This is a genomic window from Paraburkholderia tagetis (assembly GCF_022213065.1).
Lineage (GTDB): Bacteria > Pseudomonadota > Gammaproteobacteria > Burkholderiales > Burkholderiaceae > Paraburkholderia > Paraburkholderia tagetis.
On record NZ_JAKLJA010000006.1, the window covers coordinates 1 to 57,671 of the forward strand.

General features: G+C 64.9%; 49 protein-coding genes, 3 tRNA genes and 1 pseudogene (1 of these 53 running past the window's edge). 21 read left to right on the forward strand and 32 right to left on the reverse strand.

Annotation, left to right across the window (positions count from 1 at the left end; all coding sequences use genetic code 11):
* Positions 1-206: 206 nt before the first annotated feature.
* The 10 genes and pseudogenes from L5014_RS10135 to mltG all read right to left on the reverse strand — a co-directional run bounded on the left by L5014_RS10135 (position 207) and on the right by mltG (position 9,294).
* Positions 207-1,214 carry a hypothetical protein gene (locus L5014_RS10135; protein ID WP_238463502.1) on the reverse strand — a complete coding sequence of 336 codons (1,008 nt, stop codon included), beginning with the start codon at positions 1,212-1,214 and terminating at the stop codon, positions 207-209.
* A gap of 275 nt (positions 1,215-1,489) precedes the next feature.
* Positions 1,490-2,896: an alpha,alpha-trehalose-phosphate synthase (UDP-forming) gene (otsA, locus tag L5014_RS10140; RefSeq protein ID WP_238463503.1), complete on the reverse strand. Its 1,407-nt coding sequence runs from the start codon at positions 2,894-2,896 to the stop codon at positions 1,490-1,492.
* 133 nt (positions 2,897-3,029) lie between these two features.
* Positions 3,030-3,340, reverse strand: a pseudogene (locus tag L5014_RS10145) (mechanosensitive ion channel family protein); the annotation flags it as partial.
* Between the two features lie 408 nt (positions 3,341-3,748).
* Positions 3,749-4,105: a Rap1a/Tai family immunity protein gene (locus L5014_RS10150; protein WP_238463504.1), complete on the reverse strand. Its 357-nt coding sequence runs from the start codon at positions 4,103-4,105 to the stop codon at positions 3,749-3,751.
* Between the two features lie 183 nt (positions 4,106-4,288).
* The gene (locus L5014_RS10155) at positions 4,289-5,002 is read right to left on the reverse strand and encodes an ankyrin repeat domain-containing protein (protein WP_238463505.1); all 714 of its coding nucleotides are present in this window, start codon (positions 5,000-5,002) and stop codon (positions 4,289-4,291) included.
* 75 nt (positions 5,003-5,077) lie between these two features.
* On the reverse strand, positions 5,078-5,863 hold the full coding sequence (locus L5014_RS10160; protein WP_238463506.1) for a TatD family hydrolase: 786 nt from the start codon (positions 5,861-5,863) through the stop codon (positions 5,078-5,080).
* A gap of 96 nt (positions 5,864-5,959) precedes the next feature.
* Positions 5,960-6,460, reverse strand: coding sequence for a GNAT family N-acetyltransferase (locus L5014_RS10165; protein WP_238463507.1), 501 nt, complete (start codon positions 6,458-6,460; stop codon positions 5,960-5,962).
* A 69-nt stretch (positions 6,461-6,529) separates the two neighbouring features.
* Entirely contained in the window at positions 6,530-7,573 is a 1,044-nt protein-coding gene (locus L5014_RS10170; RefSeq protein ID WP_238463508.1) for a DNA polymerase III subunit delta', read from the reverse strand.
* Between the two features lie 89 nt (positions 7,574-7,662).
* Positions 7,663-8,283, reverse strand: a complete 621-nt coding sequence (gene tmk, locus L5014_RS10175; RefSeq protein ID WP_238463509.1) for a dTMP kinase — start codon at positions 8,281-8,283, stop codon at positions 7,663-7,665.
* A complete protein-coding gene (gene mltG, locus L5014_RS10180; RefSeq protein ID WP_238463510.1) occupies positions 8,284-9,294 on the reverse strand; it encodes an endolytic transglycosylase MltG in 1,011 nt (336 codons plus the stop codon).
* Between the two features lie 78 nt (positions 9,295-9,372).
* Between mltG and ygfZ the strand changes: the two genes are divergently transcribed.
* Positions 9,373-10,425, forward strand: a complete 1,053-nt coding sequence (gene ygfZ / locus L5014_RS10185; protein WP_238463511.1) for a CAF17-like 4Fe-4S cluster assembly/insertion protein YgfZ — start codon at positions 9,373-9,375, stop codon at positions 10,423-10,425.
* A gap of 141 nt (positions 10,426-10,566) precedes the next feature.
* Positions 10,567-11,406, forward strand: coding sequence for an NRDE family protein (locus L5014_RS10190; protein WP_238463512.1), 840 nt, complete (start codon positions 10,567-10,569; stop codon positions 11,404-11,406).
* A 45-nt stretch (positions 11,407-11,451) separates the two neighbouring features.
* On the opposite strand, the gene L5014_RS10195 is transcribed toward L5014_RS10190, so the two are convergent.
* From L5014_RS10195 to L5014_RS10235, 9 genes are all read right to left on the reverse strand, one after another.
* On the reverse strand, positions 11,452-12,414 hold the full coding sequence (locus tag L5014_RS10195; protein WP_238463513.1) for an alpha/beta hydrolase: 963 nt from the start codon (positions 12,412-12,414) through the stop codon (positions 11,452-11,454).
* 75 nt (positions 12,415-12,489) lie between these two features.
* The gene (locus L5014_RS10200; protein ID WP_238463514.1) at positions 12,490-13,371 is read right to left on the reverse strand and encodes an SDR family oxidoreductase; all 882 of its coding nucleotides are present in this window, start codon (positions 13,369-13,371) and stop codon (positions 12,490-12,492) included.
* A gap of 89 nt (positions 13,372-13,460) precedes the next feature.
* Positions 13,461-14,459 (reverse strand): NADP-dependent oxidoreductase, encoded by a 999-nt coding sequence (locus L5014_RS10205; RefSeq protein ID WP_238463703.1) that lies wholly within the window; start codon positions 14,457-14,459, stop codon positions 13,461-13,463.
* 84 nt (positions 14,460-14,543) lie between these two features.
* Entirely contained in the window at positions 14,544-15,041 is a 498-nt protein-coding gene (locus L5014_RS10210) for a PaaI family thioesterase (protein WP_238463515.1), read from the reverse strand.
* Between the two features lie 17 nt (positions 15,042-15,058).
* The gene (locus L5014_RS10215; protein WP_238463516.1) at positions 15,059-15,361 is read right to left on the reverse strand and encodes a Dabb family protein; all 303 of its coding nucleotides are present in this window, start codon (positions 15,359-15,361) and stop codon (positions 15,059-15,061) included.
* A gap of 252 nt (positions 15,362-15,613) precedes the next feature.
* Entirely contained in the window at positions 15,614-16,792 is a 1,179-nt protein-coding gene (locus L5014_RS10220) for an acetyl-CoA C-acyltransferase (protein WP_238463517.1), read from the reverse strand.
* A 98-nt stretch (positions 16,793-16,890) separates the two neighbouring features.
* Positions 16,891-17,526, reverse strand: coding sequence for a bifunctional nicotinamidase/pyrazinamidase (gene pncA / locus L5014_RS10225; protein ID WP_238463518.1), 636 nt, complete (start codon positions 17,524-17,526; stop codon positions 16,891-16,893).
* Positions 17,527-17,619: 93 nt separating this feature from the next.
* Entirely contained in the window at positions 17,620-19,713 is a 2,094-nt protein-coding gene (locus L5014_RS10230) for a 3-hydroxyacyl-CoA dehydrogenase NAD-binding domain-containing protein (protein WP_238463519.1), read from the reverse strand.
* Between the two features lie 268 nt (positions 19,714-19,981).
* Complete coding sequence (locus L5014_RS10235; RefSeq protein ID WP_274389330.1) at positions 19,982-21,733, reverse strand: 3-(methylthio)propionyl-CoA ligase; 1,752 nt, start codon at positions 21,731-21,733, stop codon at positions 19,982-19,984.
* A gap of 175 nt (positions 21,734-21,908) precedes the next feature.
* Here L5014_RS10235 and L5014_RS10240 point away from each other — a divergent pair, with 175 nt between their 5' ends.
* From L5014_RS10240 to L5014_RS10260, 5 genes are all read left to right on the forward strand, one after another.
* On the forward strand, positions 21,909-23,507 hold the full coding sequence (locus tag L5014_RS10240) for a protein adenylyltransferase SelO (protein WP_238463520.1): 1,599 nt from the start codon (positions 21,909-21,911) through the stop codon (positions 23,505-23,507).
* A gap of 77 nt (positions 23,508-23,584) precedes the next feature.
* Complete coding sequence (msrB, locus tag L5014_RS10245; protein ID WP_238463521.1) at positions 23,585-24,004, forward strand: peptide-methionine (R)-S-oxide reductase MsrB; 420 nt, start codon at positions 23,585-23,587, stop codon at positions 24,002-24,004.
* 100 nt (positions 24,005-24,104) lie between these two features.
* A complete protein-coding gene (locus L5014_RS10250) occupies positions 24,105-24,638 on the forward strand; it encodes a septation protein A (RefSeq protein ID WP_238463522.1) in 534 nt (177 codons plus the stop codon).
* Positions 24,635-24,946, forward strand: a complete 312-nt coding sequence (locus L5014_RS10255; RefSeq protein WP_238463523.1) for a BolA family protein — start codon at positions 24,635-24,637, stop codon at positions 24,944-24,946. Before L5014_RS10250 ends, L5014_RS10255 begins: the two co-directional genes overlap by 4 nt.
* A gap of 63 nt (positions 24,947-25,009) precedes the next feature.
* Positions 25,010-25,789, forward strand: a complete 780-nt coding sequence (locus tag L5014_RS10260) for a peptidylprolyl isomerase (protein ID WP_238463524.1) — start codon at positions 25,010-25,012, stop codon at positions 25,787-25,789.
* Positions 25,790-25,909: 120 nt separating this feature from the next.
* On the opposite strand, the gene L5014_RS10265 is transcribed toward L5014_RS10260, so the two are convergent.
* Complete coding sequence (locus tag L5014_RS10265; protein ID WP_238463705.1) at positions 25,910-27,034, reverse strand: Fic family protein; 1,125 nt, start codon at positions 27,032-27,034, stop codon at positions 25,910-25,912.
* Positions 27,035-27,261: 227 nt separating this feature from the next.
* Positions 27,262-31,359, reverse strand: a complete 4,098-nt coding sequence (purL, locus tag L5014_RS10270; protein ID WP_238463706.1) for a phosphoribosylformylglycinamidine synthase — start codon at positions 31,357-31,359, stop codon at positions 27,262-27,264.
* 531 nt (positions 31,360-31,890) lie between these two features.
* On the opposite strand from purL, the gene L5014_RS10275 reads away from it, so the two are divergent.
* From L5014_RS10275 to pgi, 3 genes are all read left to right on the forward strand, one after another.
* Positions 31,891-33,186 carry an FAD-dependent oxidoreductase gene (locus L5014_RS10275; protein ID WP_238463525.1) on the forward strand — a complete coding sequence of 432 codons (1,296 nt, stop codon included), beginning with the start codon at positions 31,891-31,893 and terminating at the stop codon, positions 33,184-33,186.
* A 224-nt stretch (positions 33,187-33,410) separates the two neighbouring features.
* Positions 33,411-35,060, forward strand: coding sequence for an NAD(P)H-hydrate dehydratase (locus L5014_RS10280; RefSeq protein ID WP_238463526.1), 1,650 nt, complete (start codon positions 33,411-33,413; stop codon positions 35,058-35,060).
* Between the two features lie 213 nt (positions 35,061-35,273).
* Complete coding sequence (pgi, locus tag L5014_RS10285; RefSeq protein ID WP_238463527.1) at positions 35,274-36,893, forward strand: glucose-6-phosphate isomerase; 1,620 nt, start codon at positions 35,274-35,276, stop codon at positions 36,891-36,893.
* A 108-nt stretch (positions 36,894-37,001) separates the two neighbouring features.
* Here pgi and L5014_RS10290 read toward each other — a convergent pair whose 3' ends face one another.
* Positions 37,002-37,784, reverse strand: a complete 783-nt coding sequence (locus tag L5014_RS10290) for an ABC transporter ATP-binding protein (protein WP_238463528.1) — start codon at positions 37,782-37,784, stop codon at positions 37,002-37,004.
* Positions 37,785-37,841: 57 nt separating this feature from the next.
* On the opposite strand from L5014_RS10290, the gene L5014_RS10295 reads away from it, so the two are divergent.
* Both L5014_RS10295 and L5014_RS10300 read left to right on the forward strand, forming a co-directional pair.
* A complete protein-coding gene (locus tag L5014_RS10295; RefSeq protein WP_238463529.1) occupies positions 37,842-38,552 on the forward strand; it encodes an arylesterase in 711 nt (236 codons plus the stop codon).
* Between the two features lie 150 nt (positions 38,553-38,702).
* The gene (locus L5014_RS10300) at positions 38,703-39,050 is read left to right on the forward strand and encodes a hypothetical protein (protein ID WP_238463530.1); all 348 of its coding nucleotides are present in this window, start codon (positions 38,703-38,705) and stop codon (positions 39,048-39,050) included.
* A gap of 115 nt (positions 39,051-39,165) precedes the next feature.
* Here L5014_RS10300 and L5014_RS10305 read toward each other — a convergent pair whose 3' ends face one another.
* From L5014_RS10305 to tig, 8 genes are all read right to left on the reverse strand, one after another.
* Complete coding sequence (locus tag L5014_RS10305; RefSeq protein ID WP_238463531.1) at positions 39,166-41,109, reverse strand: SurA N-terminal domain-containing protein; 1,944 nt, start codon at positions 41,107-41,109, stop codon at positions 39,166-39,168.
* 102 nt (positions 41,110-41,211) lie between these two features.
* Positions 41,212-41,288: transfer RNA gene (locus tag L5014_RS10310), tRNA-Asp, on the reverse strand.
* 91 nt (positions 41,289-41,379) lie between these two features.
* Positions 41,380-41,455: transfer RNA gene (locus L5014_RS10315), tRNA-Val, on the reverse strand.
* Between the two features lie 90 nt (positions 41,456-41,545).
* A complete protein-coding gene (locus L5014_RS10320) occupies positions 41,546-41,818 on the reverse strand; it encodes an HU family DNA-binding protein (RefSeq protein WP_238463707.1) in 273 nt (90 codons plus the stop codon).
* Positions 41,819-42,117: 299 nt separating this feature from the next.
* Positions 42,118-44,547: an endopeptidase La gene (lon, locus tag L5014_RS10325; RefSeq protein ID WP_238463532.1), complete on the reverse strand. Its 2,430-nt coding sequence runs from the start codon at positions 44,545-44,547 to the stop codon at positions 42,118-42,120.
* Between the two features lie 190 nt (positions 44,548-44,737).
* Positions 44,738-46,009: an ATP-dependent Clp protease ATP-binding subunit ClpX gene (gene clpX / locus L5014_RS10330; RefSeq protein ID WP_028216418.1), complete on the reverse strand. Its 1,272-nt coding sequence runs from the start codon at positions 46,007-46,009 to the stop codon at positions 44,738-44,740.
* 263 nt (positions 46,010-46,272) lie between these two features.
* A complete protein-coding gene (clpP, locus tag L5014_RS10335; protein WP_238463533.1) occupies positions 46,273-46,926 on the reverse strand; it encodes an ATP-dependent Clp endopeptidase proteolytic subunit ClpP in 654 nt (217 codons plus the stop codon).
* Positions 46,927-47,095: 169 nt separating this feature from the next.
* The gene (gene tig, locus L5014_RS10340; protein WP_238463534.1) at positions 47,096-48,442 is read right to left on the reverse strand and encodes a trigger factor; all 1,347 of its coding nucleotides are present in this window, start codon (positions 48,440-48,442) and stop codon (positions 47,096-47,098) included.
* Positions 48,443-48,771: 329 nt separating this feature from the next.
* Here tig and L5014_RS10345 point away from each other — a divergent pair, with 329 nt between their 5' ends.
* The 9 genes from L5014_RS10345 to L5014_RS10385 all read left to right on the forward strand — a co-directional run bounded on the left by L5014_RS10345 (position 48,772) and on the right by L5014_RS10385 (position 55,802).
* Entirely contained in the window at positions 48,772-48,924 is a 153-nt protein-coding gene (locus L5014_RS10345) for a hypothetical protein (protein WP_238463535.1), read from the forward strand.
* A 99-nt stretch (positions 48,925-49,023) separates the two neighbouring features.
* Complete coding sequence (locus tag L5014_RS10350; protein WP_238463536.1) at positions 49,024-50,181, forward strand: glycerate kinase; 1,158 nt, start codon at positions 49,024-49,026, stop codon at positions 50,179-50,181.
* Between the two features lie 198 nt (positions 50,182-50,379).
* A complete protein-coding gene (locus tag L5014_RS10355) occupies positions 50,380-50,826 on the forward strand; it encodes a MarR family winged helix-turn-helix transcriptional regulator (protein WP_238463537.1) in 447 nt (148 codons plus the stop codon).
* Between the two features lie 200 nt (positions 50,827-51,026).
* Entirely contained in the window at positions 51,027-51,809 is a 783-nt protein-coding gene (locus L5014_RS10360) for a COG4705 family protein (RefSeq protein ID WP_238463538.1), read from the forward strand.
* A gap of 41 nt (positions 51,810-51,850) precedes the next feature.
* Positions 51,851-52,318 (forward strand): hypothetical protein, encoded by a 468-nt coding sequence (locus L5014_RS10365; protein ID WP_238463539.1) that lies wholly within the window; start codon positions 51,851-51,853, stop codon positions 52,316-52,318.
* Positions 52,319-52,424: 106 nt separating this feature from the next.
* On the forward strand, positions 52,425-53,090 hold the full coding sequence (locus tag L5014_RS10370; RefSeq protein WP_238463540.1) for a response regulator transcription factor: 666 nt from the start codon (positions 52,425-52,427) through the stop codon (positions 53,088-53,090).
* Positions 53,066-54,529 (forward strand): sensor histidine kinase, encoded by a 1,464-nt coding sequence (locus L5014_RS10375; protein ID WP_238463541.1) that lies wholly within the window; start codon positions 53,066-53,068, stop codon positions 54,527-54,529. The genes L5014_RS10370 and L5014_RS10375 overlap by 25 nt, the downstream gene beginning before the upstream one ends.
* A 130-nt stretch (positions 54,530-54,659) precedes the next feature.
* Positions 54,660-54,746: transfer RNA gene (locus L5014_RS10380), tRNA-Leu, on the forward strand.
* A gap of 213 nt (positions 54,747-54,959) precedes the next feature.
* Complete coding sequence (locus L5014_RS10385) at positions 54,960-55,802, forward strand: squalene/phytoene synthase family protein (protein ID WP_238463542.1); 843 nt, start codon at positions 54,960-54,962, stop codon at positions 55,800-55,802.
* Between the two features lie 56 nt (positions 55,803-55,858).
* On the opposite strand, the gene L5014_RS10390 is transcribed toward L5014_RS10385, so the two are convergent.
* Both L5014_RS10390 and L5014_RS10395 read right to left on the reverse strand, forming a co-directional pair.
* Positions 55,859-57,100, reverse strand: coding sequence for a DUF1501 domain-containing protein (locus L5014_RS10390; protein ID WP_238463543.1), 1,242 nt, complete (start codon positions 57,098-57,100; stop codon positions 55,859-55,861).
* A 129-nt stretch (positions 57,101-57,229) separates the two neighbouring features.
* Positions 57,230-57,671 carry the 3' end of a DUF1800 domain-containing protein gene (locus L5014_RS10395; RefSeq protein WP_238463544.1) on the reverse strand. The gene runs 1,163 nt beyond the window's last position, so the window shows 442 of its 1,605 coding nt (coding positions 1,164-1,605); its start codon lies off the right edge, out of view — the gene reads right to left on this strand; its stop codon occupies positions 57,230-57,232.

Consider the following 57,671-nt stretch of genomic DNA (forward strand, 5'->3'; position numbering starts at 1 on the left):
ACACGCTTCCTTCAGACCCCGCCTCGCGACGACGCCCTTGCGTTTCACTAGCCCTTCGCCCCATCTGGCTGGGCAGGGGACTCTCACCCCCAAGCTGTTGCGCATGCTCGGCGCACAAAAAATACCGGCTCGAAGCCGGTATTCAGAAATGAAATGCTCAGTCGAAATTCACTCGCCAGGAAAAGGTTTCCCGGGGAAATTTCTAGTCATTTAACGCCCACGACAGCAATACAGTCGTTCTTGAATGAGCTTACCCAGTATTCTCCATTAACAACAATCGTGCTGGTTCCACACACCAGGTCCTCATTGACGCCAGGCGCGATGAGCGTTTCTTTTTTCATCGTCCCGGCGCAAATCACATCCACCTGGGTTGGGATATTTTTACACGTGATGCCCCCGCCTCCCAAGCAGGCGAAAATATCTTCAAGCGGGGCTGCCTGCCCGGTCGCATAGAAATGATTCATGTCGGGTGCCCAGCGAAGATTGTCGGGCCGGAAATCCAGGTCGATTTGCGTGAAAATATTGTCATCCCCGCTGGCGGGACACTCTATTTTCAGGATTTTCTTGCTTCCCCATAACGCGGAAAAAGCCAGCCGGCGATCTCTTGTTGCGATCAGTCCATTGGGCGCACACACCCATTCGAGACCAGGAATTGCTTTCCAACCTTTTCCTGAAGACCACAAAAGAATTTTTCCCATTGGCGTTCCGTTCTTGATCTTCTCATAGAGATCTTTATCATCATGGTCCCAGATATAGGTGGTCATGATTTGGTGATCTCTTAGGCCCACCACGGCGTTTAGAGAAGCATTCTCCGGCGCGACAACGCAACCACACCAACTCAATACCGGCTTTCCACTGTCCAGAACGACGTCAAAAACTTCGATAGACTCCCTGCCCCCATGGTTCACAACATACAATCTTTTTTCTTCGGGATAGTAGTCTATGCCATGCGTCGAGAGCGCGGATAAATCCGGCAAGGGCGCATCAGGATAGTGTTTCCGATCCGGATTGATCTTGATCGATTTAATGTCAACAAGCTCCGCACGCTTTTCCAGAACATCAAAAATAAATAAAAAACCAGGTGCAGCGGCAGGCGAATAATTACTTCCGCAAACCCATTGCTCATCGAGATGAACGATGTCCTCAACATTTTTTACCCCTTCGATGAAGGTCACCTTGCTCAGATCAGGTGTTAATTTTGATGAGTTATTCATACCCTATTATTCCTTGAAATTCCAGGATGATCTCGCCATGCAAGATCGCAAACGTTAATTTTTTACCCAAAAAACAGCGCGCTTTTAGGGCACTTTACAGCCGTTCTGACTATATCAGCTTTAAATTGAGAGCCCATGCGCCATAAATGTTTGCGATCAACAAAAGCCAATGCCATGATTATTGATTCGACATCTATGAACTTGAATCAAGCAGCATGGCGCACAAGGCCATGTTCGAATGACACGCAATCGGGCGCGGCTCGAGTTGTCGCCGCTCAACGCGGCTGCGGCACAGCCGCGAGATCGGAGAGGAAGCGGTCGCGCCAGACACCCAGGTCGTTGCGGCGCAATGCCTCCATGTTGGTCAAGTAGCGCGTCTTGCGCTCTTCGAGCGGCATCGAAAGCGCGCGCCCGAGCGCCTCCGACATGCCCGCCGCATCGTGAGGATTGACGAGCAGCGCGCCAGTGAGTTCGGCAGCGGCGCCCGCGAATATCGACAGCACGAGCACGCCGGGATCCTCGGGATTCTGCGCGGCCACGTATTCCTTCGCGACCAGATTCATGCCGTCGTGCAGCGGCGTGACATAGCCCACCTGCGACTCGCGAAAGAGCGACATTAGCTTCCAGCGATCGTATTGCTGGCTCAGATAGCGGATGGGCGTGTAGTCGAGGCCCGAATAGCGCCCGTTGATGCGGCCTGCCTCGCGCTCCAGCTCCTCGCGGATGAGCTTGTAGCTCGCGACATCGGAGCGCGTGGGCGGCGCGATCTGCACGAGCGTGACCTTGCCGCGCCATTCGGGCGAATGCTCGAGCAACTGCTCGAACGCGTGGAAGCGCTCGACGAGCCCCTTCGAGTAATCGAGCCGGTCCACGCTCATGACGAGCTTGCGCCCTTCGAGACTCTGCTTGAGGTCGAGCACGTGCTGGCGGCTCTCGTAGCGCGCGGCCTGCTCGGAAATCTCGTCGGGAAACACGCCGATGCGATAGACGCCCGTGCGCAGCTTGCGCCCATACGCGCCCACCTCGCCCACTTCCTCGTTCTCGCCGTGCTCGCGCACCGTGCCGCGTGCCTGGCGCACGATGTAATCGTGAAACGCCTGCTGGTCGTTGCGCGTCTGGAAACCGAGCAGGTCGTAGCAGCACAGCGACCTCGCAAGCTCATCGTGCGGCGGAATCGTCTGCAGCACTTGCGGCGAGGGAAACGGAATATGCAGAAAGAAGCCGATGCGATTGCGCACGCCTTCGGAGCGCAGCGCCTCGGCGAACGGAATCAGATGGTAATCGTGGACCCAGATGATGTCGTCGGGCTCGATCAGCTTTATGAGCTTGTGCGCGAGCCACGCGTTCACGCGCCGGTAGCCGGCGTATTCGTCGCGCTCGTAGCGCGCGAGATCGTTGCGGTAGTGGAAGACCGGCCACAGCGTGGCGTTCGAGAAACCGCGGTAATACTGGTCGTAGTCCTTCCTCGTGAGACCGGCCGTCGCAAACGTGACGTGGCCCTCCTCGACGAGCGTCGGGCCCGCGTTCGCCACTGTCTCGCTCACGACGTCGCCACTCCAGCCAAACCATACGCCGCCCGCGTCCTTGAGCGCGCCAAACACGCCCACAGCGAGCCCCCCCGCGGAGCCTTTGGTCTCCGTGGGTGTCGCCACGCGGTTCGAGACGACTATCAGTCTGGCCATCGAGATACTCCTCCTGTCTGCTCCATTGCTGCTTCGTTTTCGTTTTCGTGAAGACCGTGGTTTGCCCGCTTCGTCGTCTGCGCCGTATTCTCCGAATGCGCCGGCCCTGCCGCTCTCCATCTGCGCACGCTCCTTCGCACAGCGGTGCGAGCGGCATGCGGTAGTCGAGCCACAGGAACACCGAGCCGATGATTTGCGAACTGCTGCGCGTCCAGTTCGTGAACGGATTCTCGATGAACCATTGGAGCGGCACGATCAGGCGCCGCTGGTCCCAGATCCGCACCGAGACATAGGTGCCGGTAATTTCTTCTATGCGTCCCCACTCGCCCTGGATCACGACCACGTCGTCGAGCCGGATCGGCTGGGTCAGCGCGATCTGCACCCGGCAATCAGGTTCCTCAGCACGGGGCGTGCCGCGATACCGTCAACGAGACCGGCGACCACCGAGCCAATGAACAGGGAGAAGTCGTCGATCGTTGGCATCAGCGGCCAGTTCCTCCTGAGCTTGAGGGCAGCGGACGGAAACGGCGCGGGCATGAACCCGCACAGTGAGTACGGCATTCGAGGCGCAGGCAGCGAGCCCGCACGGCGCGGCACGAGGCAACGGCGCCTGATGTCACGTCACACTACGCGAATGCGCGTAAAAATGCGCTAAAGAATGTGCCCGGCCGGGTTGGCCGGCGCAGCGGCGCGAGATGCAGTGACGGCCGCGAGCCGTCCCGCTGGTGAATCGACTGAAGGCATGCGCCGATGGTTCAACGGCGCTCAACTGCGAATATCGGGAACCGAGCAACCGGAAGCACGGATCGCCATGCATCCGGATGCGCTGGAAAAGACCGAACTTCTATCGGCTCAATTCGGAGTCTTGCACGGAAACGCCTTGCCGAGCCCGAGCGAGATAGCCGTGCTGGCGTTGTAGCCGGCGACGTTCGGGTTGTCGGCGATGTACTTGCGCACGGCGTCGGTGAGTTGTGCCGAACGCGCGTCCTGCGGCAGACAGAAATACTGGCCGACACGCGGGCCGGTCGTGCCGCCGATGGCGTCGATGGTGTTGAAAATGCCGTCGGCGGCCCCTTCGATATAGGCGGCGCATGCGCTGCGAGACGCCACATCGGTCTTCGAGCACAGCCGGTTCAGATCGGAGGCGGTGAAGGCGAAAGCAGAAATCGGCACAGCGAGCGCGCCGGCGCAGATCAGAGCCCGCAGCATGATTCTCCTTGATTCGTCGCTTGATTCTTCGTTGGGTGCGGCGCTTGCCGCGCCGCGAGCCGCCCGTTGGCGGCCGGCGGCAATCCCGGTATTGTGCACTGTTTTAGCGGCGCGCCGTGCGGGTCTCTACGAAAGGGCCGGAAGCAGGCACGCCCGGCGGCCCGACCGGCCTCGCCGGCGGCCTTACTGCGCCGTCTGACTCATGCGCGCCGAGAGATCCTTGATCGCGTCAGGCGCCTTGTACTGCTTGGCGAAATCGAGCGCGTTCATGCCGATCTGGTTCTTCGCATTGAGATTGGCGCCGTGGTCGAGCAGCAGCTTCGCGGTGCTCATATGGTCGCCGCGCGCGGCCATCATGAGTGGGGTCGTGCCGTTGGGCGACAGCGCATTGACGTCGGCCGAATAGCCGATCAGCAGCTTCGCCACGTCGTCGTGGCCGTTCGCGGCTGCATAGTGCAGTGGCGTCCAGCCCTGCTTGTTCACCTCTGCGCCCTTGGTGATGAGCAGCTTCACGAGATCCATGTCGCCGTTGAGCGAGGCCAGCATCAGCGCGTTCTCGCCGGATTTATCTTCGGCGGCGATGTTGGTCTTCGGATTGTCGAGCAGCAACGCCGCCACCTTGTCCGACTTCTCGCGCGCGGCCAGCACGAGCAGCGGCATGCCCTGGCTGTCGGTGGCGTTCGGGTCCATGCCGTTGGCGATTTCCTTGGCGACGCCCTTGTCGTCGTCGAATTTCACGCTCTTCACTAGCGAGTCGATTGGCGCGGCGTGGGCCGGCGCACTTGCGAGGAAGGCGGCGCTCATGCCGATGGCGAGCGCGGCGGCGATGCGGCGCACGCCTGCGGCGCGCGTGGCTTGCGTGGCGTGGACGGTGGACGTAAGCGAATTCGAGTTCATATCAAGCCTTAACGTTATTCGATATCGTATTGATAATAAATAATAAATCGGAATTGGCTGCGAGCGGTTCGCAACTCAGGCCGTGGCTGGAATCTTGAAGAGCCGGAAAAAATTCTGCGTGGTGGCAGCGCCGAGTTCGGCGTCCGGCAATCCGCGTTGCTGCGCAATGAATCTTCCGACATGGCTAACGTATGCAGGTTCATTGGGTTTGCCGCGATACGGCACTGGCGCAAGGTATGGCGAATCCGTTTCGATCAGCAAACGCTCGAGCGGCACGCGGCGCGCCACGTCCTGGACGTCGGTCGCACTCTTGAACGTCACGATGCCCGAAAGGGAGATGTAGAAGTTCTGCGCGAGCGCGCGCTCGGCGATCGCCCAGGGCTCCGTGAAGCAGTGCATCACGCCGCCGGGCTCCCCGGCGCGCTCTTCTTCCATGATGCGCAGCGTGTCGTCCGACGCCGCGCGCGTATGCACGATGAGCGGCTTGCCCGTGGCGTGCGCGGCGCGGATATGCACGCGAAAGCGCTCGCGCTGCCACTCCATGTCCTCGATCGTGCGCTCGCCGAGGCGGTAGTAATCGAGCCCCGTCTCGCCGATCGCCACGACCTTCGGGTGCTTCGCCAGTTCCACGAGGCCGGCGACGGTGGGTTCCTGGACATCTTCGTGATCGGGGTGCACGCCCACCGAGGCATAGACGTTCTCGTAGCGGCTCGCGATATCGAGCACCGAGGGCAGCGTCTCGAAGTCGACCGAGACGCACAGCGCGTGCGTGACAGCCTGCGCGCGCATGTTCTCGAGCACCTCGGGCAAGCGGTCGGCGAGGCCCTCGAAATTGATATGGCAATGTGAATCGACAAACATGGCGGTCCTGCAATGGAGTGCCGAATTGCGCGTCGGGCTGACTGCGCTATCGACGAAAATGTGCAACGAAAAATACGACTGTGAGCGCCGCGCCGTTCAGGCCGCAAGCCGCTTGCCGAGGATCACGAGATCGCGCTCGACGCCGTCGAGCACGGCCACGCGCGGCAGCGTGCCCCACGCCTCGAAGCCGAAGCTACGAAAGAGCCGCACGCTCGGCTCATTGTGGCCGAACACGAAGCCGAGCACGGTATGGATGTCCAGCCCCGGCGCGGCGTCGAGCGCCGCGGCCAGCAGCTTGCGCCCGAGCCCCTTGCCGCGCGCGGCCTCGTCCAGATAGATGCTGACTTCCGACGTATGGCCATAGGCCGGCCGGCCATAAAAGTCCGAAAAGCTCAGCCAGGCGATCACACGGCCGCCCTCCTCGACGACCCACAACGGCCGCCGCGCCGGGCCATGCGCATGAAACCACGGCAGGCGGCTTGCTTCGCTCACAGGCTCCAGGTCGGCGGTGACCTGCCGGGACGGCACTGTCGAGTTATAAATGGTGACGATCGCGGGCAGATCGTCGAGGGTGGCATCCCGGTAGACAAGACTCATGGTGCGGATCATCGGATAAGACAGGGGCGGCGCTCGCCTGCGCCAGCCCGACAGGCCCGGACCCAGGTCTCAGGCGAACATTTCACGATAGCCGAGAAACAGCTCCTCGAACACGAGGCGCGCATTCAGCGGATGGTTTTCCACGGCGCGCTGGCGGGTCACGGCCTTCAGGTAACGGGCGAGCGCGGGCGCGTCCAGATTCGCCGCGCAACGCGCGAGCGCCGCAGCCGACTGCGGGTAGTAGCGCGGGCGGCCCGCCGTGCGTTCGGCCAGCAGGTCGTAGACCCAGCGCTGCAGCCAACCGAGTACGAGCGGCACCGGCAGCTTCTGCAGCGTCTCGCCGCATGCGAAGGCGTCGCACGCCGCGCCTGCGGCGAGCTGGCCCAACGTCCAGTCGCGCAGCGCACGGTTGTCGTCCTGCGCGAGCGCTAGCGCCGCGAGCGGCGCGCCGCCCGCCTCGGCGAGCAGGCCCGCCGGATCGGCCACACCCTGCGTTGCGAGCCACGCCTGCGCCTCCTGCGGCGCGGGCGTGCTCATCGGCCATTGGCGGCAGCGGCTGATGATGGTGGGCAGCAGCCGGTCGATGCGCGCCGAAACAAGCAGAAACACGACGCCCGATGGCGGTTCCTCGAGCGTCTTCAAGAGCGCGTTCGCAGCGGCGACATTGAGCGCCTCGGCGGGATACAGCACGACCACGCGCAGACCGCCCCGATGCGAGCCCACGCCCGTGAAACCCAGCAGCGCGCGCACCTGCTCGATGCGGATTTCTTTGCTGGGCGCGCGGGTCTTCTTGCCCTCGTCCGCGTCGCCTTTATCGGCTTTGGCGTCTTCCTTGTCGTTGGCGCCCACCGGGCCTGCGAGGTCGGCCAGCGCCTCGGGCACCACGACGCGATAGTCGGGGTGGTTGCCCTGCGCGAACCAGATGCACGCCGGACACGTGCCGCATGGCTGCCCGTCGGCTTGCGGCGACTCGCACAGCAGCCCCTTCGCCAGATGCTGCGCGAACTGGAGCTTGCCGATGCCCGCCTGGCCGTGCAGCAGCAGCGCATGCGGCCAGTGGCTGCGCAATTGCTGGAGGCGCTCCCAGTCGCCGGATTGCCACGGATAAATCATGTTTTTTAAATCAATCTATTAAGCGATATTTCGGAGAAATTACGCGAGCTCGGCCCGGCACTTTAAGGAATGCAAATAAGGCTTTCCAATCAAAGCGCTGCGATCACCTGTTCGAGTTTCTTGCGAATCTCGTCGATGCTCTGCGACGAGTCCACGATCGCGAAGCGGTACGGCGCCTCCTCGGCGCGGCGCAGATACTCGGAGCGGGTGCGCGTGAAAAACGCATCGGTTTCGCTCTCGAAGCGGTCCGGCTCGCGCGCGGCGCCGCGGCGCTCGCTCGCGGTATCGGGTTCGAGGTCGAACAGTACAGTCAGATCGGGCTGGAAGCCCCCCTGGACCCAGCGCTCGAGCGTCTCGAGCTTGTCGCGCGGCAGGCCCCGGCCACCGCCCTGGTAGGCGAAAGTGGCGTCGGTGAAGCGGTCCGACAGCACCCAGTCGCCACGCGCGAGCGCCGGCTCGATCACGCGGGCCAGGTGCTCACGGCGTGCGGCGAACATTAGCAATGCCTCGGTTTCGAGGTCCATCTGTTCATGCAGCAGGATCTCGCGCAGTTTCTCGCCGAGCGGCGTGCCGCCCGGCTCCCGCGTCATGACCACCGAGCGGCCGGCGGCGCCCAGCTTCCGTTCGAGCTGTTCGCGAAACCACGCCAGATGCGTGGTCTTGCCCGCGCCATCGATGCCCTCGAACGTGATGAATCGGCCCCGCGCCATTTAATTACCCCGGATGTACTTGTCGACGGCCTTGTTGTGGTCGACGAGATTGTCAGAAAAAATGCTGCTGCCGTCGCCGCGCGCCACGAAGTAGAGCGCCGTGGTCGCGGCGGGGTTGAGCGCCGCCTGTAGCGCGGCGGCGCCGGGCAGCGCGATGGGAGTCGGCGGCAGCCCGGGATGCAGATAGGTATTGTAAATAGTGTTGGTCTGCAGATCGCTCTTGTGCAGCCGTCCCGCATAGCTCGCGCCGAGCCCGTAGATCACCGACGGATCGGTTTGCAACGGCATGCCCACCCTGAGCCGGTTCGCGAACACGGCCGCCACCAGCGGCCGGTCGCCGGCCTTGCCGGTCTCCTTCTCGACTAGCGAGGCGAGCGTGAGCGCCTCATAGGGCGACTTCAGCGGCAAGCCCTGTGCGCGCGCGGCCCACGCTTCGTTCAGGTGCGTCTGCATGAGCTTGTAGGCGCGCCGGTAGACGTCCAGATCGCTCGAGCCTTTGTCGAACAGGTAGGTGTCCGGGAAAAACAGCCCTTCGCCGCTGCCCTGCGGCGCGGCCGGTGCGCCGATCGTGGCGAGCAACTGGGCATCGCTCATGCCGGCGGTGTCGTGGCGCAGCGCCGGATTCGCGTCGAGTTCGTCGCGCATGTGCTTGAAGGTCCAGCCTTCGATGATGGTCGCGACCGACTCGTTGACGTCGCCGAGCGCCATTTTCTGCAGCACCTCATAGGGCGTGACGCCGGCCTTGAATTCGTAGTTGCCGGACTTGAGCTGGCTTTGCAGGCCGAGCACGCGCGTCATTAGCACGAACAAATCGGTCTGGATCGGCACGCCCCCGCGGCGCAACTGGGCGGTGACGCTGCGCACGGAGCTGTGCGGTTTGATGGTGACATCGAGTTGCGCAACGGCGAGCGCCACAGGCGAACTCGCCCAGCGCCAGACACCGCCCACTGCGACGGCGCCAAGCACGACGAGGCCGGCGCCGGCAACAAGGCATTTCTTGAGGAGGGACATGCGTAACGTGACTCAGGCGGACCTCATATAATAACTGCTTGCCCTCGCCAAAGTCAGGATTGACTGTTCCCCGAATCCATGAACTCCCCGCTCGCATCCACTGACACGCAATCCCCCACCGCAACTGTGGCCCAAACGCAGGTTTTCGAAGCGCCAGCCGCCGCAGACTTCGACGCCGTTCTCAAGGGCGGCGCCTATGCGATCCTGCCGCAATTCGGCGTGATCGACGCCAATGGCGACGACGCAGCCAGCTTCCTGCACAGCCAGCTCACGAACGACATCCAGCATCTGGACGTGGCCGGCGCGCGTCTTGCCGGCTACTGCTCGGCCAAGGGGCGCCTGCTCGCCTCGTTCCTCGCGTGGAAGACGGGCGACACGATCCGCCTGCTGCTTTCGAAGGACGTGCAGGCGAGCGTGCAAAAGCGCCTGTCGATGTTCGTGCTGCGCGCCAAGGCCAAGCTCACCGACGACAGCGACAAACTGCTCGTGGTGGGCTTCGCGGGCGACGTGCGCGGTGCGCTCGCGCGCGTGTTCGACGCACTGCCCGACGGCGTGCACGTGAAGGTGGACGATCCGGCGGGCACGCTGATTCGCGTGCCGGACGCGCTCGGGCGCTTGCGCTATCTGTGGATCGGGCCGAAGGACGCGGTGCAGGCGAAGCTCGCTTCGCTCGCAGACGTGCTCAAGCCCGTCTCGCCGGCAGTGTGGGACTGGCTCGACATCCGCGCGGGCGAGCCGCGCATCACCCAGGCCGTGAGCGAGCAATTCGTCCCGCAGATGGTGAACTACGACGTGCTCGGCGGCGTGAACTTCAAGAAGGGCTGCTATCCGGGCCAGGAAATCGTGGCACGCAGCCAGTATCGCGGCACGATCAAGCGCCGCACCGCGCTCGCGAGCGTCGCGGCCGGACTCGACGCCGTGCGCGCGGGCGCCGAGCTCTTCCACTCCGACGACTCAAGCCAGCCGTGCGGCATGATCGTCAACGCGGCAGCGGCGGCCGAAGGCGGCGTCGACCTGCTCGCGGAGATCAAGCTCGCGGCACTCGAATCGGGCAGCGTGCATCTGGGCGCCACCGACGGCCCCGCCCTGCGCATCCTGCCGCTACCGTACGCGCTGCCCTCCGAGGTCTGACGCCTTGGCGCCGGGTCCGGGGGTGACGCAGTTCGCGCCACACCTTGCGCTTGCCGCTTCGTCCTTAGCGCGCCCCATCGCGCCGAAGGCGTTGCGGGCTTCGCGCGTGGCATCTGCTGCTCGCGGTGGAGGCCGTGCGCAATGTGCCTGATCGTCTTCGACTGGCGCCCGCATGCGACCGATGGCGCGCTCTTCACGCTCGCCGCGAACCGCGACGAATTCCTGCGCCGCGCCACCGAGCCCATGCAGTGGTGGAGCGACGCGCCGGACGTGCTCGCTGGGCGCGACCTCGTGGGCGGCGGGACATGGCTCGGCATGACGCGCGGCGGCCGTTTCGCGGCGCTCACCAACTACCGCGCGCCGCACGAGACGCGCCCCGACGCGCCCACGCGCGGCACACTCGTTTCGCGCTGGCTGACCATCGGTTCCGAAGGCACAGGGCGTGTGCCCGATACGCCGTTGGACTATCTCGCGGAAGTCGCGCACGACGGCGAAATGTACAACGGCTTCAACCTGGTCATCGGCGACTGGAAGCGGCGCGAGCTCGCCTGGTACTGCAACCGCGGCGATCGCACGCCCGCCCTGCTGCCCGAGGGCACGCACGGCATCTCCAACGCCGTGCTCGACACGCCGTGGCCGAAGCTCGTGCGCAAGCGTGCGGGGCTCGCCGAACTCGCGGCTGGCGGCCCCGACGTGCCGCTCGAGCAGTTGATCGAGTTGATGCGCGACCCGCGCGTCGCCCTCGACAGCGAATTGCCCGCGACCGGCATCCCGCTGGAGCGCGAGCGCGCGCTTTCGGCGGCCTTCATCGAAACGCCCGAGTACGGCACGCGCGGCACGACGGCGCTGCGCGTGCGCGTGAACGGCGGCCAATTGAGCGTGGAAGCGCACGAGCGCAGCGACGACGATGGCTCGCACCGCATCGCGCGGCCGGGCGCATTCGAGCGCCACGAGCGCTTCGCGGTCGGCGCGGCGCGCTGAAATCGGTCTTAACGTCGGCCGGCTTGCCGGCCGCCCCCACTTCGTTCAATCTCCGGTGCCGAAAGCCACGCGCAGCGCCTGCGCGGCCTGCGCCTGCGCGCGCCGCGCATCCTCCACGAAGCCGCCCATCTTGAAGAACTCGTGGATCATGCCGTCGAAGCGCACGAGCGTGACCGCGTTGCCAGCCGCGCGCAGCTTTTGCGCATAGGCTTCACCCTCGTCGACGAGCGGATCGAACTCCGCCACCGCGATCCACGTCGGCGCCACACCGCGAAAATCGGGCGCACCGCGCGTACCGTCGAGCGGCGCGAAACGCCAGTCGTCGCGATCGGACACATCGCGCACGTAGTGATTGAAGAACCATTGCACGGTGGGCGCCGTGAGCAGATAGCCGTCGGCCAGGCGCTGGTGCGACGCCGTTTGCTGATGCGCGCCCGTGCCCGGATAGATCAGCAGTTGCAGCACCGCCGGCATGCCCGCATCGCGTGCGAGCACCGCGCACACCGTTGCGAGCGTGCCGCCCGCGCTGTCGCCGCCCAAGGCGAGCCGCTTTTCGTCGATGGCGTATTCGGCCGCGTGCGCGTGCAGCCAGGCATAGGCATCGAACGCGTCGTTCACGGCAGTCGGGAATTTATGCTCGGGCGCGAGCCGGTAATCGACCGAGAGTACCGCGCAGCGCGCGTCGCGCGCGAACATGCGGCACAAGGCGTCGTGCGTGTCGACGCTGCCCACGGTAAAGCCGCCGCCGTGGAAATAGACGAGCGCAGGCAGCGGTTCGGACCACTGCGGCTCAACCGGCAGATAGAGCCGCGCGCGGATCGTCGTGCCGTCGCGCGTGGGCACTTGCAGGTCTTCGACCGAGTGCATCGGCGCGGACGCGATCTCCAGCACCGACGCGCTCTTTTCGTAAGACGCACGCGCTTCTTGCGGCGTCATTTGGTGGTATGGCGTGCGGCCCGCGCGGGCCACCATGTCGAGTACTAAAGCGATCTTCGCGTTGAGCGGCATGAGTGTTTCGAATGAGGTTCCGCTCGAACGCCGGCTGACATGCGCCTGATTGCGCTGACATGCGCTGGCGTGCGATCAGGCCGGCGCCTTTTTCACTTCGGGCTTGAGCGAGAGCGGATCGGTGGGATTGCGCAGCGCCTCGATGTCCTCGTGACGCAGCTTCACCGAAGGGAGTATGCCCGGATGCGTGAGGATGTAGAAGCGCCCTTCGCGCACGGCCTCGAAAGTGGCCTTCGCCACGTCGTCGGCCGTGAGACGCCCCGAGCGCACCGCGCGCTGCAGTTGCAGATCGGCGGCCTGCTGCGAGCGCGTGAGCGGCACTTCGTTGCGCAAGTCGTCGGGACGGCTGCGCTCGGCGTTGGCGATGCCCGTCGGCACGAATGCGGGGCACAGGAGCGAGCAGCTCACCTGCGCGCCCACGTTCCGGAGGTCGTGATAAAGCGTCTCGGTGAGCGCCACCACCGCGTGCTTCGACGCGTTATAGACGCCCATCGCGGGCGGCGCGAGCAGCCCCGCCACCGAAGCCGTGTTGACGATATGCGCGCGCTCGCCGTGCTTGAGCATGATGGGCGTGAAGCTGCGCACGCCATTCGCGACGCCCATGACGTTCACGCCGAACACCCATTCCCAGTCTCTGGCGCTGCTTTCCCACACGAAGCCACCGCTGCCCACGCCGGCGTTGTTAAAGAGCAGATGCACCTTGCCATAGGCGTCGAGCGCAGCCTGCGCGAGCGCATCCACTTGCGCCGGGTCGCGCACATCGGTGCGCACGCCGATGGCCTGCACGCCCTGAGCGCGCAATGCCTGGACGGTCTCGTCGAGCGCGAGCGCGTCCACATCGGCGAGCACGAGCTTCATGCCGAGCGACGCGGCCTGTTGCGCAAACGCGCGGCCAAAGCCGCTCGCCGCACCGGTAATGACGGCCACTCGGCCTTCGAACTGAAACGGGTCGGACATGGTGCTCTCTTGGCTATTCGTTAGTACTACACAGGCATCGTAAAGGAGCCGACGAAGGCGCGACGCTCAGCGCCGCGCCATTGTATTCGTCAGACGAGCTTGACGAGCTGCTTGCCGAAATTCTGCCCCTTGAGCATGCCGAGAAACGCCGCAGGTGCGTTTTCGAGGCCTTCGGCGATGCTCTCGCGGTAGACCAGCTGTTTCTTCGCGACGAGTGCGCCGAGCTCGGAAAGCGCTTTCGGCCAGACATCGAGGTGCTCGGTCACAATGAAGCCTTGCACGAGAAGACGTTGCGTGAGCAACAATTGCGGGTGCTTGAGCGGGATCGGCTCGCCGTCGTAGCCCGCGATCATGCCGCACACCGCGATGCGCCCACCTGCGTTCATGCGCGCAAGCGTGGCATTGAGCACATCGCCGCCCACGTTCTCGAAGTAGCCGTCCACGCCCTGCGGGGTCGCCGTCTTGAGGTCCTGATAGAGATTGCCCGCCTTGTAGTCGACGCACGCGTCGAAGCCCAGCGTTTCCACGACATAACGGCATTTTTCCGCGCCGCCCGCGATGCCCACGGCGCGGCAGCCCGCGCGCTTCGCAAGCTGGCCCACGACGCTGCCCACCGCGCCGCTGGCCGCGCTCACCACCACGGTTTGACCCGCATGCGGCGCAATGATGCGGTTCAGGCCGTACCACGCGGTGACGCCCGGCATGCCCACCGGCCCGAGATACGCGGCCAGCGGCACGTGCGCCGTATCGACGACGTGCAAGTCGCTGCCGTCCGAGGTGCCGTACTCCTGCCAGCCGGCCATGCCGACCACCTTGTCGCCGACCTTGAACTTCGGGTTGAGCGACTCGACCACTTCGCCGGTCGTGCCGCCGATCATCACCGCATCGAGCGGCTGCGGCGCCGCGTACGACTTGCTGTCGTTCATGCGTCCGCGCATGTACGGATCGAGCGAAAGCCAGTGATTGCGCACGCGCACCTGACCCTGTGCGAGCGGCGCGAGCGGCGTTTCGACGAGACGAAAGTTATCGACGCTCGCAGCGCCTTCGGGACGCGAGGCGAGCAGGATCTGGCGATTGGTCTGGGCCAACGGGGTCTGGGTCATGGCGTTCGATGTGGCGTCGTGATGCGCGGCTCGCGCCGCGCGGGTTTGGAACGGAACGGGGCGCGGCGATCAGCCGTCGCTCGGGCCGGGTTTGGCGTTGGGGTCGCTGCGCAAGCGCTGACGCGTCACGTCGCGCCCCACGGCGAGTCGGCGCATGTACTTGAAGGTGCCGAGCGCCTTCGCCACGAAATGCCCTTCGCTGTCGCGAATCTCGCCTTCGCAATAGGCCATCGTGGTCGAGCGGTGCAGCACGCGGCCATAAGCGCGCAGTTCGCCGCGACCGGGCTGCATGAAATTCACTTTCATTTCGACGGTGACGACGCCCACGCCATCGGCGGCGACACTGCGCGCGGCCATTGCAAGCGCGATGTCGGCGAGCGTCATGGTCACGCCGCCGTGCGCGACGTCCCACGTATTCATATGGCGCTCGGCGAGCGGCAGGCACACTTCGCTCGCGCCGTCGCGCGCGCTCACGAGTTGCGCGCCGAGATGATCGACGAACGGGCTCTCGATCATGGGTTGCTGGCTGGACGCGTTACCTTGCGTCGTATCTACGGTACCGGTCATGGTTGCGCTCAAATTCTTCAGACGACGTAATCGACGCACTGGCGCGTCTCGACCACGCGCTTGGCGAAGTCTTTCACGATCTGGTGGTCGGGGTGATCCTGATAGGCGTCGAGCGCGGCCTGATCGGCGAAATCGGAGAGCAGCACGATATCGAACGTCGACGCGAGGCCCGGCTCGGCAAGGCCGGCTTCGAGATGCAGCGTGCCCGGCACGAGATTGCGGCAGCCTTCGAGCATCGTTTTGAACTTCGCGAGATTTTCGGCGCGCGTCGCGCCGTCCGCCGACTCCTTGAATTTCCACATCACGATATGACGAATCACGTGTTCACCTTTTCAGTCAGTCTTGAACGGAAGCCGCGCCGCATGGGCGCGAATCAGCCGTCATGATACCCGCCTGGTCATTTGCGCGAGGGGCGCGCAAGGGTGCAATTAAAACCGTGCGAGGTTTGGCAGAAGGCTCGTGAGTGGGATACGTGCCGTGCGCAAATGCATGCGGCGCGCGAAAAAAACGCGATGAAACGCGAAGAAACCCGAGCGGCTGGTGCGACACGCGCCGCACCAGCGCTGCAACGATCAGGCGATTTCGAACAGCCCCGCTGCGCCCTGCCCGCCGCCGATGCACATCGTCACCACGACAAACTTCGCGCCGCGGCGCTTGCCTTCGATGAGCGCATGGCCCGTGAGGCGCGCGCCCGAGACGCCGTACGGATGGCCAACCGCGATCGCACCGCCGTTCACGTTCAGGCGGTCGGCGGGAATGCCGAGCTTGTCGCGGCAGTAGAGCACCTGCACCGCGAACGCCTCGTTGAGCTCCCACAGGCCGATGTCCTCGACCTTGAGGCCGGCCTGCTTGAGCAGCTTGGGCACTGCGAACACGGGGCCGATGCCCATCTCGTCCGGCTCGCAGCCGGCCACCGCGAAGCCGCGGAAAATGCCGAGCGGCTGCAGCCCTTCACGCTCGGCGACCTTCGCGTTCATCACCACGCAGGCGCTCGCGCCATCCGAAAACTGGCTCGCGTTGCCCGCCGTGATCACGCCGCCCGGCATCGCCGTGCGGATCTTCGAGACACCTTCGAGTGTGGTGTCGGCGCGAATGCCCTCGTCGGCGGCAATCGTCACTTCCTTCGTGACGAGTTGGCCCGAGGCCTTGTCGGCGACACCGGCGAGCACCGTAATCGGTACGATTTCGTCGTTGAAGAGGCCGGCGGCTTGGGCCGCCGCCGCGCGCAGTTGCGACTGCACGCCATACTCGTCCTGGCGCTCCTTCGAGATCTCGTAGCGCTTCGCGACGTTCTCGGCCGTTTGCAGCATGCTCCAGTAGATTTCGGGCTTGTGCTGGTTGAGCCAGCCCTCGAACGCCATGTGGCGGTTCATCTCGTTCTGCACGCACGAGATGGACTCCACGCCACCGGCAACGAACACCTCGCCTTCGCCCGCGATCACGCGTTGCGCGGCGAGCGCAATCGTCTGGAGTCCGGAAGAACAGAAACGGTTCACGGTCATGCCCGGAACCGAAACCGGCAGGCCCGCGCGCAGTGCGATCTGGCGCGCGATGTTGCCGCCCGTCGCGCCTTCGGGGTTCGCGCAGCCCATGATCACGTCTTCGACGCGCGCGGGGTCGATCTTCGCGCGCTCGACGGCGGCCTGAGTGACGTGGCCACCAAGCGTGGCCCCATGGGTCATGTTGAACCCGCCCTTCCACGATTTGGCAAGGCCCGTGCGGGCGGTCGAAACGATTACGGCATCAGTCATATATGTCTCCAGTCGATCGGCGCGACTCCGTCCGATCCCTTGTGAATGGATTGATCCTGCGAATCAGATTGGCTTTGGGGATTGGCTTCGAACGCTCATCAAACGGCGCCGCTCAGCACCTCGGCCGTTTGCGCGCGCTTCACGCCTGCCGCGCTCAATTGCTGCCACGCCGTGGCGAGCGAGCCGTTCAGGTCGATGGCGCGCGAGGCGTCTTCGATCAGTACGGTCTCGAAGCCGGCGGCGCGCGCATCGAGCGCGGACCACGCGACGCAATAATCGGTCGCGAGGCCACAGCAATAGACGCGCTTCACGCCCGTATCGCGCAGATAGCCCGCGAGTCCGGTAGGCGTCGTGCGATCGGCTTCGAGAAACGCCGAATAGCTGTCGACCTTTGCGTGATGTCCCTTGCGGATGACCGCGCGCGCATGCGGCACGTTCAGATCGCGATGCAGCGCGGCGCCTTCGGTGCCTTGCACGCAATGCGTCGGCCACAGCACTTGCTCACCATAGGGCAGCGTGATCGCCTCGAAGGGCTTGCGCCCCGCGTGATTAGCCGCAAACGACACGTGCTCCGCCGGGTGCCAGTCCTGCGTGAACACCACGTTACGAAAGTCCTGCGCGAGCCGGTTCGCGACCGGCACGACTTCGTCGCCGTGCGCGACGGCGAGCGCCCCGCCCGGCATGAAGTCGTATTGCAGGTCGATCAGCAGGAGCACGTCTTCAGCGCTTCTCATGAGATTCGTCCGGTTTGGCTGCTCATTGCGAGTCGATTGCGATTCGATTGCGAGTCGATTGTGCGTCGATGGCAAGTCGGCTCAATCGAGCACTTAATTGAACGTACCGCCGTTCCCGGCCAGATCGGCAACCGACGAGGCGATCTGCCATGCGTCGCCGTTCGGCTGCTGCGCATAGCGGCGAATCGCGCGCGCCACGTTATAGAGGCCGACCGTGTCCGCATAGAGCATCGGGCCGCCGCGCCACAGCGGGAAGCCGTAGCCCGTGAGATAGACCATGTCGATGTCCGAGGCCTTCGACGCAATGCCCTCCTCGAGGATCTTCGCGCCTTCGTTCACGAGCGCGTACACGAGGCGCTCGACGATTTCCTCATCGCTGATCTTGCGGCGCTCGACGCCCACTTCCTTCGAGTACGCGACGATCATGTCGTCCACGAGCTTCGACGGCAACGCGTTGCGCTCGCCCGCCTTGTAGTCGTACCAGCCCGCGCCGGTCTTCTGGCCGAAGCGGCCCAGTTCGCACAGGCGGTCGGCGACCTTCGAATACTTGATGTCCGGCTTTTCCTGGTAGCGACGCTTGCGGATCGCCCAGCCGATGTCGTTGCCCGCAAGATCGCTCATGCGGAACGGGCCCATCGCGAAGCCGAACTTCTCGATCGCGCGATCCACTTGCGCCGGCAGCGCGCCTTCTTCGAGCATATAGAGCGCCTGGCGCACGTACTGCTCGATCATGCGATTGCCGATGAAGCCATCGCACACGCCCGAGACCACGGCCGTCTTGCGGATCTGCTTCGCGATCTGCATGACCGTGGCGAGCACGTCCTTGGCCGTGTCCTTGCCGCGCACGACTTCGAGCAGCTTCATTACATTGGCAGGACTAAAGAAGTGCAGACCCACCACGTCCTGCGGACGCTTCGTGAACGCCGCGATCTTGTCGACATCGAGCGTCGAGGTGTTCGATGCGAGAATCGCGCCCGGCTTCGCGACTTCATCGAGACGCTTGAACACCTGCTCCTTCACGCCGAGTTCTTCGAATACGGCTTCGATGATGAGGTCGGCTTCCTTGAGATCGTCCCAGGAAAGCGTCGTGCGAAGCAGCGCCATGCGCGCTTCGAGCTTTTCTGCCGTGAGCTTGCCCTTCTTGACCTGGGCTTCGTAGTTCTTGCGTATCGTCGCGAGGCCGCGGTCGAGCGCTTCCTGCTTCGTTTCGAGCAGCGTGACCGGCACGCCCGCATTGAGGAAGTTCATGGTGATGCCGCCGCCCATCGTGCCCGCGCCGATCACGGCCACCTTCTGGATCTCGCGCGTGGGCGTGCTCGACGGCACGTCGGGGATCTTGCTCGCGGCGCGCTCGCCGAAGAACGCATGACGCAGCGCGCGACTCTCCGGCGTCTGCACGAGTTCGAGGAAGCATTCGCGCTCGAATACGAGGCCTTTTTCGAAGCCCTGCTTCACGCCCGCCGCAATGGCGTCCACGCATTTCAGCGGCGCCGGATAGTGCTTCGACATCGCCGCGACGGTATTGCGCGAGAACTGCAAGAAGCCTTCGGCATTCGGATGCTCGATCTTGCGGTTGCGCACGAGCGGATGCGGGCTCTGCTTGTCGGCGGCCTTGCGCGCGAAGGCGACAGCCTCATCGAGCAGATCGCCTTGCGCCATGGCATCAAAGAGGCCCGCATTCGGCCCTGAGTTCGCGAGCTTTTCGGAAAGCACCGGCGCGCCGGTCACGATCATGTTGAGCGCCGCTTCGAGGCCGATGGCGCGCGGCAGACGCTGCGTGCCGCCCGCGCCGGGCAGAATGCCCAGCTTCACCTCGGGCAGCGCGATCTGCGCGCCGGGTGCAGCGATGCGATAGTGCGCGCCCAGCGCGAGTTCCAGGCCACCGCCCATGGCCACGCTATGGATCGCGGCCACGACGGGCTTCGCGCTCTTCTCGACTTCCTTGATGACGGTATGGAGCGTGGGCTCCTGGGTCGCCTTGGGCGTGTTGAATTCGGTGATGTCGGCGCCGCCCGAGAAGGCCTTGCCGGCGCCCGTGATCACGATGGCCGAGACGGCCGGATCGCTGTTGGCGCGGCCCAGTCCCTCGACGATGCCGGTGCGGGTCGAATGCCCGAGCCCGTTGACGGGAGGATTGTTGAGCGTGATGACGGCGACGCCGTCGCGAGTCGTGTAATCCACTGCCATTTGCCTGCCTCCGTGCTTGCGGGCCGCGTTGTGCCTCGGTTGTGCCTCTTGTGAGTCACGCACACGCGCCGGCCGCTTCATTGTCCGGCATTCCCGGTTCACACGCAGAATACCGAAAAAAGAACGTTCGTTCAATTTTTTGCTGCGCACAAGACATCGGGGTTTGTACCAATACTTCGATCAACGCGCAGAAACCGGACGGACGGGATAAAAAAACGCAGCCCGAAGGCTGCGCTGTGTACGAGTGCTGTCGAGCGCGTGCGGCGCGCTAGCCGCGCATGGCGGCCGATTTCGTGCTGTCCGTGGCGCTGCCGGCTGCGCCCTTGTTCGCATCGGGTGGCTCGTGCGGATCGAGTGGGCACTGGTCGCCCGCCTCCAGCGCACTCGGCAGCACATGATTGCGGAACTGCTCGCGCAGCTTGAGCTTCTGGAGTTTGCCGGTGGCCGTATGCGGAAGCTCGTCGACGAACACGACGTCATCGGGCAGCCACCACTTCACCACCTTGCCCTGGAAATACGCCAGCAGTTCCTCGCGCGTGACATCGGCGCCCGGCTTCTTCACCGCGACGATCAGCGGCCGCTCGGTCCAGCGCGGATGCACACAGGCAATGCAAGCCGCCTCCGCGATGGCCGGATGCGCCACCGCGATGTTCTCGAGCTCGATCGAGCTGATCCACTCGCCGCCCGACTTGATCACGTCCTTGCTGCGGTCCGTGATTTGCAGGAAGCCGTCGGGGTCGATGGTCGCGACGTCGCCGGTCGGGAACCAGCCGTCCACGAGCGGCGAGCCGCTTTCCTGTTTGAAGTAGCGCTCGATAACCCACGGCCCGCGCACGTAAAGATCGCCGAACGCCACGCCGTCCCAGGGCAACTCGCGCCCATCGTCGCCGACGATCTTCATGTCGACGCCAAAAATCACGCGCCCCTGCTTTTCGAGCAACGCGCGTTGCGCCTCGAGCGGACGCTGCGACTGCGCCCAGTTGAGCTTCGAGAGCGTGCCGAGCGGCGACATCTCGGTCATGCCCCACGCGTGGATCACCTGCACGCCGTAGTCGTCTTCGTAAGTGCGCAGCATGGCCGGCGGACACGCCGAGCCACCGATCACCGTGCGCTTGAGCGTGGAGAACTTCACGCCCGCCCCGCGCATATACGCGAGCAGGCCGAGCCACACCGTCGGCACGCCGGCCGAGCAGGTCACGCCCTCGGCTTCCATGAGTTCGTAGAGCGACTTGCCGTCGAGATCCTTGCCGGGCAGCACGAGCTTCGTGCCGGCGAGCGGCGCCGCATGCGGAACGCCCCACGCATTCACATGAAACATCGGCACGACGGGCAAGATGGCGTCGCACGCCGAGAAGCCCATCGCATCGGGCATCGACGCACCATAGGCATGCAGCACCGCCGAGCGATGCGTATAGAGCGCGCCCTTTGGGTTGCCCGTGGTGCCGGAGGTGTAGCAAAGACCCGACGCGCTGCGTTCGTCGAGCAAGGGCCATTCGAATTGACCGTCCTGCGCCGCGAGCAGCGTTTCGTAGCAGAGCACCGGCGTGCGCATCGTCGGCAGATGCGCTTCGTCGCACAGCGCGATCCAGCCGCGCACCTCGGGGCATTGCGGCGCGAGCGTGTCGACGAGCGCGGCGAATGTGGTGTCGAAGAGGACGTAGCGGTCCTCCGCGTGGTTGACGATCCACGCGATCTGCTCGGGAAAGAGACGCGGATTGACGGTGTGGCACACGGCGCCGAAACCGGCCACGCCGAAGTACGCCTCCAGGTGCCGATAGCCGTTCCACGCCAGCGTGCCGATACGCTCGCCCGGCTCGACGCCTAGCGCAACGAGCGCCTGCGCCAGTTGCTTCGAGCGCGCTTCGCACTCGCGATACGTGTAGCGATGCACGTCGCCTTCGATGCGCCGCGACACGATCTGCGTGCTGCCGTGATGGCGCGCCGCATGCGCGATCAGCGACGACACGAGGAGCGGCACGTCCATCATTTGTCCCAACAGCGGCGCGGTGGTCGCGGTCATGGTCAGCGGTCTCCTCGACTCGAATGCCAGAATTTTGTATGGGATGGCGCGGTGTTCGCCGGCCTCGGCGCGGCATGTGGGAAGCCGCAAAAGCATGTGCGGCCCGGGTCCGGGCGGCGTCCTGCACGCCGGCGGGCGCGGATTTACAATATCGGCTATTCAACAGGCGCTCAATATGTCGTTTTCACCAGGCCAAACTGACTCAAACGGCGGCTCGACCGCCCCGCGTGCGCCGGCAAACGGCCCACTCGCCGACTTCGAACGCGCGCTCGCCGTGCCGCGCGACGACACGTTCGCCGCCCTTGGCGCGGCCTTCCATACGCGGCTGCCCGGCGCACCGCTGCCCGCGCCCTACGTGGTGGGCTTCGCAAAGGAGACCGCCGCGCTGCTCGGCCTCGATCCTGAAGCGGTTTCCGATCCCGCGTTCGCCGAGTATTTCTGCGGCAACTTCACGCGCGAGCGAACCCCTTCGACGATGTCGTATGCGAGCGTCTACTCGGGACACCAGTTCGGCGTCTGGGCAGGCCAGCTAGGCGACGGACGCGCACTCATGCTCGGCGAGATCGAGCACGCAGGAAAGCGCAACGAGGTGCAGCTCAAGGGCGCGGGCCGCACGCCGTATTCGCGCATGGGCGATGGGCGCGCAGTGCTGCGCTCGTCGATCCGCGAATTCCTGTGCTCCGAGGCGATACATCATCTCGGCATTCCCACCACACGCGCGCTGACCGTGATCGGCTCGGACCAGCCGGTGCGCCGCGAAGAGATCGAAACCGCCGCGGTCGTCACGCGCGTGTCGCCGAGCTTCGTGCGCTTCGGCCACTTCGAGCACTTCTATTCGCACGACAACGTAGAGGCGCTGCGCGCGCTCGCGGATCACGTGATCGACCGCTTCTATCCGCATCTGCGCGAAGCCGACGATCCGTATCTCGCACTGCTCGACGAAGCCGTGCGCAACACGGCGGCGCTGATGGTCGAATGGCAGGCCGTGGGCTTTTGCCATGGCGTGATGAATACCGACAACATGTCGATCCTCGGCCTCACGATCGATTATGGTCCGTTCGGTTTCATCGACGGCTTCGACGCGAATCACATCTGCAACCACTCCGATTCGCAGGGCCGCTACGCGTACCGCATGCAGCCGCAGATCGCGTACTGGAATCTGTTCTGCCTTGCGCAGGCGCTGCTGCCGCTCTTCGGCGCGCACTACGAAATTGCCGACGAAAAGGCGCGCGGCGAGCGCTGCGTGGCCGACGCGCAAGGCGTGCTCGAACGCTTCAAGGGGCACTTCGCACCCGCGCTGGAAACACGTATGCGCGCGAAGCTCGGCCTTGAACACGCGCACGAAGGCGACGATGCGCTCGCGGACCGCCTCTTCGAAATCATGCATGCGAACCGCGCCGACTTCACGCTGACGTTCCGCCACCTCGCGCGCGTCTCGAAGCACGATGCGCGCGGCGACACGTCCGTGCGCGACCTGTTCCTCGATCGCGCCGCGTTCGACACCTGGGCTGTGGACTATCGCGCGCGCCTCGCACGCGAAACGCGCGATGACGCCGCGCGCGCCACGGCGATGGATCGCGTGAACCCGAAATACGTGCTGCGCAATCACCTCGCGCAAACCGCCATCGAGCGCGCCGCGCAGAAAGATTTCAGCGAAGTCGAACGACTCGCGAACGTGCTGAAGCATCCGTTCGACGAGCAGCCCGGGCACGAAACCTACGCCGCGTTGCCGCCCGACTGGGCGAGCTCGCTCGAAGTCAGTTGCTCTTCGTGAGCGAGCCCCCATCCACGGCACGCTTTGCGCATTCCACTGCATTTGCTCCCTTAGATTCGCCCCCATAGGAAACCGACATGAGCCAGGACGATCACAACTCCGACGCCTACCCCGGTCACAAGCCCGACGCCGAGTGGCGCAAACAACTCTCGGACGCGCAGTACCAGGTCACGCGCCACGCAGCCACCGAACGCCCCTTCACGGGCAAGTACTGGGACCACACCGAGCGCGGCGTATATGACTGCGTGTGCTGCGGCACGCCGCTCTTCGAGTCGGATACGAAATTCGACGCCGGCTGCGGCTGGCCGAGCTACTTCCGCCCGATCGACGGCGAAGTGATCGAGGAGCGCACGGACCGCTCGCACGGCATGCTGCGCATCGAAGTGCGCTGCAAGAACTGCGGCGCACACCTGGGCCATGTGTTCGAAGACGGTCCGGCCCCGACCGGCCTCCGGTATTGCATCAATTCGGCTGCGCTACAATTCGAGCCCAAGTGAGCGCGAGCGAGGCACGCTCGCGTCCCGCACGGGGTGTGACGCAAGATCGAATGCGTCGCGCCCTCTTTTTGCGGGTCAATTCGTCAACTTCCAGGCCGATATGAAATTTCTGTTTGATCTGTTCCCGATCATCCTGTTCTTCGTCGCCTTCAAGGTGTGGGGCATCTTCACGGCCACCGCCGTCGCGATCGTCGCAACGCTTGCGCAGATCGCGTGGGTGGCGTTCCGCCACCGCAAGGTCGACCCCATGCTGTGGCTGAGTCTGGGCATCGTCGTCGTCTTCGGCGGCGCCACGCTCATGCTGCACGACGAGACCTTCATCAAGTGGAAGCCCACGGTGCTCTACTGGGCCTTCTCGGTCGTGCTGCTGGTCTCGCAGGTGGCGTTCGGCAAAAACCTCATCGAAGCGATGATGGGCAAGCAGATCAGCCTGCCGTCGCGCATCTGGACGCAGTTGAACTTCGTCTGGTCGATTTTCTTCGCGCTGCTCGGCATCCTTAATCTGTTCGTCGCGTACCATTTCTCCACCGATGCGTGGGTCGACTTCAAGCTCTTTGGCGCGACGGGCATTCTCGTTGTGTTCATCGTCGGCCAGAGCCTGTGGCTCTCGCGTTATATGAAGGAAGAAGAATGAGCGACGCTTTTCTCCATGCAAGTCCCGCGGAGCGCATGGCGCTGATCGAAACGCGCCTCACGGCAGCGCTCGCGCCGGTCGAATCGATCGCCGTGCGCGACGACAGCGCACAGCATGCGGGCCACGCCGGCGCCGCCGCTGGAGGCCACTATCACGTCACGATCGTTGCGGCCGCATTCGCGGGGAAAGCCCGCGTGGCAAGGCATCGCATGGTGTATGATGCGCTGGCCGAAGCCATGCAGCGCGGCATTCACGCGCTCGCGATCACGGCGCTCACGCCCGAAGAAGCGGCAGCGTTGCCCCGCTAAGCGCGCCCTGCCAGGCGCCCCGCTAATCCCCACTTTTTTAGTTCGCCCCGTTAGGACTTTTCGATGACTTTGAAGAAGACCCGTCTCTGGGTGTTGCTGGCTGCGTTTGCGGCGGCTCCCGCCTTTGCGCAAAACGTCGCCGTTGTGAACGGCACGCCGATCCCGAAGTCGCGCGCCGACGCGCTGGTTGCCCAGGTCGTGGCCCAGGGCCAGCAAGACACGCCGGACCTGCAAAAGGCTGTGCGTGACGAACTCATCAACCGCGAAGTGCTGATGCAGGAAGCGGCGCGCCTCGGCATTCCGAACCGTCCGGACGTGAAGGGCCAACTGGCGATGGCCCAGCAGCAGGTCGTCCTGCATGCGTGGATCGAGGACTTCCTCAAGAACAACCAACCCACCGACGCCGAAGTCAAGGCCATGTACGACAAGCTCACGCAAGGCGCGGGCGGCAAGGAGTACCACCTGCATCACATCCTCGTGGACAACGAGCAGCAGGCGAAGGATCTGATCGCGAAGATCAAGGGAGGCGCGAGCTTCGAAGACCTTGCGAAGCAGTACTCGAAGGACCCGGGTTCGGCCAAGAACGGCGGCGATCTCGACTGGTCGGATCCGAAGGCCTACGTGCCGGAATTCGCCGATGCCGCGACGCATCTGCAGAAAGGCCAGGTCACCGATACGCCGGTGCACACGCAATTCGGCTGGCACATCATCCGCGTGGACGACATTCGCGACATCGCACCGCCGCCGCTCGAGCAGGTGCGCCCGCAGATCGTGCAGCAACTGCAGCAGCAAAAGCTGCTCGCGTTCGAGAAGCAACTGCGCGACAAGGCCAGGATTCAGTAAGGCTCAAGTTGCAGCTTCTGGCTGCGAAGAAAAGCAAAGCGAAAAACCCCGCGACCTGGAAGGCGCGGGGTTTTTTGTTGTCTCGCCGGAGCGCGACATTAGCAACTGATAAGAGTGCCGTTACTTCGGCAGAGCATTCAGCTCATAGCTCGTGCTGCGACCACCGCCTTCTGCTTTGCGCAGCACGCCGCGCGTCAGCAGATCGTTGATATCGCGTAACGCGGTATCGGATGAACACTTGGCAATGGCCGCCCACTTGCCGCTGGTGAGCTTGCCCTCAAACCCATCGAGCAGTTTGTTGAGCAACTTGATCTGCCGTTCATTGAACGGCGTTGTGGCCCAGTGACGCCAGAAACCTGCTTTGGCCAGCACGGTGTCGAGCGTGAACTGCGCCTGATCGATTGCACGGCGCAGGGCATCGAGAAACCAGGCGAACCACTCCGTGATATCCATCGACCGCTTTTGCGTGCGCTCCAGAATATCGTAGTACGCCTTGCGCTCTCTCTGGATTTGCGCCGACAAACTGTAGAAGCGTTGTGGGCTGCCATCCGCGCGCGCGAGCAACAAGTCACCGATGGCTCGTGCCACGCGGCCGTTGCCATCGTCGAACGGGTGCAATGTGACGAACCATAGATGGCCGAGAGCGGCCCGGATCAACGGTGGCTCTTTTACGGAACCGTTGATCCAGTCGAGGAAGCGGCGCATTTCGGCCTCTAGCCGATCGGCTGGTGGCGCTTCGAAGTGTACACGCTGACGGCCGATCGGCCCGGATACCACCTGCATCGGGCCGCTGGCATCGTCGCGCCAACCACCGACGTTGATTCGGGATAGACCCGCATAGCCGGTCGGAAACAACGCGGCGTGCCATCCCAAAAGACGCTCTCTGGTGACCGGTGCCAAGCTGTTCGCAGTCGCGTCGAGCACCATCTCGACCACGCCTTCCACGTGGCGATCCACCGGCGCTAGCGCGCCAATGTCCACGCCCAGACGACGCGCGATTGACGACCGAACCGATGCGACGTTGAGCTGCTCGCCTTCGATCTCGCTCGTCTTGACCACATCGTCGGTCAAAGCCACGAGGCTGGCCTGGTCACGAAGCAGCATGCCAACATCGGCCAGGCGGCCCGCCAATAAACCTTGGGCACGGCTAGCCTCCGCCAAGGGCTCGGCCAGTTTCGCCAGGTCGTAGCGCCAGTGCGGCCAGTCATCGGCCTGCCAGACGTAGGCATAATCGCCGCTATTCATGCGGCGATTATGCGTCGTATTCGTCGCAGCGACAAGCCATTCACCGCACAGAATGCGGCGAATAAAAGCGATATTCGCCGCAAGCCAATATTTGCTGCGCGTGGAGAAGTGCGAGTGTTCCGGGCACCCATGTGCAAAGACCCCGGCCACGCCTCAGATTCGGGGCGTGGCCGGGGTCTTTCGACCTCGACAGAGCCGTCAGCGTGACGGCCGAACCGCAGCGCGGCTTAACCGAGCCACTTGCGTGCGTTCTGGAACGCGCGCAGCCACGGGCTCGCCTCGCCCCAGCCTTCCGGATGCCAGCTCATCGTCACCGTGCGCTGCACGCGCTCGGTGTGCGGCATCAGCACCGTGAAGCGGCCATCTGGCGTCGTGACCGAGGTGATGCCCTGCGGCGAGCCGTTCGGGTTGAACGGATAGCCTTCGGTGGCCTGGCCACGATGGTCGACATAACGCATCGCCACGGCCACCTTCGAGAGGTCGCCCTGCTGCGAGAAGTCCGCGAAACCCTCGCCGTGCGCGACCGCGACCGGAATGCGCGAGCCTTCCATGCCGTTGAAGAAGATCGACGGCGAGCTCTGCACTTCCACGAGCGAGAAGCGCGCTTCGAACTGCTCCGACTTGTTGCGCGTGAACTTCGGCCAGGCCTCGGCGCCCGGGATCATCGAAGCGAGGCTCGATAGCATCTGGCAGCCGTTGCAGATGCCGAGCGCGAACGTATCCTGGCGCGCGAAGAACGCTGCGAACATGTCCGCGAGCTTCGCGTTGAAGCGGATCGTCTTGGCCCAGCCCTCGCCCGCGCCCAGCACGTCGCCGTACGAGAAGCCGCCGCAGGCCACCGCGCCCGCGAAATCGGCGAGCGTGGCGCGGCCTTCGAGCAGGTCGCTCATGTGCACGTCGTGGGCGTCGAAACCGGCGCGATCGAACGCATAAGCCGTTTCGAGGTGCGAGTTCACGCCCTGCTCGCGCAGGATCGCCACACGCGGACGCGCACCCTTGCCGATGAACGGCGCGGCCACGTCCGCAGCCGGGTCGAACGTGAGATGCGGCTGCATGCCCGGATCGGCGGCGTCGAGCAGCGCGTCGTATTCGGCATCGGCGCACGCGGGGTTGTCGCGCAGACGCGCGATGCGCCAGCTCACTTCGCTCCACACGCGATGCAGTTCGGCGCGCGGCGCTTCGTAGATGCGCTTGGCGTCGCGATAGATTTCGATCGAGTCGCGGTTATTCAGCGAACCGATTACGTGCGAGCAAACCGAAAGCCCGTGCGTGCGCAGCACAGCCATCACGGCATCGCGCTGCTGCGCCGGCACCTGGATCACGGCACCCAGTTCTTCGGAGAACAGCGCGCGCAGCGTGCGGTCTTCGCGGCGGCCGCTCGTCTGCTTCGCCCAGTCCTTCGCGTCGCCGTAATCGGATTCGTGCTCGCTATCGAGCGTGAGCATGTCGACGTTCAACGTGACGCCCGTATGGCCCGCGAACGCCATTTCGCAGACCGTCGCCCACAGGCCGCCGTCCGAGCGGTCGTGGTACGCGAGCAGTTGCTCGTTCGCATTGAGCTGCTGGATTGCGGTGAAGAACTGCTTGAGGTCTTCGGCGCTATCGACGTCGGGCACCGCGTCGCCGACCTGCTGCGTGACCTGTGCAAAGATGCTGCCGCCCATACGGTTCTTGCCACGGCCCAGATCGATCGCGATCAGCACCGACTCGCCCACTTCATCCACGCGGCGCAGTTGCGGCGTGAGGTGACGGCGCACGTCCTCGACCGGCGCGAACGCGGAAATGATGAGCGAGACCGGCGCGACCACTTCCTTCGCGACGCCTTCGTCGTTCCACTTCGTGCGCATCGAGAGCGAATCCTTGCCCACCGGAATGCCGATGCCCAGCGCCGGGCACAGCTCCATGCCGATCGCCTTCACGGTGTCGTAGAGCGCGGCGTCCTCGCCCGGCGCGCCGCACGCGGCCATCCAGTTCGCCGAGAGCTTGAGCTTGTCGAGCGACAGAATGGGCGCGCTCGCGATATTGGTGATCGCCTCGCCCACTGCCATGCGGCCCGATGCGGGCGCATCGATCACGGCGAGCGGCGTGCGCTCGGCCATCGTCATCGCTTCGCCCTTGTAGCCCGCGTAGTCGAGCGCCGTGATCGCGCAGTCGGCCACCGGCACCTGCCACGGGCCAACCATCTGGTCGCGCACGCTCGTGCCGCCCACCGAACGGTCGCCGATGGTGATGAGGAAGGACTTGCTGCCCACAGTGGGATTGCGCAGCACGCTCTTCGCGACTTCGTCGAGCGAGACGCCCGTGACTTCGACCGGCGTGAGCGGCACGCTCGCGTGCTCGACGTTGCGGTGCATGCGCGGCGGCTTACCGAGCAGGATGTCCATCGGCATGTCGACGGGCTGATGACCGCCGTTCGCGGCGAGCGCGGCTTCGTCGGTATCGATCAGCTTCAGTTCGCGCTCCGCGGTCGCCACGCCCACCACGGCGAACGGGCAGCGCTCGCGCTTGCAGATCGCCTCGAACATCGGCAGATCGGCGGGCGGGATCGCGAGGACGTAACGCTCCTGCGATTCGTTCGACCAGATCTCGCGCGGCGAGAGCCCCGACTCTTCGAGCTGCACCTTGCGCATCTCGAAGCGCGCGCCCTTGTCGGCGCCGTCGACGAGTTCCGGGAACGCGTTCGACAGACCGCCCGCGCCCACGTCGTGAATCGAGAGGATCGGGTTGGCTTCGCCTAGCTGCCAGCACCCGTTGATGACTTCCTGCGCGCGACGCTCGATTTCCGGGTTGCCGCGCTGCACCGAGTCGAAGTCGAGTTCAGCGGTGTTCGTGCCCGTGGCCATCGAGCTGGCCGCGCCACCGCCCATGCCGATGCGCATGCCGGGGCCGCCGATCTGGATCAGCAGCGTGCCTGCGGGCAGATCCAGCTTGTGCGTGAGCTTCGCGCTGATATTGCCGATGCCGCCCGCGATCATGATCGGCTTGTGATAGCCGCGCACGGTGCCCGCGACGTTCTGCTCGTAAGTGCGGAAGTAGCCGCCGAGGTTCGGGCGGCCGAATTCGTTGTTGAACGCGGCGCCGCCGAGCGGCCCGTCGATCATGATCTGCAGCGGCGAGGCGATGCGGTCCGGACGGCCATAAGCCTCGCTGGCGTCGGCGGGATTGCGGTGCGCGAGCGGCGTGGCCGCGTCGCGGGCGTTTTCCCACGTCTCACGCGCGTCGGGCAAGTCGAGATTCGAGACCGTGAAGCCCGTGAGGCCGGCCTTCGGACGCGCGCCGCGGCCCGTCGCGCCTTCGTCGCGGATTTCGCCGCCCGAGCCCGTGGCCGCGCCGGCGAACGGCGAGATCGCGGTCGGGTGGTTGTGCGTCTCCACCTTCATCAGCGTGTGCGTGAGTTCGGTGTGGCGGCCGTATTGTTCGCCCGGCGTGCCCGCAGTGCCCGCAGTGCCAACCCCGGCATTGCTCTTGCGCGGGAACCAGCGTTCCGCAACCGCGCCTTCCATGATCGACGAGTTATCCGAGTACGCGACGATGGTGCCCTGCGGGCTCACCTTTTCGGTGTTGCGGATCATCGCGAAGAGCGACAGGTCCTGGTCCTGGCCGTCGATCGTCCAGCTCGCGTTGAAGATCTTGTGACGGCAGTGCTCGCTGTTGGCCTGCGCGAACATCATCAGTTCGACGTCGGTCGGGTTGCGGCCGAGCTTCGTGAAATTGTCGACGAGATAGTCGATTTCGTCGTCGGCGAGCGCGAGGCCCAGTTCGCCGTTGGCCGTTTCCAGCGCCTTGCGGCCGTGACCGAGCACGTCGACGGTCTGCATCGGACGCGCCGGCAGTTCGTCGAACAGATGCAGCGCCTGGTCGCGCGAAGCCGCCACGCTCTCGGTCATGCGGTCGTGCAGCGCTGCGGCGACGGCGGCGTGCGCCTCGTCCGAGAGCGTCTTCTTGCCGCCCAGCAGGCCGCTCTTGAGCGTCACCGTGTACTCGACGCCACGCTCGATGCGGCGCACCTGCTCGAGGCCGCAGTGATGGGCGATGTCGGTGGCCTTGCTCGCCCACGGCGAGACCGTGCCGAAGCGCGGCACGACGAGGAACGTGACCGCGCTGCCGCGCTCCTGCGGGGCCGCGAACGGCGCGCCGTAGTGCATCAGCGCTTCGATCTTCGCGCTGTCGTCAGCGGAAAGCGGCGTGGCCGAGTTGACGAAGTGCAAAAACTGGCCGTGCACGCCGACGATATTGGCATCGATACGCTGGAGCGTGTCGAGCAGGCGGGTCTGACGGAAGTCGGAAAGGGCCGAAGCACCGGGGAAACACGAGAAGTGGGCCATGGACTGGGGCGTTGCGTCGAGGTTGCGTCGGAGTTGCGTCGCGCCTTCGCCTTCCATGGGCGTCTCGCAGGGTGGCGAAGCGCCGCACGCAGGCGGTGACGTCGGGTCGACATCGGGCGATGAAAGGAGACCGCGATTATAACCCGGAAGCCCCCTTCCGGCCGCCCTTCGAGGCAGGCGCGACGCGCTGGAAGCGGCACGCTCGTGCGCCTTTTCGTGACACGGACGTATGGCGCCGCGATGATCCGCATGGCGTCATCGACATTTTCGCGATACTTGACGCGCCGGCGCGCCCGGCCAGTGGCCGGTATCGGGCGGCCGCGGAACGCCAGGCCTGCCGTGCTCCGGATGCCGATGCCCGCGACGCCTGCATGGGTGCGCGCCGGCAACGCACATGGCGATCGGGCCGGTTTGGCTGCTATGATTGCGCGTTTCACCCGATCGGCGCGACAACCCGCGCCGCATGCCTCACCCTCTTCGGCAGGGCGCCTTCGCCCCTCGGCGCGCCGCCTGCCAGCAGATCAAATCGTCATGGATGTCATCGTCATTGGCGGCGGAGTCGCCGGCGTCGCCACCGCCTATCAGTTGCGCGCGGCGGGCCATCGCGTCTGCGTGATCGAGCGCCACGCCACCGTTGCGCAAGGCGCGAGCTACGGTCATAGCGGCATCGTGCTGCCAACGCCGCTCGACGTCTGGTTCGGGCCCACTTTCCTGCGCAACGGCCGGCAGTCGTCGGGCGGGGTGATCTGCAAGACCGGCTTCACCGGCCATGCGCGCTCCTTCGTGAAGCGCCTCGCGGCCCTGCACGGCTCCGAAGCCTTCGCCGCGCGCTATACGCTGCTGCGCCCGCTCATCGAATCGGCCCAAAGCGTGCTCGACGACGCCGAAGGCCGCTTCGGGCTCGAATACGAGCAGCGCGAAGGCCTGCTTTACCTCGTGCGCGGCAGCGACGAGTGGTCGCTCACGCAGCCCGCGCTGGAACTGCTGCGCCAATTCGAGACGCCCCACCACGTGCTCACGCCGCACGAGTGCGTGGCGTCCGAACCCACGATTCCCGCCGATCCGCCGTTCGCGGGCGCCATACGCTTCGACCACGCGCGCGTGGCCAACTGCCCGCTCTTCATCAAGCAGCTCAAGCAGGAGCTCGATACGCTCGGCGGCGTGCAGTTCCAGACCGGGCGCACCGTGAGCGCGATCCGCCTCGAGAACACACGTGCGGCCGTGGAGCTCGCGCCGCGCCCCGACGAGGTGGCCCGCAAACGCGAAGTCGAAGTGATTTCCGCCGATGCCGTGGTCGTCGCGGCCGGCGCGCAAACGCCGAAGCTGCTCGCGCCGCTCGGCTTCAAGCTGCCGTTCTATCCGGTTCGCATCCACACACTGAACGCCCCGGTCGCGCACGAGGAGTGCGCGCCCCATACGACGCTGATCGACGCCGCACGGCGCATCGCGATCACGCGCACGAACCACCGGCTGCGCATCTCGGGCGGCGCGGTGCTCCAGCGCGTGAAGGAACTCGACGAAGCGCTGCCCGAGGCGCTCACCGAGGAAGCCCTCGCCCTGCTTGGCGAGGCCTCGCGCGATTGGGCGCCGGGTGCCGCGCGCATTTCCGCGGCGCTCGCGTGGGAAGGCATGAAGCTGCTTTCCGCCGATGGCCTGCCGGCGGCGGGCAACGCCGGGCATGCGCGCCTCTACGTCAACGCGGGCCACGGGCCGGCCGGCTGGGCGCTCGCGCTGGGCTCGGCGCGTCTGATCGCCGCGCAGATTTCAGGCACCGCGCCCGATTTGCCCGCCGAGACCGTCGAGGCGCTGTGGCCCGGGCGCGATTGAAGCCCGCGATTGAAGCTCAATTGAGGCGCCATTGAGACGCCATTGAGGCGCGCGCTCGCGCCCTCTTTTCCTCTGCCCCTGGCATTTTTCCGGGTTTGCCGACGCCGAACTGGCGTCAGCGACAGCAGCAGCGCGTGCGCCAACGCCAGGCGTGCGCCGCTCGGGTATCGTTGCACTGTCGAATTCCCGCATGCACCGCATCCCTTGCGGTTGCCCACGCCACCATGACAGACGCTACGCTTGCCTCGCCCCTTTCCACGCTCGTCAATCCGCACGATCGTGCCGTGCCGCTCCTCACCGTCGCGCAGTTGCGCGCGGCCGAAACGGCCGCTCAGGCCGCACTGCCCGCGCACACTCTGATGGCGCGCGCAGGCGCCGCCGCAGCCCATTTCCTGCGCGAGCAGATCGCGCATGCGCCATCGCCGGCCAGTGCGAAGCCCGTCTGGTTCGCCGCCGGGCCCGGCAACAACGGCGGCGACGCGCTCGTGGCCGCCGCCGAGCTCAAGCGTTCGGGTATCGCCGTCGAAGTCTGCATGCCGATGGAGGTAAAACCCGACGACGCCCGCTGGGCGCTCGCCGAGGCGCGCGCCGCGGGCGTGCCCATCACCACCGCGGCGCCCGGGTCGTTCGACGCCTACGGCTGGCTCGTCGACGGCCTGTTCGGCATCGGCCTCGCCCGCGCGCTCGATGGCGTGTTCGGCGCGCTCGCCGCACGGCTCGCGGCACACGCGCGCAGCCACGGCCACGTGCTCGCGCTCGACGTGCCAAGCGGGCTCGACAGCGACACCGGCAACCTCGTCGGTGACGGTCCGGCCGTGCGCGCCACCCATACCGTCACCTTCATCGCCGCGAAGCCCGGGCTTTATACGGGCGCAGGCCGCGATTGCGCCGGTGCCGTTAGCGTGGCACCGATTGGATTAAATGGAGGTTTAAACGCAGGTTTAAACGCGGGTCCAAATGCGAGTCTGAATGCTGGCGCGAACACGCCTACCGAAGCCCCCGCCGCGCAACCCGCCCGGCTCAATGCGCCAGCGCTATTCGCCGCCGCGATGCCCGCGCGCGACTTCGCAACCCACAAGGGCAGCTTCGGCACACTCGCCGTGGTGGGCGGCGACACCGGCATGTGCGGCGCGCCGATCCTCGCCGCGCGCGCCGCGCTGCTAGCGGGCGCCGGCAAGATCCACGTGGGCTTTCTCGGCAACGACGCGCCGCCCTACGACGCCCTCCATCCCGAACTGATGCTGCACACCGCCGGCAAGCTCGCACTCGACACGATGAGCGCCGTCGCGGCCGGCTGCGGCATGGGCGGGAGCGCCTCGGCACGGCAACTCGTCGACCGGATCCTGCAACTCGATGTTTCGGTGCTGCTCGACGCCGACGCCCTGAACCTCGTCGCTCGCGACGACGTACTTGCCGCACGCGTGACCGAGCATTTGCGCACGCATGGTGCGCCATGCGTGCTGACCCCGCATCCACTCGAAGCCGCACGCCTGCTGGGTATGGACACGGCCGCCGTGCAGCGCGACCGGCTGGCCGCGGCGCGCGCGCTCGCGACGCGCTACGCGGCCATCGCCGTGCTCAAGGGCAGTGGCACGGTCATCGCTGCGCCCGACGGCCGCGTTGCCATAAACCCCACCGGCAACGCGGCGCTCGCCACCGGCGGCACCGGCGACGTGCTCGGCGGCCTGATCGGCGCCCTGCTCGCACAGCGCCTCCCGCCGTGGGAAGCGGCGCTGGCGGGCGTCTACCTGCACGGCCTCGCCGCCGATACGCTCGTCAGCGAGGGCAACGGCCCCGCGGGCCTCGCTGCGGGCGAACTCGCGCCCGTGGTCCGGCGCCTGATGAATCGCCTTTTCTACGCACCGAAAGATTGATGCGTGCTTTGCGGGCAGGCTGGCGGCACGCGGCTTGCTGGTCTCCCCACTGATCTGCGCGGTGCTGCTCATCGACACATAGCCCCGCTATACTGATCCTTCGCGCGCTGCTCACCGGCGGCGCGCGCATCCCCGCAGCGCGTGACGCGCGCATCGGCCCGACCGGCCTGCGCCGTCCGCCGCCCTCCATTCGTTTTCCCTCGCTAGACGAACATGACGAATCCGCTTCCTGCCTGGTCCGCGCTACAGACGCACTACGAACAGATCCGCAACGAAAAGCTGCGCGACTGGTTCGCACCCGCCAACGATCCCGCGCCGACCCGCGCCGAACGCTACACGTATACGGGCGGCGGCCTTGGAGCCGACTTCTCGAAAAACCGCATCAACGACGCCACGCTGAAGCTGCTCATGCAGCTCGCGCGCGAGGCCGGCGTCGAAAAGCGCCGCGACGCGATGTTCGCGGGCGAAGTCGTCAATCCGACCGAAGGCCGCGCCGCACTGCATACGGCGCTGCGCGCCACCGAGCCGGCCGCACCGTTTCACGCGCAGATCTCCGCCGAGCGCGCGAAGATGGCGAAGTTCGCCGACACCGTGCGCAGCGGCGCCTGGACCGGCTACACCGGCAAGCGCATTCGCCACGTGGTGAACATCGGCATCGGCGGCTCGGACCTCGGGCCGAAGATGGTCGTGCACGCGCTCAAGCACCTCGAAACGCCCGAGATCAGTTCGCGCTTCGTCTCGAACGTCGACGGCGCCGACCTCTGGCGTGTGATCGAAGACATCGATCCGGAGGAAACGCTCGCGATCATCGTCTCGAAGACCTTCACCACGCTCGAGACCATGACGAACGCGCGCTCGATGCGCGACTGGTTCGTCAAGCACGGCTGCCCGGAAAACGCACTCGCAAAGCATTTCGTCGGCGTTTCGGCGAACCCCACCGAGGTCGTGAAATTCGGCATCGCCAAAGAGAATGTCTTCGAGATGTGGGACTGGGTGGGCGGCCGCTATTCGCTGTGGTCGGCCGTGGGCCTCTCGATCATGATCGCCATCGGGCCGCAGCAGTTCGACGAACTGCTCGCGGGCGCGCACGATATGGACGAGCATTTCCGCACGGCGCCGCTCGAAAAGAATCTTCCGGTGCTGCTCGGCATGATCGGCATCTGGTATCGCAACTTCTTCGGCTCGCAGAGCTATCTGGTCGCGCCGTATTCGGAAGCGCTGCACTACCTGCCCTCGTACCTGCAACAGCTCGAAATGGAGAGCAACGGCAAGCAGGCGCGTCTGGACGGGCGGTTCGTCGATTACGCGACTTCGGCGATCACGTGGGGGGAGCCTGGCACGAACGGCCAGCATGCGTTTTTCCAGATGCTGCATCAGGGCACGACGATCGTGCCGATCGACTTCATCGCCGTGCTCACGCCCGAGCATCCGCTCGCCGATCATCATCCGAAGCTGCTCGCCAACTGCTTCGCGCAGAGCGAGGCGATGATGCTCGGACGCACCGAGGAAGAAGCCAGGAAGATCGCCGGCCCGGACCAGCCCGAACTCGTGCCGCACATCATGTTTCCCGGCAATCGCCCGACCACGACGCTGCTCGTCGACGCGCTCACGGCGCGCTCGCTTGGCGCGCTGATCGCGCTGTACGAACACAAGGTGCTGGTGCAGGCCTCGATCTGGGACATCAACCCGTTCGATCAGTGGGGCGTGGAGCTCGGCAAGATTCTCGGCAAGGTGGTCGAGGCCGACCTCACGGCCGCGAGCGCCGACGTCAAGCCGCACGATTCGTCGACGGCCGCGCTGATCGCAAGGGCGCGCGCCGCGCTCAAACGTTGATGCGCTGATGGCGTGAAAAAGGCGTGTGCGCGCCGTGGAGTAACACGAGTCGCGCACGCCTTGTTTATTTGTGGAACCGGAGCGCGTAGAGCCGGTTCGGGAGTCCAGTTAAACGCGGCCCGCTTCGGGCGCTTCGCGCACGTTCTCCGGGCTGTCGACATGAAGCGCATTCGGCACGCGACGCCCCGCTTCGATCGTCACCACGGCATCGCAGCGGCGCGCGAGATCGATATCGTGCGTGACGAGCACGAGCGTCGCACCGCCGCCGGCACTACTGCCCGCACCGCTGCTTGAACTGCCGCTGAAACGATTAAGTTCGAACATCAGGTCGATGACGGCATGCCCCGTGGCAGCGTCGAGGCTGCCGGTGGGTTCGTCGGCGAACAGCACGGCCGGGTGCGTAACGAACGCCCGGGCCAGCGCCACGCGCTGCTGCTCGCCGCCCGACAGCAGCTTCGGATAATGGCCGGTGCGCTGCCCGAGCCCGACGCGCTCGAGCAGTGCGCGGGCGCGCGCGAAAGCCTCGCGCGTGGTAATTCCGCCTTGCAGCTCGAGCGGTAGCGCGACGTTCTCAAGCGCGCTCAGATGCGGCATCAACTGGAACGACTGGAACACGAAGCCCACCGAGCCGTTGCGCAGCGCGGCGCGCTGATCCTCGGCCATGCCGGTAAGCTCATGACCGAGCAGGCGAACCGAGCCTGCGCTCGCGCTGTCCAATCCGGCCAGAAGGCCCAGCAGCGTCGACTTGCCCGAACCCGAGGCGCCGACAATCGCCACGCTGCTGCCCGCGTGCACGCTCAGGTCGATGCCGTCGAGTATCGTCAGCTCGCCGGTCGCGTCGGTGACCCGCTTGCATAGACCCCGTACTTCGATGACTGGATCGCTATTCATTCGCACATGATGACGCAAAGATTCGCCACTTGGGCGCAGCACCGCATAACTGCCGCCATGACCCGCGCCGCCTTCGGGACCGCCGCCACCTTCGGCACTTTAGCGGCTGCGGCCATGCTCGGCCTGGCCGTTACCGCCGCCCTGCCCGGCGGCTCGCACAACGCGCTCGCTGCTACGGCGCCCGCCGTTCAGCCCGCCGCCGCGAAGCCCGTCATTGCCGTGCTGGGCGACAGCCTCTCGGCCGAATACGGCCTGCCGCGCGATACGGGCTGGGTCGCACTGCTGCGTCAGCGGCTCACGAGTGAGCGAATCGATTATAGCGTCGCGAATGCGAGCATCAGCGGCGACACGACGAGCGGTGGGCTCGCCCGTCTGCCGCTCGTGATGCAGCGTATGAAGCCTTCGATCGTGGTCGTCGAGCTCGGCGCGAACGATGCGCTGCGCGGCGTCCCGCTCGCAACCACACAAAGCAATCTGCGCGCGATCATCGACCAGATTCGCAAGGGCCATGCGCAACCCGTGCTGGTGGGCATGTACGTGCCGCCCAACTATGGGCCCGACTACACCCGCAAGTTCCATGGACTCTACGAGCAGCTATCGCAGGAGTTGCACGTGCCACTGGTGCCATTCCTGCTGGCCGGCCTCGCCGACAAGCCGGGCCTCTTTCAGTCCGACCAGATGCACCCCAATAAGCAGGCACAACCTTTGCTACTCGAAAACGTGTGGCCGACGCTCAAGCCGCTGCTCGGCAGTAGCGCGCAGCGCTGACAGCGCACCTGCGCATTACGCGGCTTGATCGTCGTATAAGGCGTGCAGAAGGTGCGGGGCCGTCAGAGGCGCCGCGTGCCAGGCCACCACTTTGCACCGGACGAGCGGCTTTCGTCTGATCCTCGACTGACCCGACTGAAGGGAGAAAACGTGAAATTTTTACCTCTGATCGCCATTACGGCCACCCTTGCAGCCTGCGCCAATCAGCCGATACCGAGCGGCACGCAATCGGTCGGCACCAGCCAGCAACCCCCTGCGGCCGTCGCGCAGTGCATTGCGAAGAAATGGGCCGACAAGTCGCAGCAGCAAGTCGTCGAGCAGAGCGTCATGGCAAACGGCCAGGCGGTCGATGTCTACGTGCCCGGCCAGCAGCCGCCGAACGGTGCGGCCGCAACGGTGCGCCCGGCCTGGAACGCCAACGCGAAGTCATGGGTCGGCTTCCGCGCCGGCGGTGGCGCGGGCAGCGATGCTACAAGCGATATCAGCGCCTGCCTCTGAGCACTTGCCCGCGCGCGCAGCAAGTCAGTCACGCCGCGAACGCACAAACAAAAGCCCCGCATTTGCGGGGCTTTTTTTGCGCTCACACGCCCTGGCTTGAAGCCAGCTACGACGCTTACTGCCCGTCGCCGTCGCCAGACTGGCTGGATGCGTTCAGGGAGCCGTACAGCTTGACCTTGGAGCGCTCGCGCAGCGCATCGAGATAAGCCTGTGTCTGCGACTGGCCGCTCACACCGGCGAGCTGCTGCTGCGCGGCGGCAAGACGCGGGCCTTCGGCGGCCGGGCCATTGGTCACGCTGTTCACGCGGTAGATCGCATAGCCTGCGTCGCCGAGATCGACGCCCACATACGCCGGCAGCTTCTGCGGGTTGGTCTTGAAGACCGCCGAAAGCGCGTTGGGCGGCAGCCCCTGCGCATCATTGCGCGAGACCTTGAGCGCCGACGAGAAGCCATCGATCGCCTTCGACTTCTGCAGGTCCGCGAGCTTCGCCTCGCCATCCTTGCGCGCCGCCTCGCCAGCCTGCTGCGAGACCACCTTCTGGCGCACGGCATCCTTGATGGACGCGAACGCGGGCACCGCGGCGGGCTGGAAGCTCGTCACGTGCGCGGAGATCAGCGTGTTGTTGCCGACATCGATCGCCTGCGTGTTGTTGTGCTGATTCACCGAATCGTTCGCGAACACCGCGTCGAGGAACTTCTGGTTGTTCAGCGGGCTGTCCTGCGGTTGCGCGGGGTTCGGCTTCGGCGTGACCGTGGCCGTCTGAAGCGTGAGCTTGTATTTGTCGGCGGCCGGCTGGAGGCTCTTCGACTGCTCGTAGACCGTCGACGTGAAACCTTCCGTCGCGTCGGCGAGCAGTTTCGCAGCCTGCTGCGTCTTCACGTCGTTGGCGATCTGGCCTTTCACCTCGTCGAACGACTTGGTCACCGACGGCTTGATGTCCGTCACCTTGACGATGTGGTAGCCGAAGTCCGACTGGATCACGTCGCTGATCTCGTCTTTCTTGAGCTTGAAGACGGCGTCGTCGAACGCCTGACCGCCCGCGATCATGCCCGGACCGAAGTAGCCGAGGTCGCCGCCTTTGGAGGCCGAACCCGGATCCTGCGAATCCTTCTGGGCAAGCTGCGCAAACTGGTCGGGATGCGCCTTGACCTCGGCGAGAATCTGCTCGGCCTTCTGCTTGGCGGCGGCGCGATCGGCGGCGCTCGCCTCCTTCGCGACCGTGATCAGAATGTGGCTCGCCCGCAATTCTTCCTGCGTCTTGAAGTGCGCGATGTTGTCGTCGTAGTACTTCTTGAGATCGGCGTCGCTCGGGTTGACCGAGGCTGCAACCGCTGCAGCCGACAGCACCAGATACTGGATCTGCGCCGTGGCCGGCGTGGCGAAATCGTTCTTGTGCGCGTCGTAATAGGCCTGCAACTGCGCATCGGTCGGCTTGATTTTCGGCGCGTAGTCGCTCGCACGGAACGCGAGACCCTGTACTTCGCGCTGCTGCTCGGAAAGCTCGGTGAGTTGCTGCGCCAGCGCCTTGGACGTGAACGCGCTGTTCACGAGCGCTGCGGGCAACTGCTGCATCGCGAGGCTATAGCGCACGCGCTCGTCGTACTGCTCGGGCGTCATGCCCTGCATCGCGAGCAACTGCTTGTACTTGTCGAGATCTATCGAACCGTCGGGGTTCTTCAGCGACGAAATCATGGGATCGGACAGCAGCGTGCGGCGCACCGCCGTGTCCGAAGCAGTCAGATGCAGGCGCTGGACTTCGTCCACGAGCACGCGCTGCTGAATGAGACCGTCCAGGATGTCCTTGCGATGCTGCGGCGTGTCGAAGGCGCTGGCGTCGAACCGTGCGCCCAGGATCTGCCGAGCCTGGTCCATCTGCTGACGCGCGGCATTGTCGAATTCGGCGCGAGTGATCTTGTGACCGTTGACGCTCGCAACGTTCGCGCTTTCGTCAAAGAAACCGCGGAAGCCTTGAATGCCGACGAAGCCGAGTCCTGGCAGAATCACCAGCATCAGCATCATCATCATCAGTCGTTTGTGATTGCGGAAAAAGTCGAGCATGCGTGACCAAGCGTTGGATGGCGCCAAAAAATAGAACGCCCGATATTACAACAGCGACCAACAAAAAAGGCGAACCGGAGTTCGCCTTTTTGCTGATAGATCTGGCGGAGCGGACGGGACTCGAACCCGCGACCCCCGGCGTGACAGGCCGGTATTCTAACCAACTGAACTACCGCTCCGTGCTGGTGTACTGCGCGCGCCGCATTTTTACTGCGCTGCCGCCGCACTGCATCTCGCGTGCGCGGGATGCCTCATGCGAATCTGAAGCTGTGGTGGGTGCTGAGAGGCTCGAACTCCCGACCTACGCCTTGTAAGGGCGCCGCTCTACCAACTGAGCTAAGCACCCAGCTTCATGACTCTCGCCGCATATTTCTGTCGCGTTTTTTTGCTACCGCGCTACTGCTTTTACTGCGCCATTCATCAAGCAGCGAGCCCATTAGTTTAACGCATCTTTGAGCGCTTTGCCAGGCCTGAATTTGGGAACCCTTGCTGCCTTGATCTTGATCGCTGCACCGGTGCGCGGATTGCGGCCAGTGCGCGCCGTGCGCTTGCCGACCGCGAAGGTGCCAAAGCCGATCAACGTGACCGAGCCGCCCTTCTTCAACGTGCCTTTGACGCCGCCGATCACAGCATCGAGTGCGCGCCCCGCCGCCGCTTTCGAGATGTCGGCCTGTTGCGCGATGTGATCGATCAATTCCGTTTTATTCATTCCAGTCCCCGAGAATGTTGTTTGGGCTCTGGCCTGACACCAGAGCCCGCTCATTTAACGAGGCCGAAAGACCCGTGTCAAGCGGGGTTCCGCCCGATGCCGCGCGGCTTTCGAAGGGCGTTACGTACAAGCAGGCCGGAGGCGGCGCGAGCTTCCCAACGTCAACGAATCTAACCGGCGCACAACGGCCGCAACGGGCACGCGCAACCAGATACAAAAAACCCGCGGACATTGCCGCGGGTTTTCGGGGACTTCGAGCATTCCGGCAAGCCGCGCCATCAGCGCGGCTCACGTGAAGCTCAATGCTTGACCACTTCGGTCGCGCCGGCTTCCTTCGTTTCAGCAGCAACAGGCGCCTTGGCGTCGTCGGCCTTCACTTCTTCTTCCGGCAGCGGCTGCGGCACACGTTCGAGCGCGAGTTCGAGCACCTTGTCGATCCAGCGGACCGGCACGATCTCGATCGAGTTCTTCACGTTGTCCGGAATCTCGGTGAGATCCTTGACGTTCTCTTCCGGGATCAGCACGAGTTTGATGCCGCCGCGATGCGCCGCGAGCAGCTTCTCCTTCAGGCCGCCGATCGGCAACACTTCGCCGCGCAACGTGATCTCGCCCGTCATCGCGACATCGGCGCGCACCGGAATGCCCGTGAGTACGGACACCAGCGCCGTCGTCATCGCACCGCCCGCGGACGGACCGTCCTTCGGCGTCGCGCCTTCGGGCACGTGGATGTGGATGTCCTGCTTCTCGAACGCCTCATCCTTGATGCCAAGGCGACGCGAACGCGAACGAACCACGGAGCGAGCCGCTTCGACCGACTCCTTCATCACGTCGCCGAGCGAACCCGTGCGAATCACGTTGCCCTTGCCGGGCATGACCGCGGCTTCGATCGTCAGCAGATCGCCGCCGACTTCCGTCCACGCGAGACCCGTGACCTGGCCGATCTGGTTTTCCTTCGCAGCCAGACCGAAGTCGTACTTGCGCACGCCGAGGAAGGTGTCGAGATTGCCGCTGTCGACCGTGACGGCCTTGTCGGCCTTCTTCAGCAGCAGCATCTTCACGACCTTGCGGCAGATCTTCGAGATTTCACGCTCGAGCGAACGCACGCCCGCTTCACGCGTGTAATAGCGAATGATGTCGCGGATCGCGCCTTCGGTAACGTCAATCTCGCCCGGCTTCAGGCCATTGTTCTTCTTCTGCTTCGGCAGCAGATAGCGCTGGGCAATGCTGACCTTCTCGTCTTCCGTGTAGCCCGCGAGGCGGATGACTTCCATCCGGTCGAGCAGCGGCGGCGGAATGTTCAGCGAGTTCGACGTGGCGACGAACATCACATCGGAGAGATCGAAATCGACTTCGATGTAGTGGTCGGCGAACGTATGGTTCTGCTCCGGATCGAGCACTTCGAGCAGCGCCGACGACGGATCGCCGCGGAAATCCATGCCCATCTTGTCGACTTCGTCGAGCAGGAAGAGCGGATTGCGCACGCCGACCTTCGCGAGGCTCTGCAGGATCTTGCCCGGCATCGAACCGATGTACGTGCGACGGTGGCCGCGAATCTCGGCTTCGTCACGCACTCCACCCAGCGCCATGCGCACGAACTTGCGGTTCGTTGCGCGCGCAATCGACTGGCCGAGCGAGGTCTTGCCGACGCCAGGAGGGCCGACCAGGCACAGGATCGGCGCCTTGACCTTGTCCACGCGCTGTTGCACCGCGAGGTACTCGAGAATGCGTTCCTTCACCTTCTCGAGACCGAAGTGGTCTTCGTCGAGCACGGTTTCGGCGTTCGAGAGGTCGTTGTTGACCTTGCTCTTCTTGCGCCACGGCAGGCCGATCAGCGTGTCGATGTAGTTGCGCACGACGGTGGCTTCCGCCGACATCGGCGACATCAGCTTGAGCTTCTTGAGCTCGGCATCGGCCTTCTTCTTGGCTTCCTTGGGCATGCGCGCGGCGGTGATGCGCTTCTCGAGTTCCTCGAGATCTGCGCCTTCTTCGCCCTCGCCCAGTTCCTTCTGGATCGCCTTGACCTGCTCGTTCAGGTAGTACTCGCGCTGGCTCTTCTCCATCTGGCGCTTCACGCGGCCACGGATGCGCTTCTCCACCTGGAGAATGTCGATCTCGGCTTCGAGTTGCGCGAGCAGATGCTCCAGACGCTCCACGACCGGGAACATCTCGAGAATGTGCTGCTTCTGGTCGAGCTTGAGCGGCAGATGCGCGGCGATGGTGTCGGCAAGACGACCGGCCTCGTCGATACCCGACAGCGAGGTCAGGATCTCCGGCGGGATCTTCTTGTTCAGCTTCACGTACTGGTCGAACTGCGAGACGATCGCTCGGCGCAGCGCTTCGGTTTCGGCACTGTCCGCATGGTCGGGCTCGAGCGGCATGACCTCGCACGAGAACTGCGTTTCCTGCTCTTCGATGGAGAGCGTCTTCGCGCGCTGCAAGCCTTCCACGAGCACCTTTACGGTGCCGTCGGGCAGCTTGAGCATTTGCAGGATGTTGGCGATACATCCCACTTCGTACATGTCTTTTTCGGTCGGCTCATCCTTGGCGGCGGTTTTTTGCGCGACGAGCATGATGTGCTTGCCGCCTTCCATTGCCGCTTCGAGGGCCTTGATCGATTTGGGCCGGCCCACGAAAAGGGGAATCACCATATGCGGGAAGACTACGACATCTCGCAGCGGCAGCAGCGGGAGCGTGGTGCGTTCCGGCGGGAGGAGTTGGGTTCCTGACATTTCATTTCCCCATGAGTGGAATCAATTGTTCGGTAAGTGAGGCCAGAAAAGACGAATACAAGCCTCGCGCAAGTGGGAAAAGTTCAGTGACTCCAAAAAAGTGCGCCATCGACCACAAGATAAACGAAAAAGCCGTTCATCCCATTGCATGAACGGCTTTTTCCCGGAACTCTTTAGCCGATCACCACCATCAGTTCGAGCCAGCAACCTTTGGAGCATCTTCGTAGATCAGGAGCGGCTTGCCGTCGCCGTCGATCACGTTGTCGTCGATGATGACCTTGCTCACGCCCTTCATGGCCGGCAGCTCGTACATCACGTCGAGCAATGCCTGCTCCAGGATCGAGCGCAGGCCCCGGGCGCCGGTCTTGCGGCGAATCGCCTTGCGGGCGACGGCTTGCAGCGCGGCCGGGCGAATCTCCAGTTCCACGCGCTCCATGTTGAAGAGCTTGTGATACTGCTTGACGAGCGCGTTCTTCGGCTCGACCAGAATCTTCATGAGCGCGGCTTCGTCGAGCTTGCCGAGCGTGGCGACCACCGGCAGACGGCCGATCAGTTCCGGAATCAGGCCGAATTTGATCAGGTCTTCCGGCTCCGTTTCGCGCAGCACTTCGCCCGTGTCGCGTTCCTGCTTGCTCTTCACGCTCGCGCCGAAGCCAATGCCGGTTTTTTCGGTGCGGTCGGTGATGACCTTTTCCAGACCGTCGAACGCGCCGCCGCAAATGAACAGGATGTTGGTCGTGTCGACCTGGATGAAGTCCTGGTTCGGATGCTTGCGGCCGCCCTGCGGGGGCACCGACGCCATCGTGCCTTCGACGAGCTTGAGCAGCGCCTGCTGCACGCCCTCGCCAGACACGTCGCGCGTGATCGACGGGTTGTCCGACTTGCGGCTGATCTTGTCGATTTCGTCGATATAGACGATACCGCGCTGGGCCTTGTCGACCTCGTAATTGCAGTTCTGCAGCAACTTCTGAATGATGTTCTCGACGTCCTCGCCCACGTAGCCGGCTTCGGTCAGCGTGGTGGCGTCCGCGATCACGAACGGGACGTTCAGAAGGCGCGCGAGCGTCTGCGCGAGCAGCGTCTTGCCCGAGCCCGTGGGCCCGATCAGCAGGATGTTGCTCTTGGAGAGTTCGACGTCGTCCTTCTTGTCGAGATGCTTCAGACGCTTGTAGTGGTTGTACACCGCCACCGCGAGGATCTTCTTCGCGCGCTCCTGCCCGATCACGTACTGGTCGAGAATGTCGCGGATCTCCTGCGGGCTCGGCAGGTCCGAGCGCGACAGCGCCGCGTCGACGCCCGCACCGGCAGCCTCGTCGCGAATGATCTCGTTGCAAAGGTCGATGCATTCATCGCAGATGAACACAGACGGGCCCGCAATCAGTTTCTTTACTTCATGCTGGCTTTTGCCGCAAAACGAGCAATACAACAGCTTTTCGCTGTTAGAACCTTTCTTGTCCGCCATGAATAAATGAGCCTCCGGACACTCTGTTACATGATACGCCGTTTCCCCCAGCGAGGCCGGGGGTGCGTGAACCGCTTGCTGTGACGGCGTGGGCCGCAGGCCGCGAAGCGCGTTTGCCGATTATTTCACACGGTCCGCGCGCCCGTGCCTATCCCGTATTTCACGGGGATCGCACATGATGCGAGCGGACCTTCAGTTGGCACCATTAATTAGTTGGTGTCATCGACCGGCAAATATAGTGCCAGCAAAAAACGCGTGCCGGATCAGGGGCGCTTGTGCAGCACCTGATCGACCAGGCCATAGGCCTGCGCGTCGTCGCCCGACATGAAATTATCGCGGTCGGTGTCGCGCGCGATGCGCTCGACCGGCTGGCCAGTATGGTTGGCGAGCAACTGGTTCAGACGCTCCTTCAGGTACAGGATTTCGCGCGCCTGAATTTCGATGTCCGACGCCTGGCCGCGTGCGCCGCCGAGCGGCTGGTGGATCATCACGCGCGAATTCGGCAGCGCGAAGCGCTTGCCCTTCGCGCCCGACGCGAGCAGGAACGCGCCCATGCTTGCCGCGAGACCCATGCAAAGGGTCGAAACGTCGGGCTTGATGAACTGCATCGTGTCGTAGATTGCCATGCCGGCCGAGACGGAGCCACCCGGGCTGTTGATGTAGAGGCTGATGTCCTTGTCAGGATTCTCGCTTTCGAGGAACAGCAACTGGGCGACGACGAGATTCGCGGTCTGGTCGTTCACTTCGCCGACCAAAAACACCACGCGCTCCTTGAGCAGACGCGAGTAGATGTCATAGGAACGCTCGCCGCGGCCGCTCGTCTCCACGACGATCGGCACGAGCCCGAGCGCCTGCGGATCGAGGTCCCGCGAGGCGTGGGAGGTCAGCGTGTCCAGCGATTGAGCGCGAATGGTCATGCGGTGCATCCTTGTCTGGAAGAGTTGTTCTGGTAACCCTGATAATGCTCAATGGCGACGGACCCTGCAAAAATCAACCACACGGCGAATGTGGCTAAATTCCGCGGATACAAAAACGGCGTGCTGGCCGTCGGTTGCTCCGACAGCCGGCACGCCGTAGCGGGCAGATTTAAGCCTGCGCCGTTGCGCTTGCCAGTTCTTCGAAGCTCACCAGCTTGTCCGTCACCTTAGCCTTGCCGAGCACGAAGTCCACGACGTTCGATTCGACGACGTAGGCTTCCATTTCGGCGAGACGCTGCTGGTTCGAATAATACCAGCGCACGACTTCCTTCGGGTCTTCGTAGCTTTTCGCGAATTCGTCGACCTCAGCGCGGATTTGTTCCGGCTTCGCTTCGAGGCTGTTTGCCTTCACGAGTTCGGCCAGCACGAGGCCGAGCTTCACGCGGCGCTCGGCTTGTTCCTTGAACATCTCGGCCGGGATCGGTGCGTCCTTCGCGTTGGGCACGCCGCGCTGCGCGAGGTCCGCACGCGCCATTTCGACGAGGCGCTGCTGGTCCTGCTCGACGAGCGCGTTCGGCACGTCGAGTTCCGAGATCTTCAGGAGCGCGTCCATGACCTGGTTCTTCACGATGGCCTGGGTGCGGCGCTTCGCTTCACGCTCGAGGTTGTCCTTGATCTCGGCGCGCATCTTCACGAGGTCGCCGTCGGCGATGCCGAGCGACTTCGCGAATTCGCCGTCGATCTCCGGCAGGTGCGGCCACTCGATCTGCTGCATCGTGATCGTGAACTTCGCGGTCTTTCCGGCGACGTCCTTGCCGTGGTAGTCCTCGGGGAATGCGAGGTCGAATTCGCGCGACTCGCCCTTCTTCAGGCCGATTGCCGCCTTTTCGAATTCCGGCAGCATGCGGCCTTCGCCCAGCACGAATGCGAAGCCTTCGGCGCTGCCGCCCGGGAATGCGACGTCGTCGATCTTGCCGACGAAGTCGACCGTCACGCGGTCGCCTTCCTTGGCCGCGGTGTCGGCGCCGCCGTCACCGTGCTCGCCCGCTTCGCCGCGTGCGTGGAAGTGCACGCGCTGCTTGCGCAGGATGTCGAGCGTGCGGTCGATTTCGGCTTCGGTGATGGTCGTGGTCGTGCGCTCGATTTCGGCGGTGCCGACATCGCCGAGCGTCACTTCCGGATAGACCTCGAAGGTCGCGTCGAACGCGTAGTCGCCTTCAGTCGCTTCGACCTTCGGCGCGAAGCTCGGCTGGCCCGCGACGCGCAGGTTCTCGGCGCGGCTGATGTCGAAGAACTCCTTGCCGACCTTGTCGCTCAGGACTTCGGCTTCCACCTGGCCCGAGTACTGTTGCGTGACCATCTTGAGCGGCACCTTGCCCGGGCGGAAACCCGGCATGCGCACGTTCTTCGCGAGTTGGCGGATGCGCGAATCGACTTCTTTCTGCACGGCGTCCTTCGGCAGGGAAATCGTCACGCGGCGTTCGAGCTTGCCGAGGTTTTCAACAACGTTAGCCATGGCTTCAATCGTCCTAAAATTGTTCGAGCGTAATCAGTAATCTTTGCTGCCGCAGTCCGATGGGAATATCCGCATCGCTTGCGTCTCGCTTGTGCCTTCTCGGCGCCGCCTGCCGGTCGTGACCGGCCTGCACTCTTTGAAGCGCTGGGCGGCGCCCTTTCCGGGATCCGCGAGACCCATTCCGCTCCAAATCGGCCAAATTGGGTCGAATCGGACGGTTTGCGGTGCGGTTCCGTCAAAAGAGCCGAGTATTTTAGCAAACTATTGCCTCACTCAAATGGAATTGCCGTTCCAGCGGGAAGATGACGCTGGACGCAACGGGAAAACGGGTGGATTTCGCACGCCGCGCGCGGCTGCATGGCAAGCTGGGCGCCGCTCCGGGAGCACCTTCGTGGCACGCGCTCACGGCCATATCGAGCGACGTTACGCCCCTCGAACCAGGTGGCCCGCATGCCACCTGCGATGCGTGCTATCTCGCCTGAGGTATCCAGCAGGCCCCCGACCACTGGTAAGCTAGCGCTCGCGCCGGACGCCCCGCCGGCAACAGCCGCCGCCAACACAACTCTTCCAGTCGAGACACCATGCCCAACCAGTCGCTTGCTGACGCACCCGTCGTCGTCATTGCTCCCGATTCTTTCAAAGGCTCGCTCAGCGCGGATGGGGTCGCCGCCGCGATCGCCGACGGCATCCGCCGTGCCCGCGCCGACGCCGATATCCGCATCTGCCCGATGGCCGACGGCGGCGAAGGCACGCTAGACGCAATGCTCAGCGTGGGCGGCGAGCGCCGCGTGATCAATGTGGAAGGCGCAGCCGGCCCGCGTCGCGACGCGGCCGTCGGCCTGTTGCACGACGGCAGCGCAATCGTGGAGACCGCCGAGATCGTCGGCATCACGGATCCGGTGGGCATGGGCGTGCCGGTCGCCGCGCGCAGCACGCGCGGCATGGGCGAAGCGATTCGCGCACTGCTCGACGAGGGCGTGCGCCGCTTCTATGTCGCGCTCGGCGGCAGCAGCACGAACGATGCCGGTGCGGGTCTGCTCGTGGGCCTCGGGCTGCAAATTTTCGACGCGGCCGGCAACGCGCTCGCACCGACGCCGGAAGCGCTCGCACAGGTGGCGCGTGTCGATGTCTCCAAACTCGACGCGCGACTGGCCGTTGCCAGCTTCGTCGCCATGTCGGACGTCGACAATCCGCTCAATGGCGATCACGGCGCGACTGCCGTGTTCGGCCCGCAAAAAGGCGTGAAGCCCGAACAGGTTGCGCCGATCGACGCCGCCCTCGCGCGTTTCGCCGATCTGCTCGAAGCGGCGCTCGGCCGTCACGCGCGCGACGAAGCCGGTGCGGGCGCCGCGGGTGGTCTCGGCTTCGCGCTGCGCATGCTCGGCGCAAGCTTCGAGCCCGGCGCCGAAGTCGTGGCGCGCACAATCGGCCTCGACGCCGCACTCGCGGGCGCGCATTGGCTCATCACCGGCGAAGGCCGCTCCGACGTGCAGACCCTGCACGGCAAGGCGCCCTTCATTGCCTGCCGTCATGCGCAGGCCGCCGGCGTGCCGGCCACGCTGCTGTCGGGCGCGGTCGACCCGGCTGCGCTGCCGCGTCTTGCCGAGCACTTCAACGGCTGCTTCTCGCCTGCGCCGGGCCCGATCACGCTCGACACCGCCATCCGCGAAGCCGCCGCGCTGCTCGCGAACGAAGCGGAGCAGCTCACGCGTTTCAAGTACGGTTCGCGCCGCGCATAACGCTGCAACGAGAAGTTTCGTCTGACTTTAGTTGCACGCTGCAGCCCTTCTCCGCAGTAAGCGATTAATAGATTCGTAGGCCCATTTGAGATGGGCTTACGAGGGTTCATTCGCGTTGACCCGAGCGCTGGTTGAGGCAACAATTATGGTAAGCGCAGCATGATCGCGCAGACCTCACGCGACCAGACCAGGACGACCATGAAGGCAAGCAAAGCCGGACTCGAACAATTTCTGACCTATCGGCTCCATGTCCTGAACAAGCTTTCCGAACGCGGTGCGAGCGAGCGCTACCAGGCGAAGCTCGGTATCACGCTGCCGGAGGCGCGCCTCATTGCCGCCGTCGGCGCGTTCGGCCCATTTTCGGTGATGGAGCTCGCGCGCCACGCGAATCTCGACAAGAGCCAGGCCAGCCGCGCAGCGGAGGCGTTGATGCGCCGCGGTCTCATGCAACGCGACGCCAGCGAAGAAGATGGGCGTCTCGTACTCGTTTCGCTCACAACCGATGGCCGCGCGCTCTATCGCAAGGTCATGCCCGTTGCGCGCAAGTGGAACGTGGACCTGTTCGCATGCCTCGACGACAAGGAACGCGAATTGCTCAATCGCGCGCTCGAAAAAGTCATTGCGGCGGCTCAGGAAGAATCGTGATGCGGCGCGCACGCGATAAATAGAACAGATAGCCTATGCGTGCATGATCGAACGCGTGGGCATCAGAGAAAAGGCCACATATCGAAAGGTATGTGGCCTTTTCTTTTGGTGCTGAAGCCATTGGGTGCTGAAGGCTATGGATCAGCTAAGTCTGCGCGTTCAGACTGCCGTCCGTACCCCAACGCTCTGGAGGCAGCGGCATGCTCACCCTTTCCGACCATCCGGCTTCGCGCTGGTTAAACAAGGTCCCGGACGTCACGCTCGCGTTCTGGGTCATCAAGATCATGTCGACGACGGTCGGCGAGACCGGCGCGGATTTTCTCGCGGTCAACGCGGGCTGGGGCCAGGGCGCGACGCGCGCGCTGATGGCCTCCCTGCTCGCGATCGCGCTGTTCCTGCAATTGCGCACGCGCCGATATACGCCATGGATCTACTGGCTCACCGTCGTGCTCGTGAGCATCGTCGGCACGCAGATCACCGACCTGCTCACCGATAGCCTCGGCGTCAGCCTGTACGTCAGCACCGCGGTGTTCGCTGCCGCGCTCGCAGCGATCTTCGCGATCTGGTACCGGATCGAGCACACGCTGTCGATCGACGAGATCGTCACGCCGCGTCGCGAATTGTTCTACTGGGCCGCGATCCTGTGCACGTTCGCACTCGGCACCGCAGCGGGCGACCTCGCGACCGAAGCAATCGGCTTGGGCTTTTCTATCGGCGTGGTGTGCTTCGGCGCGCTGCTCGCTGCCGTCTGCGCGGCCTGGCGATTCGGCGCCAACGTCGTGCTGGCGTTCTGGACCGCATACATCCTGACGCGCCCGTTCGGCGCGTCGCTCGGCGACCTGCTCACCCAATCGCACACATATGGCGGCCTCGGAATGGGCGCCGCGTGGACGAGCCTGCTGTTCCTCACCGTCATCGTGCTGCTCGTCGCCGCCGCGCAATTCGGCGCCAGCAATCGCGCCTCCGCCGACGCCGTCAAATGAACCGCGCCGCACTTTCTTCATCCACGAATCGAGGATCTTTCATGCGTCGTTCGACTTCTCTCTCCCGCCTGTTCGTCGCGCTCGCTGCATGTGCCGCGCTCGGTCTCGCCGCCGGTTGCTCGAAGCAGGCCGACAACACCGCTTCGTCCACGTCCGCCACACCTTCCGCGCCTGCTGCCACCTCGCCGGCTTCCGCAAGCACGGTCGCGACCGCATCGAAGCTCGGTGACCTGTCGCAGTTCCGCACGATCGCATCGGATGTGTCCGGCCTCGTCACGAAAGGCGATCTCGCCGGCGGCAAGACCCGCATCAAGGATCTCGAAGTCGCATGGGATGCAGCCGAAGCCGGCCTGAAGCCGCGCGCGGCCGACGACTGGCATGCGCTAGACAAAGCGATCGACCGAGCGCTCGCCGCGCTGCGTGCCGATCAGCCGACGCAGGCCGACTGCGCGGCCGCGATGAGCGCCCTGCTCCATACGTTCGGCACGCTCGCGGGTCGGGCCAGCTAGATGGCAAATGCGTGTCAGACGTGTCGACAAGGTCGGCAGCGCGTCGCGTGACGCGCGGGCCGGAATCGCATAGGCTGATGCCGGTTTCGTTATCTGGAGAGGAGGCATGCGAGTCCTGCTGGTCGAAGACGATCCGATGATTGGCGAAGCGGTCCAGGCCGCGCTGAAGGATGCGTCGTATGCGGCGGACTGGGTCACGGACGGCGCACGCGCGCTGACCGCATTCGCCACGCAGCCTTACGACGTGGTGCTGCTCGACCTCGGCCTGCCGGGCCGGGACGGGCTCGACGTGCTGGCCGGCATCCGTGCGAAGGACAGCGCGGTACCGCTCATCGTCGTGACTGCGCGCGACGGACTCGACGACCGTCTGCGCGGCCTCGACGGCGGCGCGGACGACTACGTGCTCAAGCCGTTCGAGATGGCCGAACTGCTTGCGCGGATCCGCGTCGCGATTCGGCGCCAGGCGGGTTCGGCCACGCCGGTGCTCGGCAACGGCGTCGTGGCGCTGGATCCGGCAACGCGTGAGGCGGCGGTCGGCAACGATGCGCCGATCCAGCTATCGAACCGCGAATTCTCGCTGTTGCGCGCGCTGCTCGTGCGGCCGGGCGCGATCCTGTCGCGCCACGAACTCGAAAGCCGCATCTACGGTTGGGGCGAGGAAGTCGAAAGCAATGCGGTCGAATTCCTGATCCATTCGCTGCGCCGCAAGCTCGGCAGCAGCGTGATCAAGAACGTCAGGGGCGTCGGATGGATGGTGTCAAAAAACGGTTGAGCGAGTCGATCCAGTTCCGGCTGTCGGTCGCGTTGTCGGTTGCGATCCTGTTCGTCGCAACTGCGGCAGCCGCGTTCGCGTTCTCGTCTTCGTTCGACGAGGCGCACGAACTTCAGGACGATGTGCTACGCCAGATCGCCGCGCTGCTCGATCGCCCCGGCGCACCGGCGCCGTCGGCGCCTCATCAGGCGAGCACCGCCCGGAAGTCGCTCGAGAAGCAAACCGAGACGCCGATCGAGAAGCCGCTCGAGAGCGACGAGTCGCCGCGCGTGATCGTCGAGCCGCTAACGCGCGACGGCCGGCCGATCGCAGTCTCCGAACCGCGGCTCGCGAGCGCCGCGACGCTACCCGACGGTCTGCGCACGCTCGACGCGAGCGGCCGGCCACTGCGGGTGCTGATCCGCACGCTCGCAAACGGCGATCGCATCGCGGTCGCCCAGGAAGCCGGCGTGCGCGATGACGCGGCCCGCGAAAGCGCCTGGCGGACCGCGATGCCGCTGCTGATCCTCGTACCGATCCTGCTGCTCGTCGTCGCCGATCTCGTGCGCAAGATGCTGAGGCCGATCGCCTCGCTGTCCGCCGAGATCGACGCGCGCAGCGAGCATGATCTGCAACCGGTGCGGACCGACCATGTGCCGGCCGAGGTACAGCCATTTGTCGCCGCGATCAATCGAATGCTCGCGCGCGTCGAGCAATCCGTCGCCGCGCAGCGCCGCTTTGTCGCCGACGCCGCGCACGAACTGCGCTCGCCGCTCACTGCGATGTCGCTGCAGGCGGAGCGACTGGGCCACGCCGACCTGCCCGCCGATGCGCACACGCGGCTCACAACCTTGCGCGGCGGCCTCGAGCGCAGCCGCAAGCTGATCGAGCAGCTTCTCGCGCTCGCGCGAGTGCAGGCAGCGCCCGCGCAACGCGCGGACCCGACCTCGGTGCTCGCCGCGTTTCGCCGCGTGCTCGAGGATTTGATGCCGCTCGCGGAAGCGAAGCGGATCGACATCGGTGTCGAGGACGATCCGGACAGTACGGACATCACCGCGCCAGTGGACGAAATCGAGCTCACGATGCTGATCAAGAACCTGGTCGACAATGCGATCCGCTATACGCCGGGCGGCGGGCGCGTCGATCTGGCCGTGCGCGATGCCGGCGATCACGTTCTGTTGACCGTCGCCGATAGCGGCCCCGGCATCGCGCCGCATGAACGTGCCCGCGTGTTCGACCCGTTCTATCGGTTGCAGGGCAACGAACAGATCGGCTCGGGGCTTGGGCTGTCGATTGTCAGGACGATCGCGGACCGTATGGGCGCCGAAGTGCGTCTCGATCATGTGGATACGCACTCGGCACGCGGACTGCTGGTCTCGGTGACGATTCCGCTCCGGCATGCGGCCCGGATCAGACTGGACCCACAACCAGGTGCAGACAAGCGCAGGGCAATCAGTTAGAATCTCGCGCTTGCGCTTTGCTGGTGACTTATCCAGCCCCCGGCGCGCAACGCAGGTCTGTATCGCACGCGATGTATCCCACGTCACACGCTCACGTGAGCTCGCAGCGGTCCCGCCAGGCAAAGAATTCGCGTGAGTGGCGAAATTGGTAGACGCACCAGGTTTAGGTCCTGACGCCCGCAAGGGTGTGCCGGTTCGAGTCCGGCCTCACGCACCATTTATCTTCCGGAGTGTTCCGGCGAATTCCAGAAACCCGCGATAGCACAAGGCTTCGCGGGTTTTTTGTTTCGAGCGCCTCCTGCCTCCCGCTCGACCTGCCCCAAACAGGGGCCGGTGCTAGAATCGCCGCTCCGCGGTTACTTGCTCCGTGGCCCCCTGGGCACCAGCGGGGCACCAACAAATCCGCGCCTCTCCTCGCCCCCCGAACGCCGTGAATTTCGACGAATACTGCCTGCAAAAGGCGGCCCCGCCCGGGTCGAGCACGTACTACGCGCTGCGCCAGGCCAGCGCCGCGCATCAGCCGTTGCTCGCCGCTCTCTTCGCGCTGCGCCGCGAACTCGAGGAAACCGCCAAGGAAACGAGCGACCCCACCGTCGGCCGCACCAAGCTCGCGTGGTGGCAGAAGGAACTGGCCGCGCTCGCCGCCGGCAACGCCGCCCACCCGGTCACCAAAGCACTCGCCCAGCATCTCGACGGCGCGGCGGGTATCTATCCGCTGCTTCAGCAGTTGCTCGCCGGCTTCGAAATGGACTTCGAGCAGGCCCGCTATCTCGACCTGCCGAATCTGCGCCGCTACATGGACGGCGTGGGCGGCACCTTCGCAACGCTCGTGGCGCAGGTCGGCGCCCGCACGGCCGAAGCGCGCGGCGGCGCCGCGCGCTGGGCCGCGCCGCTCGGCAACGCGCTGATGCTCGCGCAATTCGTGCCCGAGATCGGCAACGATGCGCGCCACGGCCGCATCTATGTCCCCATCGACGAATTGCAGCGTTACAACGTCACCGCCGCCGATCTGATCAACCGCCGCTATAGCGGTGAATTCACGGAGCTCATGCAGTTTCAGACGACGCGCGCGCGCGAAGCCGTGAACGCCGCAATCGATGCGATTCCCGCCCCGGAGCGCCGCCATCAGCGCACCTTGCGCGCACTCGCGGCACTCGAGCTTGCATTGCTCGACGAAGTGGAGCGCGAAGGCTTTCAGGTACTGCACCAGCAGATCGTGCTCACGCCGATTCGCAAGCTCTGGATTGCCTGGCGCGCCGCGCGCCGCGCCTGACGCCGACCAACGCCAGCGCCAGCGCCAGCGCCAGCGCCAGCAGTGAAGCACATGCGCTATACGCGCAGCAACGGCAGCGGGTCGAAGCGGCGCTGCAGCACCGCCTGCGCGTCGAGCCCCCACCAGTTCCCGAGGACCGTCGCGTAGATCTGCCTGAAGTCGACGGCGACCGGCAAATTGCCATTGCCATCGAGGCGTGCGAGCTGCGGCGCCTCGCCATAGAGTCCGCCCGCCACACTTCCGCCCGCGACGAAATGCGCGGACGCCGTGCCGTGGTCCGTGCCACGGCTCTGATTCTCGCGCACGCGCCGTCCGAACTCGGCATAGGTGACGATCAGCGTACGATCCCAGCGCCCCATCTCGACAAGCGCCGAGCGCATCGCCATCATGCCCGCCGCGAACTGGCGCAACAGGTCTGCGTGCCGCTGCGGCTGGTTCTGGTGCGTATCGAAGCCGTTGAGCGTGAGCCGGATCGCGGCCACGCCCTGCCCCGGCACCGGCGCGGGTCCGCCTTGCGCGCCCGCCAGGGTCTCGCCCGAGGCCAGCGCCTGCATCGCGGTTTTCACCGAGGCGCCGAAGGCGCCCGCCGGAAATGCCGTCTTCAACGCGTACTGGCCGGGGCGCGGACGCAACTGGTCAGCGGCATGAACGATATCGTTCTCGACATCGAGGATATGGGCGAGCGCCGGATTGCGCTCCTTGAGCGAGATCGGCGTGACCAGCCGCGAGGCGCGCGCGAACTGAGCAGGATTGACGAGCGCGACGGCGCGCGCGCCGTTTGCGAGCGGCCCCATCTCCGCACTGCCGAGCACGAGGCCATCGGCCGCGAAGCCCATCGGCACGGGCGCGCTCGCGAATGCGCGCGTGAGCCAGCCCTCGCGCAGATACCGGTCGGCATTCGAGGCCGTGTCCCAGATTTCGATCGAGCGGAAATGCGAGAGATTCGGCTGCGCGTAGCTCACGCCCTGCACGATGGCGAGCTCGTGCGCGCGCCACATCGGCATGAGCGGCGCGAGCGCGGGATGCAACGCCGTGCGTTCGTCGAGCGGGATCGCATCGCCGCGACCCACGCCGATATTCGCGCGATAGCGGTAGTAGAGCGGATCCGCGAACGGCACTACCGTGTTTAGTCCATCGTTGCCGCCCTTGAGTTCGATGAGAATCAGCAGATTGTCGTAGCCGCTCGCGTGGCGCTGCGCGCCCATGCCGCCTTGCGCATACGCGGCCCCGGGAAGCCACGATGCCGCGCCCGCAGCCGTCATTGCGGCCGCGGCAGCCAGAAAGTCGCGCCGCTTCATGCCGGACCTCGCTGGTCCACGCGGCGCCGTGCTGCGCCGCTGTTGTCGTTGTGATCGTCGTCGTGATCGTCGTTACAAGCGTTCATTTCAGTCGTTCACCGCAGGCGTCGTTGGATCGATTCTACCAGGTCACTTCAACTGATAGACCGGGTCCATCAGGAGTGCTTCGAGATACGCTCCCGCGCTGCTGCCGGCCGCAATCGCGTCGACAGGCGCGAGCGGCAGCACCGCGTGCTGCATCTGCAACTGGGCGGACAGACCGGGCACGGCATCAGCCGCCAGACCGAAATGCCCGAGCCAGCCGTCCAGATCGAAGCGCATGCCGCCCTGCATCGTAGGTACCGGCGGTTTCGACACGCCGCCTGTCTGTGCGCTTGCCGGTGCGCCCGCCATGGCGTTTGCGTTTGCATTGGCGCTCGCGGCTGCCATCGGCATCGAGCCGCCATTGCGCGGGCGCGCCGCCTCGGTCGCGCGAAAAAGCTGCTCGACGAACTGCTTGCGCGCCAGCAGCGTCGCGCTGTTGATCCACATCGCGCCACCGGGCCAGCCCTTCACATTGGGCGGATAGAAC

Excerpts from the sequence above, each read along its gene's own strand:
- L5014_RS10135 (WP_238463502.1), bottom strand. The coding sequence starts at position 1,214 with ATGAATAACTCATCAAAATTAACACCTGATCTGAGCAAGGTGACCTTC.
- otsA (WP_238463503.1), bottom strand. The coding sequence starts at position 2,896 with ATGGCCAGACTGATAGTCGTCTCGAACCGCGTGGCGACACCCACGGAG.
- L5014_RS10150 (WP_238463504.1), bottom strand. The coding sequence starts at position 4,105 with ATGCTGCGGGCTCTGATCTGCGCCGGCGCGCTCGCTGTGCCGATTTCT.
- L5014_RS10155 (WP_238463505.1), bottom strand. The coding sequence starts at position 5,002 with ATGAACTCGAATTCGCTTACGTCCACCGTCCACGCCACGCAAGCCACG.
- L5014_RS10160 (WP_238463506.1), bottom strand. The coding sequence starts at position 5,863 with ATGTTTGTCGATTCACATTGCCATATCAATTTCGAGGGCCTCGCCGAC.
- L5014_RS10165 (WP_238463507.1), bottom strand. The coding sequence starts at position 6,460 with ATGAGTCTTGTCTACCGGGATGCCACCCTCGACGATCTGCCCGCGATC.
- L5014_RS10170 (WP_238463508.1), bottom strand. The coding sequence starts at position 7,573 with ATGATTTATCCGTGGCAATCCGGCGACTGGGAGCGCCTCCAGCAATTG.
- tmk (WP_238463509.1), bottom strand. The coding sequence starts at position 8,283 with ATGGCGCGGGGCCGATTCATCACGTTCGAGGGCATCGATGGCGCGGGC.
- mltG (WP_238463510.1), bottom strand. The coding sequence starts at position 9,294 with ATGTCCCTCCTCAAGAAATGCCTTGTTGCCGGCGCCGGCCTCGTCGTG.
- ygfZ (WP_238463511.1), top strand. The coding sequence starts at position 9,373 with ATGAACTCCCCGCTCGCATCCACTGACACGCAATCCCCCACCGCAACT.
- L5014_RS10190 (WP_238463512.1), top strand. The coding sequence starts at position 10,567 with ATGTGCCTGATCGTCTTCGACTGGCGCCCGCATGCGACCGATGGCGCG.
- L5014_RS10195 (WP_238463513.1), bottom strand. The coding sequence starts at position 12,414 with ATGCCGCTCAACGCGAAGATCGCTTTAGTACTCGACATGGTGGCCCGC.
- L5014_RS10200 (WP_238463514.1), bottom strand. The coding sequence starts at position 13,371 with ATGTCCGACCCGTTTCAGTTCGAAGGCCGAGTGGCCGTCATTACCGGT.
- L5014_RS10210 (WP_238463515.1), bottom strand. The coding sequence starts at position 15,041 with ATGACCGGTACCGTAGATACGACGCAAGGTAACGCGTCCAGCCAGCAA.
- L5014_RS10220 (WP_238463517.1), bottom strand. The coding sequence starts at position 16,792 with ATGACTGATGCCGTAATCGTTTCGACCGCCCGCACGGGCCTTGCCAAA.
- pncA (WP_238463518.1), bottom strand. The coding sequence starts at position 17,526 with ATGAGAAGCGCTGAAGACGTGCTCCTGCTGATCGACCTGCAATACGAC.
- L5014_RS10230 (WP_238463519.1), bottom strand. The coding sequence starts at position 19,713 with ATGGCAGTGGATTACACGACTCGCGACGGCGTCGCCGTCATCACGCTC.
- L5014_RS10235 (WP_274389330.1), bottom strand. The coding sequence starts at position 21,733 with ATGACCGCGACCACCGCGCCGCTGTTGGGACAAATGATGGACGTGCCG.
- L5014_RS10240 (WP_238463520.1), top strand. The coding sequence starts at position 21,909 with ATGTCGTTTTCACCAGGCCAAACTGACTCAAACGGCGGCTCGACCGCC.
- msrB (WP_238463521.1), top strand. The coding sequence starts at position 23,585 with ATGAGCCAGGACGATCACAACTCCGACGCCTACCCCGGTCACAAGCCC.
- L5014_RS10250 (WP_238463522.1), top strand. The coding sequence starts at position 24,105 with ATGAAATTTCTGTTTGATCTGTTCCCGATCATCCTGTTCTTCGTCGCC.
- L5014_RS10255 (WP_238463523.1), top strand. The coding sequence starts at position 24,635 with ATGAGCGACGCTTTTCTCCATGCAAGTCCCGCGGAGCGCATGGCGCTG.
- L5014_RS10260 (WP_238463524.1), top strand. The coding sequence starts at position 25,010 with ATGACTTTGAAGAAGACCCGTCTCTGGGTGTTGCTGGCTGCGTTTGCG.
- L5014_RS10265 (WP_238463705.1), bottom strand. The coding sequence starts at position 27,034 with ATGAATAGCGGCGATTATGCCTACGTCTGGCAGGCCGATGACTGGCCG.
- purL (WP_238463706.1), bottom strand. The coding sequence starts at position 31,359 with ATGGCCCACTTCTCGTGTTTCCCCGGTGCTTCGGCCCTTTCCGACTTC.
- L5014_RS10275 (WP_238463525.1), top strand. The coding sequence starts at position 31,891 with ATGGATGTCATCGTCATTGGCGGCGGAGTCGCCGGCGTCGCCACCGCC.
- L5014_RS10280 (WP_238463526.1), top strand. The coding sequence starts at position 33,411 with ATGACAGACGCTACGCTTGCCTCGCCCCTTTCCACGCTCGTCAATCCG.
- pgi (WP_238463527.1), top strand. The coding sequence starts at position 35,274 with ATGACGAATCCGCTTCCTGCCTGGTCCGCGCTACAGACGCACTACGAA.
- L5014_RS10290 (WP_238463528.1), bottom strand. The coding sequence starts at position 37,784 with ATGAATAGCGATCCAGTCATCGAAGTACGGGGTCTATGCAAGCGGGTC.
- L5014_RS10295 (WP_238463529.1), top strand. The coding sequence starts at position 37,842 with ATGACCCGCGCCGCCTTCGGGACCGCCGCCACCTTCGGCACTTTAGCG.
- L5014_RS10305 (WP_238463531.1), bottom strand. The coding sequence starts at position 41,109 with ATGCTCGACTTTTTCCGCAATCACAAACGACTGATGATGATGATGCTG.
- L5014_RS10320 (WP_238463707.1), bottom strand. The coding sequence starts at position 41,818 with ATGAATAAAACGGAATTGATCGATCACATCGCGCAACAGGCCGACATC.
- lon (WP_238463532.1), bottom strand. The coding sequence starts at position 44,547 with ATGTCAGGAACCCAACTCCTCCCGCCGGAACGCACCACGCTCCCGCTG.
- clpX (WP_028216418.1), bottom strand. The coding sequence starts at position 46,009 with ATGGCGGACAAGAAAGGTTCTAACAGCGAAAAGCTGTTGTATTGCTCG.
- clpP (WP_238463533.1), bottom strand. The coding sequence starts at position 46,926 with ATGACCATTCGCGCTCAATCGCTGGACACGCTGACCTCCCACGCCTCG.
- tig (WP_238463534.1), bottom strand. The coding sequence starts at position 48,442 with ATGGCTAACGTTGTTGAAAACCTCGGCAAGCTCGAACGCCGCGTGACG.
- L5014_RS10350 (WP_238463536.1), top strand. The coding sequence starts at position 49,024 with ATGCCCAACCAGTCGCTTGCTGACGCACCCGTCGTCGTCATTGCTCCC.
- L5014_RS10355 (WP_238463537.1), top strand. The coding sequence starts at position 50,380 with ATGAAGGCAAGCAAAGCCGGACTCGAACAATTTCTGACCTATCGGCTC.
- L5014_RS10360 (WP_238463538.1), top strand. The coding sequence starts at position 51,027 with ATGCTCACCCTTTCCGACCATCCGGCTTCGCGCTGGTTAAACAAGGTC.
- L5014_RS10365 (WP_238463539.1), top strand. The coding sequence starts at position 51,851 with ATGCGTCGTTCGACTTCTCTCTCCCGCCTGTTCGTCGCGCTCGCTGCA.
- L5014_RS10370 (WP_238463540.1), top strand. The coding sequence starts at position 52,425 with ATGCGAGTCCTGCTGGTCGAAGACGATCCGATGATTGGCGAAGCGGTC.
- L5014_RS10375 (WP_238463541.1), top strand. The coding sequence starts at position 53,066 with ATGGATGGTGTCAAAAAACGGTTGAGCGAGTCGATCCAGTTCCGGCTG.
- L5014_RS10390 (WP_238463543.1), bottom strand. The coding sequence starts at position 57,100 with ATGAAGCGGCGCGACTTTCTGGCTGCCGCGGCCGCAATGACGGCTGCG.